55 protein-coding genes, 1 tRNA gene and 3 pseudogenes (1 of these 59 cut by a window edge) are annotated in these 57,671 nt (G+C 41.9%); 25 read left to right on the top strand and 34 right to left on the bottom strand.

Annotated elements, in window-relative coordinates; translation table 11 throughout:
- Positions 1–142: 142 nt before the first annotated feature.
- The 4 genes from MUO15_RS14425 to MUO15_RS14440 all read left to right on the top strand — a co-directional run bounded on the left by MUO15_RS14425 (position 143) and on the right by MUO15_RS14440 (position 3,855).
- A complete protein-coding gene (locus MUO15_RS14425; RefSeq protein ID WP_318036162.1) occupies positions 143–469 on the top strand; it encodes a DUF3870 domain-containing protein in 327 nt (108 codons plus the stop codon).
- A gap of 101 nt (positions 470–570) precedes the next feature.
- Positions 571–1,737, top strand: coding sequence for a DUF819 family protein (locus MUO15_RS14430; protein ID WP_245030185.1), 1,167 nt, complete (start codon positions 571–573; stop codon positions 1,735–1,737).
- A gap of 18 nt (positions 1,738–1,755) precedes the next feature.
- Positions 1,756–2,823 (top strand): dipeptide epimerase, encoded by a 1,068-nt coding sequence (locus tag MUO15_RS14435; protein ID WP_245030186.1) that lies wholly within the window; start codon positions 1,756–1,758, stop codon positions 2,821–2,823.
- Between the two features lie 3 nt (positions 2,824–2,826).
- Complete coding sequence (locus tag MUO15_RS14440) at positions 2,827–3,855, top strand: C40 family peptidase (protein ID WP_396266250.1); 1,029 nt, start codon at positions 2,827–2,829, stop codon at positions 3,853–3,855.
- A gap of 143 nt (positions 3,856–3,998) precedes the next feature.
- Here the strand turns inward: MUO15_RS14440 and MUO15_RS14445 are convergent, their stop codons facing one another.
- The 10 genes from MUO15_RS14445 to MUO15_RS14490 all read right to left on the bottom strand — a co-directional run bounded on the left by MUO15_RS14445 (position 3,999) and on the right by MUO15_RS14490 (position 15,345).
- Entirely contained in the window at positions 3,999–4,598 is a 600-nt protein-coding gene (locus tag MUO15_RS14445; RefSeq protein ID WP_245030189.1) for a response regulator transcription factor, read from the bottom strand.
- On the bottom strand, positions 4,595–5,731 hold the full coding sequence (locus MUO15_RS14450; RefSeq protein ID WP_245030191.1) for a sensor histidine kinase: 1,137 nt from the start codon (positions 5,729–5,731) through the stop codon (positions 4,595–4,597). The genes MUO15_RS14445 and MUO15_RS14450 overlap by 4 nt, the downstream gene beginning before the upstream one ends.
- Before the next feature lie 156 nt (positions 5,732–5,887).
- Positions 5,888–6,940, bottom strand: coding sequence for a Delta(5) desaturase DesA (locus MUO15_RS14455; protein ID WP_245030192.1), 1,053 nt, complete (start codon positions 6,938–6,940; stop codon positions 5,888–5,890).
- 205 nt (positions 6,941–7,145) lie between these two features.
- On the bottom strand, positions 7,146–8,474 hold the full coding sequence (locus MUO15_RS14460; protein ID WP_245030194.1) for a YjiH family protein: 1,329 nt from the start codon (positions 8,472–8,474) through the stop codon (positions 7,146–7,148).
- Positions 8,475–8,550: 76 nt separating this feature from the next.
- Entirely contained in the window at positions 8,551–9,537 is a 987-nt protein-coding gene (locus MUO15_RS14465; protein WP_245030196.1) for an agmatinase family protein, read from the bottom strand.
- The gene (hutI, locus tag MUO15_RS14470) at positions 9,534–10,808 is read right to left on the bottom strand and encodes an imidazolonepropionase (RefSeq protein WP_245030204.1); all 1,275 of its coding nucleotides are present in this window, start codon (positions 10,806–10,808) and stop codon (positions 9,534–9,536) included. The genes MUO15_RS14465 and hutI overlap by 4 nt, the downstream gene beginning before the upstream one ends.
- Positions 10,809–10,822: 14 nt before the next feature.
- On the bottom strand, positions 10,823–12,493 hold the full coding sequence (hutU, locus tag MUO15_RS14475) for a urocanate hydratase (protein ID WP_245030211.1): 1,671 nt from the start codon (positions 12,491–12,493) through the stop codon (positions 10,823–10,825).
- 953 nt (positions 12,494–13,446) lie between these two features.
- Entirely contained in the window at positions 13,447–13,680 is a 234-nt protein-coding gene (locus tag MUO15_RS14480) for a hypothetical protein (protein ID WP_245030213.1), read from the bottom strand.
- Between the two features lie 2 nt (positions 13,681–13,682).
- Complete coding sequence (locus MUO15_RS14485; protein WP_245030215.1) at positions 13,683–14,468, bottom strand: ABC transporter permease subunit; 786 nt, start codon at positions 14,466–14,468, stop codon at positions 13,683–13,685.
- 49 nt (positions 14,469–14,517) lie between these two features.
- Positions 14,518–15,345, bottom strand: coding sequence for an ABC transporter permease subunit (locus MUO15_RS14490; RefSeq protein ID WP_245030217.1), 828 nt, complete (start codon positions 15,343–15,345; stop codon positions 14,518–14,520).
- A gap of 588 nt (positions 15,346–15,933) precedes the next feature.
- Here MUO15_RS14490 and MUO15_RS14495 point away from each other — a divergent pair.
- Complete coding sequence (locus MUO15_RS14495) at positions 15,934–16,413, top strand: glycine/sarcosine/betaine reductase selenoprotein B family protein (RefSeq protein WP_245030219.1); 480 nt, start codon at positions 15,934–15,936, stop codon at positions 16,411–16,413.
- A 39-nt stretch (positions 16,414–16,452) separates the two neighbouring features.
- Positions 16,453–16,677, top strand: a complete 225-nt coding sequence (locus tag MUO15_RS14500) for a hypothetical protein (RefSeq protein WP_245030221.1) — start codon at positions 16,453–16,455, stop codon at positions 16,675–16,677.
- Positions 16,678–16,784: 107 nt separating this feature from the next.
- Here the strand turns inward: MUO15_RS14500 and MUO15_RS14505 are convergent, their stop codons facing one another.
- A complete protein-coding gene (locus tag MUO15_RS14505; protein ID WP_245030223.1) occupies positions 16,785–18,245 on the bottom strand; it encodes a helix-turn-helix domain-containing protein in 1,461 nt (486 codons plus the stop codon).
- Between the two features lie 163 nt (positions 18,246–18,408).
- Positions 18,409–19,548, bottom strand: coding sequence for a S8 family peptidase (locus MUO15_RS14510; protein ID WP_245030225.1), 1,140 nt, complete (start codon positions 19,546–19,548; stop codon positions 18,409–18,411).
- 270 nt (positions 19,549–19,818) lie between these two features.
- On the opposite strand from MUO15_RS14510, the gene MUO15_RS14515 reads away from it, so the two are divergent.
- Both MUO15_RS14515 and MUO15_RS14520 read left to right on the top strand, forming a co-directional pair.
- The gene (locus MUO15_RS14515) at positions 19,819–20,571 is read left to right on the top strand and encodes a redoxin domain-containing protein (RefSeq protein WP_245036036.1); all 753 of its coding nucleotides are present in this window, start codon (positions 19,819–19,821) and stop codon (positions 20,569–20,571) included.
- Positions 20,572–20,771: 200 nt separating this feature from the next.
- Positions 20,772–20,975, top strand: a complete 204-nt coding sequence (locus tag MUO15_RS14520; protein WP_255822194.1) for a thioredoxin family protein — start codon at positions 20,772–20,774, stop codon at positions 20,973–20,975.
- A gap of 99 nt (positions 20,976–21,074) precedes the next feature.
- Here the strand turns inward: MUO15_RS14520 and MUO15_RS14525 are convergent, their stop codons facing one another.
- The 7 genes from MUO15_RS14525 to MUO15_RS14555 all read right to left on the bottom strand — a co-directional run bounded on the left by MUO15_RS14525 (position 21,075) and on the right by MUO15_RS14555 (position 26,879).
- On the bottom strand, positions 21,075–21,671 hold the full coding sequence (locus MUO15_RS14525) for a polysaccharide deacetylase family protein (protein ID WP_245030227.1): 597 nt from the start codon (positions 21,669–21,671) through the stop codon (positions 21,075–21,077).
- Positions 21,672–21,732: 61 nt separating this feature from the next.
- Positions 21,733–22,485: a phosphonate ABC transporter ATP-binding protein gene (gene phnC / locus MUO15_RS14530; RefSeq protein ID WP_245030229.1), complete on the bottom strand. Its 753-nt coding sequence runs from the start codon at positions 22,483–22,485 to the stop codon at positions 21,733–21,735.
- Between the two features lie 74 nt (positions 22,486–22,559).
- Entirely contained in the window at positions 22,560–23,315 is a 756-nt protein-coding gene (gene phnE, locus MUO15_RS14535; RefSeq protein WP_245036038.1) for a phosphonate ABC transporter, permease protein PhnE, read from the bottom strand.
- 11 nt (positions 23,316–23,326) lie between these two features.
- Positions 23,327–24,238, bottom strand: coding sequence for a phosphate/phosphite/phosphonate ABC transporter substrate-binding protein (gene phnD / locus MUO15_RS14540; protein WP_245030231.1), 912 nt, complete (start codon positions 24,236–24,238; stop codon positions 23,327–23,329).
- Between the two features lie 286 nt (positions 24,239–24,524).
- A complete protein-coding gene (gene selD, locus MUO15_RS14545; RefSeq protein WP_245030233.1) occupies positions 24,525–25,574 on the bottom strand; it encodes a selenide, water dikinase SelD in 1,050 nt (349 codons plus the stop codon).
- 67 nt (positions 25,575–25,641) lie between these two features.
- Positions 25,642–26,631: a glycosyltransferase gene (locus MUO15_RS14550; RefSeq protein ID WP_245030235.1), complete on the bottom strand. Its 990-nt coding sequence runs from the start codon at positions 26,629–26,631 to the stop codon at positions 25,642–25,644.
- A gap of 151 nt (positions 26,632–26,782) precedes the next feature.
- Positions 26,783–26,879: transfer RNA gene (locus MUO15_RS14555), tRNA-Sec, on the bottom strand.
- Between the two features lie 164 nt (positions 26,880–27,043).
- Here MUO15_RS14555 and selB point away from each other — a divergent pair.
- From selB to MUO15_RS14585, 7 genes and pseudogenes are all read left to right on the top strand, one after another.
- On the top strand, positions 27,044–28,945 hold the full coding sequence (gene selB, locus MUO15_RS14560; RefSeq protein WP_245036039.1) for a selenocysteine-specific translation elongation factor: 1,902 nt from the start codon (positions 27,044–27,046) through the stop codon (positions 28,943–28,945).
- A gap of 73 nt (positions 28,946–29,018) precedes the next feature.
- A pseudogene (locus MUO15_RS22195) lies at positions 29,019–29,207 on the top strand (Rdx family protein); the annotation flags it as partial.
- A gap of 108 nt (positions 29,208–29,315) precedes the next feature.
- A pseudogene (selA, locus tag MUO15_RS14565) lies at positions 29,316–30,721 on the top strand (L-seryl-tRNA(Sec) selenium transferase).
- A gap of 40 nt (positions 30,722–30,761) precedes the next feature.
- A complete protein-coding gene (locus MUO15_RS14570) occupies positions 30,762–31,928 on the top strand; it encodes a lactate 2-monooxygenase (RefSeq protein ID WP_245030237.1) in 1,167 nt (388 codons plus the stop codon).
- Positions 31,929–32,088: 160 nt separating this feature from the next.
- Positions 32,089–32,379: a hypothetical protein gene (locus MUO15_RS14575; protein WP_245030239.1), complete on the top strand. Its 291-nt coding sequence runs from the start codon at positions 32,089–32,091 to the stop codon at positions 32,377–32,379.
- Positions 32,363–32,854: a glycine/sarcosine/betaine reductase selenoprotein B family protein gene (locus MUO15_RS14580; RefSeq protein ID WP_245030240.1), complete on the top strand. Its 492-nt coding sequence runs from the start codon at positions 32,363–32,365 to the stop codon at positions 32,852–32,854. Before MUO15_RS14575 ends, MUO15_RS14580 begins: the two co-directional genes overlap by 17 nt.
- A 27-nt stretch (positions 32,855–32,881) precedes the next feature.
- The gene (locus tag MUO15_RS14585) at positions 32,882–33,166 is read left to right on the top strand and encodes a hypothetical protein (RefSeq protein ID WP_245030241.1); all 285 of its coding nucleotides are present in this window, start codon (positions 32,882–32,884) and stop codon (positions 33,164–33,166) included.
- 92 nt (positions 33,167–33,258) lie between these two features.
- Here the strand turns inward: MUO15_RS14585 and MUO15_RS14590 are convergent, their stop codons facing one another.
- The 14 genes and pseudogenes from MUO15_RS14590 to MUO15_RS14655 all read right to left on the bottom strand — a co-directional run bounded on the left by MUO15_RS14590 (position 33,259) and on the right by MUO15_RS14655 (position 46,392).
- Entirely contained in the window at positions 33,259–33,732 is a 474-nt protein-coding gene (locus MUO15_RS14590) for a GNAT family N-acetyltransferase (RefSeq protein ID WP_245030242.1), read from the bottom strand.
- Between the two features lie 121 nt (positions 33,733–33,853).
- Complete coding sequence (locus MUO15_RS14595; protein WP_245030243.1) at positions 33,854–34,048, bottom strand: hypothetical protein; 195 nt, start codon at positions 34,046–34,048, stop codon at positions 33,854–33,856.
- 256 nt (positions 34,049–34,304) lie between these two features.
- On the bottom strand, positions 34,305–35,672 hold the full coding sequence (locus MUO15_RS14600) for a PTS ascorbate transporter subunit IIC (protein WP_245030244.1): 1,368 nt from the start codon (positions 35,670–35,672) through the stop codon (positions 34,305–34,307).
- 29 nt (positions 35,673–35,701) lie between these two features.
- The gene (locus MUO15_RS14605; protein WP_244755292.1) at positions 35,702–35,968 is read right to left on the bottom strand and encodes a PTS sugar transporter subunit IIB; all 267 of its coding nucleotides are present in this window, start codon (positions 35,966–35,968) and stop codon (positions 35,702–35,704) included.
- 22 nt (positions 35,969–35,990) lie between these two features.
- Complete coding sequence (locus MUO15_RS14610; RefSeq protein ID WP_245030246.1) at positions 35,991–38,102, bottom strand: BglG family transcription antiterminator; 2,112 nt, start codon at positions 38,100–38,102, stop codon at positions 35,991–35,993.
- An 802-nt stretch (positions 38,103–38,904) separates the two neighbouring features.
- Positions 38,905–40,218 (bottom strand): PAS domain-containing sensor histidine kinase, encoded by a 1,314-nt coding sequence (locus MUO15_RS14615; protein ID WP_245030248.1) that lies wholly within the window; start codon positions 40,216–40,218, stop codon positions 38,905–38,907.
- A gap of 19 nt (positions 40,219–40,237) precedes the next feature.
- Positions 40,238–40,891, bottom strand: a complete 654-nt coding sequence (locus tag MUO15_RS14620; protein ID WP_305853249.1) for a response regulator transcription factor — start codon at positions 40,889–40,891, stop codon at positions 40,238–40,240.
- Positions 40,892–40,983: 92 nt separating this feature from the next.
- On the bottom strand, positions 40,984–41,253 hold the full coding sequence (locus tag MUO15_RS14625; RefSeq protein ID WP_245030250.1) for a hypothetical protein: 270 nt from the start codon (positions 41,251–41,253) through the stop codon (positions 40,984–40,986).
- Positions 41,240–41,554 carry a hypothetical protein gene (locus MUO15_RS14630; RefSeq protein WP_245030252.1) on the bottom strand — a complete coding sequence of 105 codons (315 nt, stop codon included), beginning with the start codon at positions 41,552–41,554 and terminating at the stop codon, positions 41,240–41,242. The genes MUO15_RS14625 and MUO15_RS14630 overlap by 14 nt, the downstream gene beginning before the upstream one ends.
- Positions 41,544–41,753: a hypothetical protein gene (locus MUO15_RS14635; RefSeq protein WP_245030254.1), complete on the bottom strand. Its 210-nt coding sequence runs from the start codon at positions 41,751–41,753 to the stop codon at positions 41,544–41,546. The genes MUO15_RS14630 and MUO15_RS14635 overlap by 11 nt, the downstream gene beginning before the upstream one ends.
- Positions 41,743–42,267: a Rieske 2Fe-2S domain-containing protein gene (locus MUO15_RS14640; RefSeq protein ID WP_245030256.1), complete on the bottom strand. Its 525-nt coding sequence runs from the start codon at positions 42,265–42,267 to the stop codon at positions 41,743–41,745. The genes MUO15_RS14635 and MUO15_RS14640 overlap by 11 nt, the downstream gene beginning before the upstream one ends.
- A 369-nt stretch (positions 42,268–42,636) precedes the next feature.
- Positions 42,637–43,197 (bottom strand): 4Fe-4S dicluster domain-containing protein, encoded by a 561-nt coding sequence (locus MUO15_RS14645; RefSeq protein WP_245030258.1) that lies wholly within the window; start codon positions 43,195–43,197, stop codon positions 42,637–42,639.
- Positions 43,198–45,365, bottom strand: a pseudogene (locus MUO15_RS14650) (molybdopterin oxidoreductase family protein).
- Entirely contained in the window at positions 45,352–46,392 is a 1,041-nt protein-coding gene (locus MUO15_RS14655) for a hypothetical protein (RefSeq protein WP_245036041.1), read from the bottom strand. The pseudogene MUO15_RS14650 and the gene MUO15_RS14655 overlap by 14 nt, the downstream one beginning before the upstream one ends.
- A 223-nt stretch (positions 46,393–46,615) precedes the next feature.
- On the opposite strand from MUO15_RS14655, the gene MUO15_RS14660 reads away from it, so the two are divergent.
- The 7 genes from MUO15_RS14660 (at position 46,616) to MUO15_RS14690 (ending at position 53,624) form a co-directional block, all read left to right on the top strand.
- Positions 46,616–47,044 (top strand): hypothetical protein, encoded by a 429-nt coding sequence (locus MUO15_RS14660; RefSeq protein ID WP_245030260.1) that lies wholly within the window; start codon positions 46,616–46,618, stop codon positions 47,042–47,044.
- Positions 47,041–48,171: a TDT family transporter gene (locus tag MUO15_RS14665; RefSeq protein WP_245030262.1), complete on the top strand. Its 1,131-nt coding sequence runs from the start codon at positions 47,041–47,043 to the stop codon at positions 48,169–48,171. Before MUO15_RS14660 ends, MUO15_RS14665 begins: the two co-directional genes overlap by 4 nt.
- A gap of 406 nt (positions 48,172–48,577) precedes the next feature.
- Positions 48,578–49,042 carry a hypothetical protein gene (locus tag MUO15_RS14670; protein WP_245030264.1) on the top strand — a complete coding sequence of 155 codons (465 nt, stop codon included), beginning with the start codon at positions 48,578–48,580 and terminating at the stop codon, positions 49,040–49,042.
- Positions 49,043–49,547: 505 nt separating this feature from the next.
- A complete protein-coding gene (locus MUO15_RS14675; RefSeq protein ID WP_245030266.1) occupies positions 49,548–50,843 on the top strand; it encodes a globin-coupled sensor protein in 1,296 nt (431 codons plus the stop codon).
- 241 nt (positions 50,844–51,084) lie between these two features.
- Positions 51,085–52,608: an alkaline phosphatase gene (locus MUO15_RS14680; RefSeq protein WP_396266254.1), complete on the top strand. Its 1,524-nt coding sequence runs from the start codon at positions 51,085–51,087 to the stop codon at positions 52,606–52,608.
- Between the two features lie 25 nt (positions 52,609–52,633).
- Positions 52,634–53,263, top strand: a complete 630-nt coding sequence (locus MUO15_RS14685; RefSeq protein ID WP_245030268.1) for a class D sortase — start codon at positions 52,634–52,636, stop codon at positions 53,261–53,263.
- Positions 53,264–53,480: 217 nt separating this feature from the next.
- Positions 53,481–53,624 (top strand): ATP-binding cassette domain-containing protein, encoded by a 144-nt coding sequence (locus MUO15_RS14690; RefSeq protein WP_245036043.1) that lies wholly within the window; start codon positions 53,481–53,483, stop codon positions 53,622–53,624.
- 90 nt (positions 53,625–53,714) lie between these two features.
- Here the strand turns inward: MUO15_RS14690 and MUO15_RS14695 are convergent, their stop codons facing one another.
- Entirely contained in the window at positions 53,715–54,140 is a 426-nt protein-coding gene (locus MUO15_RS14695; RefSeq protein ID WP_245030270.1) for an SRPBCC family protein, read from the bottom strand.
- 406 nt (positions 54,141–54,546) lie between these two features.
- Here MUO15_RS14695 and MUO15_RS14700 point away from each other — a divergent pair, with 406 nt between their 5' ends.
- The 3 genes from MUO15_RS14700 to MUO15_RS14710 all read left to right on the top strand — a co-directional run.
- The gene (locus tag MUO15_RS14700) at positions 54,547–55,836 is read left to right on the top strand and encodes an ABC transporter substrate-binding protein (RefSeq protein ID WP_245036044.1); all 1,290 of its coding nucleotides are present in this window, start codon (positions 54,547–54,549) and stop codon (positions 55,834–55,836) included.
- A gap of 93 nt (positions 55,837–55,929) precedes the next feature.
- Positions 55,930–56,823, top strand: coding sequence for a carbohydrate ABC transporter permease (locus tag MUO15_RS14705; protein WP_245030274.1), 894 nt, complete (start codon positions 55,930–55,932; stop codon positions 56,821–56,823).
- A 53-nt stretch (positions 56,824–56,876) separates the two neighbouring features.
- Positions 56,877–57,671: the 5' portion of a carbohydrate ABC transporter permease gene (locus tag MUO15_RS14710; protein WP_245036045.1), read on the top strand. 24 nt of this gene lie beyond the right edge of the window; only the first 795 of its 819 coding nucleotides appear in the window; its start codon is at positions 56,877–56,879; its stop codon lies beyond the right edge, outside the window.

A 57,671-nucleotide genomic window follows, 5' to 3' on the forward strand; every position in this document is an offset into this window, starting at 1 on the left:
TTAGTTAATTATTGAAAACGCATTCATTATGTGTTAAAATCCATTCAAGACTTCTTCCGGGAACATCTACATTTCGTGTCGGCAGCAGGCTCCTATTAAAGGGCAGGTATCCCGTGCGGAAGATGCCGGATCTTTCTGGAGAGTGAATAGAGTGTATGCGAATGAAACTTGTTATGTAGTCGGGGAAGCAAAGTCCCCTGGAAATAACCCGATAACTAAGAAATACGATAGTTTTTTTATAGGGTTCGTCATTGATTCGAAAACGAATTTGATTGTTGATGTCGAGTGTACAGCGATGATGGGCATCACAGTTAAATTTGTGCAGAGTCTCTTTGTGGGCCGAAGTATTTTGGACTGCGACGGGGCTGCTGAAGAAGTTCATGCGCGCTATTTTGGATCCTCTCAGAAAGCATTGATTGTAGCTTTTAAACAAGCCTATTATAAATATAAAGAAGCCCTAAATAAATAGGGAGCTGCTTTATCTTACTTTTCGTGGATAAAACCCAGCTGACAAGAATATTATTCTTGTCAGCTGGGTTTTTTATATTAATTCAAGCAGGGGGAATGAAGATGATCGAAGGAGGATTTTTGTACCTGGGTGTAGTTGTTGGGCTGGCGGGGTTGATTGCATACTTTGAATCTAGTTCTAAGAGTAAGTTCTTTAAGTATGTACCAGGCATTGTACTTATTTATTTTGGTGGGGCGATCTTAAAAACGAGCGGCATCATTGGATCGACGGAGGAAATCGACGCAACGTATGGCAACGTTCGAGACGCACTATTACCTATGCTAATTCTATTAATGTTGTTGAATTGCGATTTGCGTAAGCTGGTTAAGCTTGGCCCTAAGATGCTGATTGGGTATTTTGCAGCATCTCTTAGTATCGTTCTGGGTTTTGTTATTACGTATTTGTTGTTCCAAGGATTATATGCACCGGAAACTTGGCAGGCTTTTGGGGCATTGGCTGGAAGCTGGACAGGTGGGTCGGCGAACATGGTGATTATTCAAGGGATATTGGATGTGCCTGAGAATATTTTCGGCTATGCCTTGATCATGGACACTGTGAACTACTCGACATGGGTCATGATCATGTTCTGGCTAGTTCCTTTTTCAGGTGTGTTTAATAGATGGGCAAAAGCAGACACCTCCCATCTTGATGAGATTACTGCTGAACTGAAAGAAGAACATGATGAAAAGCAGCAAAAATCAATATCATTTGTTCACCTAATGGGATTATTCTCACTCGCTATCTTTATTTCAGCTGTAGCGGCTAAATTTGGGGAGTTGCTTCCTGAGTTTGGAACGGTTGTAAACGCCACAACATGGACGATTCTCATTGTTTCAATTGTCGGTGTAGTGCTAGCCATGACAAGGATAGCGAAAGTACCTGGATCGATGGATGTGGCAAATGTGTTGCTTTATGTTGTCATTGCTTTAATCGCTTCACGTGCTGACTTTACCCAGTTGTTTCAAGCACCCATCTATATCGTATCTGGATTTGTCATTCTAGCGATCCATGGGCTTGTGCTTATGATTGCAGCTAAACTATTCAAAATGGACCTTTTTACCTTAGGTGTTTCAAGTCTTGCTAATATTGGTGGAATGGCTTCAGCGCCGCTCCTTGCAGGTGCATACCATCGGTCTTTGATTCCCATTGGAGTATTGATGGCACTAGCTGGTTCTTTTCTAGGAACTTATTACGGGTTGCTCGTTGCTAAAATTCTATCATTCTTATAATAAAGAGGAGACATACTTGTGAAGATTATAGATCTGACTTGTCAGAAACGTCCGGTTAAACTAAAACGGACGTTTAAAACTGCATTACGACATGTAACGGAGATTGACGTTGTTGACGTCCACATAAAGCTTGAGGATGGATTAACGGGAATAGGGTCGGCTTCCTCCACCTGGCAGATTACCGGAGAGTCATTAGAAGGGATCGTAGCCGCGGTAAACGGTCCGATAAGGGAAGTAGTGTTAAATAAAAATATTTTTCATCTTAGAAAAATTAGTGAGACTGTTGAAAAAAGCTGTGCAGCTAATACAAGTGCGAAAGCTGCTGTCGACATTGCTTTACACGATGCCTATTGTAAGACTTATGGCATTCCATTGTACGGCCTTCTTGGCGGCAAAATAAATTCCTTAGAAACGGATATGACGGTCAGTATCGATGAACCAGAGATCATGTATGAGGCTGCACAAAAAAGGGTGGCTGAAGGGTTTAATGTATTGAAAATTAAGGTAGGGAATGACCAGAAGCTTGATCTTCGTCGCATTGAAAAAGTTCGTTCAGCGGTTGGTAATGATGTTCTGTTACGGCTTGATGCGAATCAGGGATGGAATGGTAAACAGGCCGTCGAAATCATTCACTTATTAGAACGCGAGAAGATGGGGATTGAACTTGTGGAGCAGCCGGTACCTGTGGATGATCTTGAAGGGTTGAACTTTGTGCGAGAACGAGTTTCCACTCCAATTATGGCAGACGAGAGTGTGTTCAGCCCACGGGATGCCTTTCGTTTAGTGAAGAACGGGGCAGTGGATCTTCTCAATATTAAGTTGATGAAATGCGGCGGGGTACGCCGTGCCTGGCAGATTGCTGATATGTGTGAAGCGGCAGGGGTTCAATGTATGATCGGAAGCATGATGGAATCTATCGTCTCGGTTACAGCAGCAAGCCACCTTGCTGCTGCCCATCCGAACATTACCTACTATGATCTTGATGCTCCTTTATGGATGGAAGATGAGAAAATGAAAGGGGGAATGCGATTCGAAGGAAATGCTGTCCATCTGCCAGATGTTCCTGGAATCGGATTTTACAATTAATTCATGGAGGTGTTTGTTTTGTATAAAAAATGGTTCATTCTATCCCTGGTGGTTATTCTTGGCTCGTTTTTGTTTGCCCCGTTACCTTCAGAAGCTAAGGAGAAGTCAGAAAAGGAAACCGCCTATGTTGATGTTTCCGTAGCTACGCTTTGGTCTGAGCCAGACATCACTCGTCCCATCGATGCTCCATCTGTAGGAAACCCAGTGGACATGTGGCAATGGACAGAAAGCATGTCACTGGATCAGAAACTTTGGCTTGTCGGCAATCTGCAAACACAAGCTCTTTATGGCCAAAAGGTCACGATTCTCGAAGAACGTGGGAATTGGGTGAAAGTAGCCGTCCATGGTCAGCCGACACCGAAGAGCGAGTTAGGTTATCCTGCATGGATGCCGAAAATTCAGTTGGCTGATGAAAGTAATTTTGCTAAGTTGAAAGAAAATAAATCATTCGCTCAAGTGAAGGATACGACGGCATGGCTTTACGATGATAAACAGCAAAAGGTTGAATTCAAAGAAATCAGCTTCAATACTAAGCTCCCTGTCATAGCTCAAGCAGGAGACATGACACTAGTGGCAACACCTAGTGATGATATGAAATGGATTTCTTCAGAAGCGGTTACTGTTTACGATTCACAGCAGGAGATACCTGACCCGACTGGACAAGATCTAGTAGAAACAGGGAAACAGTTTTTAGGACTGCCATATCTTTGGGCGGGAGTATCTGGTTTCGGTTTTGACTGTTCCGGTTTTACCCATACCATCTATAAAGCCAATGGCATAACTATTCCGCGTGACTCTTCCGTACAAGCGACACACGGAACTCCTGTTGCTAAAGAGGAGTTGCAAAAAGGGGACCTACTGTTCTTTGCTTATAATGAAGGCGAAGGTTCCGTCCACCATGTAGGCATGTATATCGGTGATGGTCAAATGATTCATTCCCCTAATACTGAAAGCACGGTCGAGATTATTGATGTTTTTGAATCAGATTACTATTCCTCTGAGTTTTCAGGTGCCAGAAGATATATTGACTAGTTATTTACTAGGTCAGTCCCATCCGCGGACTGGCCTTTTATAATAAACGCTTCTAAATATGCAATTATAGCGGTGTTTCGTGCAATTAATCAGGATTGTGTGCAATTATCGTGAATGTCCTGCAAATAGTTGGCTAGAAGGAGTTATTTAAACCAGCCTTTTTCCCTAAATCGGGAAATGGCTTCAATTCGGTTGCTTACTTCAAGCTTATCAAGAATGACAGAAATATAATTGCGAACCGTCCCTGGGGTAATGTACAGCTGGTTAGATATTTCCTTTGTATTTTTGCCATTGGCCATCAACTGAATGACCTGCTTTTCACGTTCTGTCAATGGATTTTCATTGTCAAAAGCCATATCAACAAGTTCCGGAGCAAATATTCGCTGACCTTCCATGATAATTCGAATAGAGTTTGCTAAATCTTCACTTGGGCTATCCTTTAATAGGTAGCCGCTCACCCCTGCCTTTTGGGCCCGTTCAAAGTAACCAGCTCGTGCAAAAGTAGTTAAAATAATGACTTTACAGGGATGGTCTTTCAGCTCTTCTGCTGCATCGAGCCCGCTTTTTATCGGCATCTCAATGTCCATCATGCAAATATCGGGATTGTGCTGTTTTACCAGCGTACATGCTTCTTCACCATTTTTGGCTTTGCCGATAACTTCCATGCCTTCTTCTAAGTCTAGCAAAGAACCGAGAGCCCCTAGCAGCATGCGTTGGTCTTCAGCAATTACAATACGAATCACACTAACTCCTCCTGTTCCTTTTGTTGAATGACATTAGGCACCCGAATATGAAGCGTTGTTCCATTTGATGAAAGAATCTCCAAACTGCCGTTCACAAATTCCAAACGCTCTCTCATACCCTGAAGCCCATTCCCCTGGTATGATTCAAGTTGATCGGCCATACCCTTCCCATTATCGTCTACTGCAATTAAAACTTCGTTAGGATGCTGCTTTATAAAGACGTTACAGGAGGAAGCCTTACTATGCTTGACGACATTGGTGACAGCTTCCTTCAAACACATACTGAGCACATTTTCGACTAGCAAAGGGGTATTCGTAAGCTTGGGACTCCCTTCTATAGTAAAGTCTATTTCCGCAGCTGTTAAAATTTGCTGAATACGAACTATTTCATCCTCGAGTTTGGCCCCTCTCATGTTTGAAACCATCTCACGTACTTCCTTTAGTGCTGTCCTTGCCGTTTGGTGAATATCATTAATCTCACTTTTAGCTGAGTCAGGTTTCACCTCTACTAATTTTCCGGCAAGGTCACTTTTCAAACCAATCAGGGATAGTTTCTGACCTAGAGTATCATGTAAGTCGCGGGCAATTCGTTCACGTTCTTCGATCACCATTAGTTGAGAAATCCTTTTATTGGCATCTTCTAATTGACCTTCTAATTTCTCACGCTTGTTACGATAGTACATGGTGAATGGCAGCAAAATGACACCAATGACACAAATAATCATAAAGGGAAGTTGAGGGAAAATTAGTTCATAATGTGTGAAAAAAACCATGGTTATCGCTGCAACCGTAGTGAGAAGGTGAACGATGTATAATGTAATAAATCCGCTTTTGTATTGAATGTTTCCAATAAAAAAGGCTAAAAAAAGCGCAAAATATATATAACCAAAAAATATCGTCATTACAATGCTTATTGCCATTTCTATACTTACCCATAAATAGACGATCCGGGTATTTGAAATAAATGATAATCGATAGGAAAGAAAAAACAGTAACGTCATGAAAACTCCAAAACCAATCTCCAGCATGGATGAGGATCTGAATATGAAAAAGAAAGGCAGACCACAAAAAATAATCCATACATAGAGGCTAAGGCCCGTGTTTTTTGGGATAATATGATACCAGTTCTGCATAGCGGCCTCCTTTTAGCCAACGTCTTGTTATAAATACAGGATATAATATAATAATAGACCCTGTCACTATTATTCCCTAAGTGTTAGGTGCTGAAAAAAGCAAGAGGACATAACAAAAAGCCCATTCCATACGTTTGAATGGGCTTTTGCAATGTTTTATTTATCCTGAAAGCTTGGGTTTTTACTGCCCATTTTCGTGCTTGATGTTGGTTTTTCCAGAAGGTGTTTAATTTCCTTAAAGCTTACAAAAGACTTGTTTTCCGTATCGTATAGACGGAAACGAATGGATTTTAAGCTGGAAGCTAGGGTAATTGTTGTTGCCTTCTGTAATGGCGGTGTGGATTCATGTGCTTTTTCCAAGTGGTAGTTAGGCACCCTTGGGCTTAAGTGATGCACATGGTGAAATCCGATACTGCCTGACACCCATTGTAGGATTTTCGGCAGCTTGTAATATGAACTGCCATCTACAGCTGCTTTCACAAAATCCCATTGTTCTTCATCTTCAAAGTAGGAATCTTCAAATTGGTGCTGTACATAAAATAACCAGATGCCAAGTGTCCCTGACACGTAAAGAATCGGGATTTGAATAATGAGAAACGCCTGCCAGCCAATCGCCCAAATTAGTAGAGCATAGATAGCGGCAACTACTGTATTGGTTAAGTAGGTGTTCATGCGCTCCCTACGTTTTGCTCCTTTACGGTTAAATCGGTTAGATATTAAGAACAGGTAGATCGGTCCTAGCCCAAACATCACAATCGGATTACGGTAAAGGCGGTAAGACATTCTTTCCCAAAAGCTTGCAGCGATATATTCATCCACTGTCATTACCCAAACGTCTCCTGTACCACGCTTATCCAGGTTGCTGCTTGTCGCGTGGTGGATGGAATGGTCTCGTTTCCATTTTTCAAAAGGAAACAGGGTGATGATACCAGTAATTGTACCAATGATTCGATTGGCCTTTTTATTTTTGAAAAAGGATTGGTGTGTACAATCATGGAAGATAATAAAGATCCGAATGACAAACCCTCCGGCTAGGATTGCAAGGGGCAAGGTTAACCAAACAGAAATGGCTAAACTCTGATACGCAAGAAACCAAAGGATGAAAAACGGAAGAAGTGTATTGATAAGCTGTCTTATAGCTGCAATTGCATCCGGCTTTGCAAACGAGGCGACATTCTTTTTTAATTGAGCTTGTTTTTGTTTCTCCATGCGATTACTCCTTATTCGTGCATACTTTTAATAGTATCTCTATCATAGGAAAAGACACCAAGCAATGTAAGACATAAACGTCAGGTAGACTATATGACATTTGTCATATAGTACATTCTTATTTATAGTAAATAAATCCACCAAAAAAATACCACCTCAGGTCATCCAATATTTGGATGACCTGAGGTGGTATTTTTTTGGTGCTTTAGAGTAACAGGTAGGCGATCGGGGTTACGATGATGATTGTCAGTATTGTACGCTCAATCCAAATCACAATTAGTTTCGGAATGCTTACAGGAATGTCTGTTGAAAGGATACAAGGAATGAGAGCTGAAAAGAATAGAATCGCAGACACGGACAAAGTAGCAATTACGAATTTGGTGATCAATGGGGCATCTGCAACAATCAGGGCTGGCAGGAACATTTCAGCGATTTCGATGGCGGACGCTTTAGCAGCTAGCATGGGTTCAGGTACTTGCATGATCCAGGTGAATGGGTAAAAGATATAACCCAAAGTATCAAAAAAGGGTGTAAATTCCGCAAGCACCAGTCCGAATAATCCTACTGATAAAATTGATGGGAGGATGGCCATTGTCATGATCAAGCCATCTTTTAAGTTCATCCAAATATTTTTGCCTAGTGACGGAGATTGTTCGGCTGCCTCCATCGCTTGTGACCAGGCGGTTTTGAGCCGGTTTCTCTTGATCACCTGTTCTGGATGTCCTTCACCATCGAAGTATTCGTCACTTATTTTACTTAGCGGCCAAATTCGTACTGTGATGGCTGTGACGAGAAAGGTGACAAATAATGTGACCCAGAAATACGTGTTCCAAATCTCCATTAACCCAAGCGTCTTGGCAACGACAATCATGAAGGTCGCTGATACGGTCGAAAACCCAGTTGCAATAATCGTTGCTTCCTTCACCGTATATTTGCCTTCCTTAAACACGCGGTTTGTAATCAACAATCCGATTGAATAGCTGCCGACAAAAGAAGCAACAGCATCAATAGCTGAACGTCCTGGCGTTTTCCAAATTGGACGCATAACGGGTTGAAGCAAGACACCGATAAACTCAAGCAGTCCATAGCCGACGAGTAAAGAAAGGAAAACGGCGCCTATCGGGACGAGCAAGCCAACTGGTATAACCAGTTTTTCAAAAAGAAAGGGCCCCATGTTGGCATTGAATAACCAGCCAGGTCCGAAATCAAAGATCAGCATTGCAGCAACGGCGACACCGATAACTTTGAATAACGATAGGACGATGTTCACGGCATCTTTGTTCCACGAACGATTGACGAACGGATAGACAGCACCAAGTATGATGATAATGAGTGCATAATAGGGGACGAAGCTTGCGAATGTCGTCTGAATATAGGTGACAATGTGATCGAGTGGAATGGAAGAGGTGCCGTTGATTGTAATCGGTTTGAAAAAGGTGAAGATACCGATCGTGCTGAATAGGGAAAATTTAATTAAATTTACACGAGACGGCCCAGATGGATCAAGTTGAACTTCTTTTTGTACTGATTCCATTTTTCTTACCCCCCAGTAATAGAATGTTCAGATAATAATCCTCAAATAAAGAAGGGCGAATATGACATATCGCCCTTTATCTCATACAATAGCCCGTCAAAAATGACAGCATCACGTGAACAGCACTTTTCACTGACATACCGCCTAGATCTTTACGTGGATCGAGACAGACAATATCGATTGCCTTCACTTTTGGATGTTCCCCAGCAATTTGAACAGCTTCGAACAATTCCTCTGTATACATGCCTCCGGGTGTCGCAGCGGGGGCTGCAGGGTTATGGGCTATATCCAGTACGTCCATATCGACCGTTAAGTAAATCGTATCGACCTTCCCGTCCAATTGCTCTAATGCTTGCGTGATCACGTGTGCGATTCCTTTTTTTCTAGCCTGTTTCATCGTCGTGTAATGTACTTCATGCTCATCAGCATAATTTTTCAATTCTTTGGCATTAAAAAATCCATGAAGTCCGATGTTGTGCACATGTTTTCCTTCGACGGTTCCGCTTTCGATCAAATTACGAATCGGCGTTCCATTCGCTGGACCAAACGCATTTAAATCACGTAAATCAAAATGTGTATCGAGCTGTAAGATACCAACTGTTTCATCAGGATGAGCTTTTTTCCAACCCTTGACCAACATCGCCGTAATGGAATGGTCGCCGCCCATCGTAACAGGTAATGTATGGGGATGATGGCTTCTTATTGCCACCATTGCCTGCTCAATTTGCTGATGGGTGTAGGGTATGTCCGTGGCATGCTGTTTCACATTGCCAAGATCAATCGCCTTCAGTTTGGCTAAATCGATGTCTTCGTCGAGATTGTACGTGCCGAAGGACTTCCATGCCTGGCGCATCGCTTCAGGGTTATCACTGGCGGCAGATGTACTGATAGACGACTTCGAAAGTGGCACCCCGAGAATCGTCACATCGTAATCAGGCCAGCTGGGCGAAGACTCCCCAACTGTTTCAATCCATTCATGGACCTTGAGATCACTTGTTCTATCCGCTTGTTTAGACCAGACCATACTGGGGCGATCTAGCATTGGATAAGGATAGTTTGTCATTGCAGCTGCCCTCCTACGACCAGCGGTTCGCCTGCTTTGATGACGGTATCCACATGGTTCATGCCATATTGGTAAGAGAGAGTGAGGTAATTTGGCACATCAAAAATTGTCACGTCGGCTTTTTTGCCTTGTTCAAGACTTCCTGCTTCTCCTGCACAGCCAATCGCGTGGGCAGCGTTGATCGTTGTTGCGGTCAATACTTCTTCTGGTGTCATCCCCATTTTTAAACAGCCCAAATTCATGATGAACGGCAAGGAAATGGTTGGGGAAGAACCAGGGTTAGTATCAGTTGAGAGCGCTACGGCTACTCCAGCATCGATCATTTTTCTAGCTTGTGCGAATTCTGCCATTAGAAAGAATGCTGTACCTGGGAGCAATACACCGACGACTCCAGCATTCGCCATATCTTTAATTCCTTGTTCAGATGCTTTTAAAAGGTGATCGGCTGAGATGGCACCAACGGAGGCGGCTAACTCCGCTCCGGCATAAGGCTCAATTTCGTCGGCATGGATTTTAGGAATTAACCCATGCTCTTTACCAGCTTCTAAAATTCGTCTAGATTGTTCTGGTGTAAAAACGCCTCGCTCACAAAAGACGTCGTTAAAGGTAGCGAGATTCCTGTTAGCGATCTCTGGAATCATTTCATTAATCACGCGATCGACGAAGGGTTCAGGGTTTTCCTTTTCGGCCATTGGAATCGCGTGAGCTCCCATAAACGTTGATACGAGGTCAACGGGGTGGTCTTTAGACAACTGTTGGGCAACTTCAAGCTGCTTTATTTCATGCTCAAGCGTCAAGCCATAGCCGCTTTTCGCTTCCACAGTTGTCACCCCATGTAACAAAAACTGATCCAAGCGTTTTCTTGATTGTTCATAAAGCTCTTCATGGCTCGCCTCCTGTGTGGCACGAGTGGTTGCATGGATTCCACCGCCAGCTTCCATGATTTCCATGTACGTCTTTCCTTTCAGGCGCATGGCATACTCATTTTCTCTCGTTCCGGCATGAACAAGGTGGGTGTGTGGGTCAATCAGTCCCGGTGTAACCACCTTTCCTGTGGCATCAATATGATTGTCAGGGACCACTGAATCTTGGAATTTTTCACGGATCCTTTGATCGCTCCCTGCTTCTACGACTTTCCCATCTTCCATATAAATAGCGCCATTTTCGATCACCTCAAACTGGGACATGGCTCCTTTTCTTGCTGGTTTATCTGAATGACCAGCCATTGTAATTAATTGCGCCGCATTGGTAATAAGCAACTTTTGTGTCATAAAAATCCTCCCTCCTAGTCCTTTTTCAGCATAGGTATGTGAATGCCTTTTTCCTGAGCTGTCTTTTCGGCAAGTTCATAGCCAGCATCGGCGTGACGGGCGACGCCCATGCCAGGATCTGTCGTCAATACGCGTTCCAGGCGCTGCTCTGCATCCTTCGTACCGTCAGCTACAATCACCATTCCGGCGTGAAGAGAATAGCCCATGCCAACACCGCCGCCGTGGTGAACACTAACCCAACTTGCCCCGCCGACGCTGTTGATCATTGCATTCAAGATTGGCCAGTCGGAAACCGCGTCACTGCCATCTTTCATGGATTCCGTCTCTCTATTTGGTGAGGCAACAGAACCAGAATCAAGGTGATCACGGCCAATAACGATTGGTGCACTTAATTCACCGCTAGCCACCATATCGTTAATAATTTTTCCAAATCTCGACCGTTCACCGTAGCCAATCCAGCAAATACGTGAAGGCAGACCCTGGAAGCTGATTTTTTCGCGTGCCATGCGAATCCAGTTGCATAAGTGTTCATTGTCACTGAACTCTCTTAGAATGACTTCATCTGTTTTATAAATATCTTCTGGGTCTCCAGATAATGCCACCCAACGGAAAGGCCCTTTACCTTCGCAAAACTGTGGACGAATGTACGCAGGAACAAAGCCAGGGAAATCAAAAGCATTCTCAACCCCTTCATCCTTAGCGACTTGACGGATGTTGTTGCCGTAGTCAAACGTAATGGCCCCTTGCTTCTGCATGGTGAGCATTGCCTGAACATGCGTGGCAATACTGCGTTTTGATAGTTTAATATATTCTCCGGAGCTCTTTTCGCGAAGATTTGTTGCGGCGGAAAGATCCATATCAACAGGAATATACCCATTCAAAGGGTCGTGTGCTGACGTTTGGTCTGTCAGTGCATCTGGAATGAAACCCTTAGCAATCATTTCAGGCAAAAGCTCTGCCGCATTACCTAACAAGCCAATCGACAGGGATCTACCCTGATCGCGGGCTTGTTCTGCCAGTTGAATAGCTTCATCAAGGCTGTCGGTGGATGTATCCAGGTATTTTGTATCTAAACGACGCTGAATACGATGCTGGTCAATTTCAATCGCAATACAGACCCCGCCGTTTAACGTAACAGCTAATGGCTGTGCACCACCCATACCACCGAGTCCAGCTGTTAAGGTGATTTTGTTTTTTAAACTTCCATTAAAGTGCTGTTTGGCACACTCAGCAAACGTTTCATACGTCCCTTGAACAATCCCCTGGCTGCCGATATAAATCCAGCTTCCTGCGGTCATTTGGCCGTACATCATTAAGCCTTTTTGATCGAGTTCATGGAAATGATCCCAGTTTGCCCAGGCAGGGACAAGATTAGAATTAGCAATCAACACTTTTGGTGCATCTTTATGGGAGCGGAAGACAACAACAGGTTTTCCAGATTGGATGAGCAACGTTTCATCTTCCTCAAGGTTTTTCAGTGATTCAACAATCGCCTCGTAGCATTCCCAGTTACGGGCGGCCTTGCCGATCCCGCCATAAACGACGAGTCCATCCGGATTTTCTGCCACATCTGGATGCAAGTTATTGCTTAGCATCCGTAAGGCAGCCTCCTGGATCCAGCCCTTTGTGTTCAATTCCGTTCCGCTATATTGTTTTACTTTTCCTGGTTTCGTTTCAGACATCATTTTCATCCTTCCAAGTTTACTTTTTCTGATAAATAAATGGTATCAACAGTCGACACTTAAAAATAGATGATTAAATTTTGAATTTATGTACTTATACTCGATAAAGGTAAATATATGACAAAAAGCGCTTACATTTTATAGCATTCTTTTTTAAAAGTGGAGAAATATTAGATTTGTGGAGAAGGAAGAGTACATCTATTAGTTGAAGTGGCGGTTACTTTGAGTGAATACTTATAGGTGCATAGTAGAATAAACTGTTAGCTAAAACTCACCGTACCTCTATAATTATTCCTTTACTTAGATAAAAAAGTACTAAATTACGACGAATATTGATAAAATTTTGTTGTCTCCCCCAGGGAAGGGGGTGATAACTTGGATACTCAGGAAGTAGTTAAAAATTTCAACAACTTTGAGTTAAAGGTCATGTATGAATCTACGCTAAACCACCTTAGTCATCACGGATCCGAGGTCTTAGAATTCTTAGAAGATCTCTTGTTCTTATTAACTGAAGAAATTCAGAATAGGAACATCTGGTAAAGTCAGAATCCGTTTAATCTAAGTCAGTTGTTCTGGTAGCGCCGTGGCGATAAAGGGGGAGGCTTATATAATTAAGGTTACCAACTGTGAATCTACTATCCCCACTAGATATCCATAGGTATCACTCGCTGAAATAACACATCACGTAACTTTAATTAAAGGCTATAAATATTATGCCCCCTCATTATGTATTAGTGTGTTTATTCGCCATATTTTCTCAATGTATTATAAACACTCTCGATATAAGCTGAGAGGCGAGTAAATGTTCTCCAACGCACAGAATGTCAATATTGGCCGATTTACAACGCTTAGTACTTAGTGAAAAAGCCCAACCTCCTCCTTGGTGGAGAGAAGTCAGGCTTTCGTTATCCAGACATCATCCGTTGGTATTAAGCACTTATTCTAACTATATATCGTTAATTATTACGGGAGTCTGTTAATCTCTTAAAGGCAGATGGTTTTAAAGTAGTAGAAAACGTCTTATTTTCCTCGTCCTCTTTTCCCCCAGTTTGAACCATTCCATGATTAAGGTTCATCATGTTCTTCACACCACGAGCAATCCCCATTAGGGAAAGGATAAATAGCACTAGAAAGAGTAAAGGAACCCCTACTAACCACTGTACATTTGTTTGCAGTGTATCATAATACATTCCTACAATAGATGCCCATTCAAAGGTAATGGGGGTGGGGGACCTGCGCCTAACCCATAGCCCACCTTTGTCCCTCCGAAAAAGAGTTCGAATACACCTAAATGTATCATGACAAGTAAAGATTGAATGGTCTGTCTTGTAAATAATGTTACAAGACTTCCTTTTATATGGGGGATAAGATGGTGACGATAGATATGGTAGGGCCTACCCCCTAGCACCTTGCTCGACGTCACATATTCTTTCTTTAAAATCACACTCGTTTCATTCGCTATCAGAATAATGGCAGGAGGGGCCAATAGAATACTGATCACAATAGCCTCAACTACAAGTCGAAAGGCGAGGTCAGTTGGAAAGCCAGAGATAGGTTCCCAGAGCAGTGGCTTGAGGAAGTTGTAGGCAATCAGGGACGCAGGGATGAAATATAATACTGAAATTGTATTTTCAACAATTTTAAATCTCCCCTTATATCTAAACCCGAGAGGAATTCCGATTAAAAAGGCAAGTGAAAAGCTAATGAAGGCTATAGAAAGTGAACCAATAATTGTAAACTTAGCTCCCTGTAATATGTAATGAAAAAGGTGATTTCCATTCATATCTGTACCTAAGATAGAATGCTCGAAGGGTGCAAAAGGCGGGCCGATCAGTTTGGTATTCTCATCATATAAAAAAGGAGTTTTAAGGACATAAGAGTCGAAAAAAATCATATGTACAAAGCTCCCTGCTAACATAAGAAGAATAAATCCTGCGCCTAATAGTAACAGGGGCTGCTTACTTACCTTTTTAATCATAAAGAAACCTCCTGCTTTGTGAATAAGTATAGTGCTAATTCAATCGTCTTCAGAAACAAATATATCGGCAAGAAAAAAGTAGAGCTGTTACGAAGAATACAGGCGGCTGAGAATAAATGAGTAAAAAGGAAGTCATACCAAAGTTCTCAAATAAATATTCAACAATTAATAGATTACTAATCATAATACTAATAAGAAACTTAGCTTGGTACGCAAGCCTTACGAACATATTTCGTAAAATGTGCTTGAGTAAAATAGATAATTTAGTTAACCCCTTACTCTTAGCAAGATCATAATAAGGTTCTTGTTTCTCCTTCTCAACTAACTCCAACATCGATTGAAAAAAGTACATCGTTGGAAGCACAGCTAAAACTAAAGCGGGGACTAGGACAGCCTCTTCTACTCCGGCGCCCGAAAACTTAGCAAAGCTCACCCCTGTCTCTAAATATAACCATACAAGGAACATCTGTGAGGCTACAACGAAAACAACATCTGGAATGCTTTGTAAAAACGATGATGATGATAGACCTAGCTTATAAATCCTTGTTGGACCATGCCATAAAATAATCGTTCCCATGAGAGCGACGAAGAAAGAAACACTTAGGGCAATACTCAATACAGATAAGGAGCTTGCAAAGGCTTTAAATATAATAGGAAAAAGGCTTCTTTCTACACCAGAAGTCGGATTTGTATAGACCAATGATTCTGGTCGTAACATTTGTCCCCAAACATCTGAAATTGCCTGAAGGCCCGGCCAAACAAAACCGCCCACTGTCATAAATAAAGGTGAAATACTGATGATAAAAATACCGAATATTAAAAAGACAGGTTTCAAAAGTTCACTTACTAAATAGGAGCTCCATCTCAAAGGTCTCAAAGTGTCCCCCTCCTTTTTTGAGGCCGCTGAAAAATGACGTTTGTTCATTTCTATAAAGAATGTATTTGGCATTTTTGTTATGGGCCATATGATTTATGTGTACAAAGACCTCAGATATACAAATTGATGAATAAAAACATGTATATCAGTGCTCTCTTGGTGGGTTCCGTTATAAAAAAGAGAAAGGTGGCTGGGAAACGACTCGCTCGTGGGCGAACGCCGAGCCTCTCAGTCGTTCCTCCCTCGGGGTCTCGCCATTTCCCCGCCACCTCATGATCATTAAGATGAACGGAACCGTGATTCTGTCCCTAACCTTTATTCCGGATAACGGCTTTTTAATTCAACAACCCATTCCCATCATTCCTGCAATAATAAATAAGCTTAGCTATACAATAATGGAGTGGGTCATCTTCTTTTTTTTACTATAAACAGACTTTTTTTCCCTTTTCTCTCTATATTATAGGAAACTTGTCTAACGAACCACCCTATTTATGGAAAACTGCATTTATAGTTCAGGCTCTTTATCAAGGTTTAAACTATTGTAGCTGCGGGAAAAAACTGTAACAAATTGTTTATAGGAGGAGAGGAATGGCTAAATTTGATAAAGTAGTTAACGTCGTTCGGGAAAATTTCGTTCCCGAATTCCAAGCCCAAAAATATGATGAAGCACCATGGGCCGAACTTACAAAGCCAGTTAATCAAGCAAAAGGGGTTCTTATTTCAACTGGTGGTGTATATCTCTCAGGCACTACTCCTTTTACGGACCATTATGGACTTGGTGATCCATCGTACAGGGAAATCCCGCTAGGTACAGCCAATGATAAACTTCAGCACTATCACGAGCATTATGATCATACCAATGCCAATGAGGATGTGAATTGTATTTTTCCACTTGAACGTTTAAGTGAAATGGTGGAGGAAGAGGAGATTGGTTCACTAAGTGACTATCACTACAGTTTTATGGGGTATATTCCCATACCTCATCCGCTTATAACTAGAACGGCTCCTGATGTGGCCAATAAGCTGAAACTGCAAGATGTTGACTTTGCATTCATCGCACCTGGCTGACCGGTTTGCCAACAGTCGGCCGGTCTGGTCGCAAGAGTATTGGAATCACAAGGTATTCCTACGGTTACATTGAACATGTTTAGAGAAGTTGCTGAAAACATCAAAATTCCGCGGGTCTTGAATTTGCGTTTTCCTTTTGGGAGCCCTTTAGGTGTACCAAACAACAAGGAACAGCAAAAAGATGTGATCAAAGAAGCACTGAATTTACTTGAAACAGCTGATCAGCCTGGTGTCATTAAGGAATCAGGAATCACGTATAAATAGAGATCTTGGCCGTGGCTGTCTCATCAATAGAGACAGCCACTTTCTCGATTACAATTGATTGGGAACTTGGCCTGATTTTACGATGGGGCCCTACGTTGATTTTGCATTCAATGAATTCTACGATACTCACGAGGTGTTTGACCAGTCGTTGCTTTAAATACCCGACTAAAGTAATTCGGTTCATTAAACCCTGTCGAATGGGAAATATTTTTAATTGTTTCATCGGAAGAAGTCAGCATTTCTTTTGCCTTTTGTACACGTATATAACTCAACATTTCCCGAAAAGAACGCTTATATTGACTTGATAGAATATGACTAAAATAGGAAGGACTGCGCCCAACGTGGTTCGCTACTTGCGTTAAGGAAAGCGTTGGGTCTTCGTAATGATCTTCTATATACGATATAGCTTCCTCTATGATGTCAATTCTCGCAGCTTGGGGATGCTTTTCGATCGATTGCAGCAAATTGTTTATAAACAGAATCATATCCTGGACAATTCGGTAAAGGACCGGACTGTATAAAATGGTGTCAAATACTTGCTTATAGTTTTCCTCGCTCATCTCGTCCGTGATCCCTTTGCGAATCATGAAACGACGGATTTGAGCGAGAATACTCGTCAAGCGCGTCCGCAACAATCCAGGATCAGGGAAGGGTGGTTCTATGCTAAAAAACTGTTCATACATCCATGTTTTAATATCAACTCCTCGCCCCTCATCCATCATATACACCCAATTACGCTGTTCCTTCATCGTTAAAAAAGGATCCATGTCTCTCCAATCATGATTATGTAATGAACTTAATACTTGTTGGTAGCCCGTAAAAAAGGTCGTCTCCATAACTTTGCGCAGCCTCATATAGATTTGGTGGAGGGACTTTTGACTTTCTTCTGAATGAACAACGATCGCCAAAGGCTTCCCTGAAGAACGCTCCCACTCTCGCAAGAAACGCTGGGCTTGTTTGAAAGGGTCGAGGAAAGCTTCCTGGAATACGAGTGTAATTCGGTCACTTGTTGAAAACACCAGCGGTTTATAATAAAAATCAAACTGATCGATGAAGATCCTTAAAGCACTTAAGTCATCCATGAATTCTGTTTTTACTAAATAGACGGGGTATGGAAAGGGAAGGTTTTCACCTATAAATAACGATTCATACCTGGCAGCATGCCTCGGTTCACCATCTGTATTTGGTTTCGAATGGCTGGAAAGATTTCTAAAAGCTTGTTGTAACGAGTGCTTCACCCGTGACGGTGATAACGGCTTTACCCATAAATCCACTGCCTCAATTTCCATCGCCTGCATAGCCCGTTCAAATGTTGGCTCCGCGGTAACTGCTATTACCTCTACTGCATATCGGCTAATAAACGTCTTAACCATCTCCCATTTACCCTCGGGGACCATATCAAGTTCAATGCACAGCACATCAGGGAGTTCATTCTCCAGTACATCGAAAACCTCCACCAATTGATCCGCCAACCTCGAATGGGAAATAGGGAAGGAGTATTTCGTAATCAGCCACTCAAGACCAACAAGTTCCTGCCTATCACGATCCGCAATTAATAATTTATACATAACGCCTTACCCACCTTTCCTGCTATTACCCACATTTTAACCTATTATAGGAACTAGCACATGTTGGATAAAAAACCCACCTCGGGTCATCCAGTTTATGGATGACCCGAGGTGGGTTTTTTCTACATAAGGGTGTTTTTACAGAGTATTTCGAGATGAGTGGTTATTGAACAGCTGCTTGTACATTGACTAATCCATTTCCATAGTAGAATGATTCCCCAAGTGGGGTAGCCGTTTCATTCATAACCTGACGAACTTGGACATTCGTTAAGGTAGGATCATCTGCCAAAATAAGAGCAGCAGCTCCAGCGACGTGAGGGCTCGCCATTGATGTTCCATTGTAATAATCATAAGCATTACCAGGAATTGAGCTTAAAATATTGACACCAGGAGCCATAATTTCTAATTCATCACCGACACTTGAGAACGAAGCTCTAGTATTAGAACTATCTACAGCACCAACAGCAATAGCAGAAGCATATTTAGCTGGATAGCCTATGGTGTTTTTTCTACCTTTAGACCCGGAGTTCCCTGCTGCAGCAACAACCACAAGCCCTTGCTCATAGGCATTGTTAACAGCCTGTTCAAGTGTATTGGACCCCCTGCTTCCACCTAAACTCATATTGATGACGTCCATATCTTTGCTGATTGCCCATTCAATTCCTTGAGCGATTCCGCTGTAAGATCCGCTTCCTTCGCTATTGAGTACTTTTACTGCATATAAACTTACGGAAGGGGCCACGCCAAGTACACCTAACGTATTATTAACACCAGCGACCGTACCAGCTACGTGAGTACCGTGACTATTTCCATCGTTAAAAGGGTTGGGTTCTCCATCAACAAAACTTTCTCCACCAGCGACGGCTAGGTCTTCATGACTCGCGTCAATTCCCGTGTCTAGAATAGCTACCTTTACGCCATTCCCAGTCGTTCCTTGAGCTTGTACATCATCTGCATTAATCTGGGGAATTCCATAGGGAGTGGTTTGACTAGTAGCCTGTGCTTGTTGGTCTTTTTCTACATAATCTACATTTGGATTATTGGACAGTGCTTTGACTGCTTGCTCAGGAAGCTTGGCATGTACTACATTCATATACTTATATTCATGAAGTACTTTCCCGCCGGCTCCTTTGATAACATTTTGATTCACTTCTGATTTAAATCCAATTAAGTAATCCTCTACAACAGCTTTCTGCTCGACAGCTTTCTGGGCAGAGGCCTGTGCTATGCTGCTAAATGCAAAGGTGAAGGCTAGAGCAAAAAATAAAATAAACCCGACAATCTTACATGTTCTTTTGTGCATCTTACTCCTCCTCTTAATATTTGCAAACAAAAATTTTGTTTACAATTGTGAATTGTCACAATTATATGATAACACCTGAAAAGAAGCATATGTTTGGGAATGTTCTTTAAAAAAACCCCCTTAAGGTAGGGGTGAATAGAGTGACTTGCGCAAGTTCATAATAGTTGAAAAGATATTCACTATAAATAACACATGGGTTCAAACAAAACAGTTTTGATATAAGCCTGCATGTTTTAAACTAAAGAGGAAAAGGAGATGATCATCATGTTAATGGAAAAAATCCCGAATTTCTCATTAAAAGATGTGGATGGGAAAGAAGTATCTATTGACGATTTTAAAGGAAAACAAACCCTAATCTTTATGTGGGCTTCCTGGTGAAGATGCCGTGAACAATTGCCTGGATGGCAATCTTTTTATAACGAACATAAAGGTGAAAACTTTGAAATTCTTTCGGTAGCTGTTGATGTCCAAGGGCCTGAGGTTGTCAGACCTTACATCGAAGGTACAAGCTTTCCGACAGTAGTCGATGAGGAAAATCAACTAGCCAATTACTTTGGATTTAAAGTAGTCCCTAATGGAATCTTTATTGATGAGGAAGGTACCATTCGCCTGCTTAAACAAGGGTTTAAGGTGGACGATGAAGAACACGTTCAATCTGTAGCGCAGCTCATCAATAAAGAAGTGGAGAAAGTTGAATTCGATGACCAATATTATCAGCCGCAGAACGCCCCTTCTAATGTAGAGAAACAATTGGCAGAGACTAAATTCAATCTCGCCATGGAGTACTCTAAGAACGATAAAAAGGATAAGGCGATTCAGGAACTTGATGAAGCGTTAGTACTTGATTCCGATAACTTTTTAATTCGGAAACAACGATGGTATCTCCTTTATCCGGAGAAGTTCTCACCAACGATTGATATAGAATGGCAGCAAAGGCAACTTGAAAAAGAAAAACAAGAAGAAGCTCAACTAAAAGATGGAATGGTTTGTGGTCCGGAAGGTTGTTACATTCCCGGAACATGATCAGCTCTTAAAAACTGGGTTATGACGAGCTTTACGTTTGATATAAGGATAATTCGTATACTAAAATGAAATGATAAAGTTAAGGAGGTTTAAACATGGCTAAAACAATTACTGCCGAAGAATATGCAGAAGTTACTAAAAATATGAGTCAACCGGTTGTGCTTGAATTTGGTGCAGATTGGTGACCAGGCTGTCGTCAATTGGGACCGGTGGTCTCAAGCGTATCTGAACAGCTTGATAATGTTGACTTCTACTATGTAGATGTAGACCAATCTTCAGATCTAGCTGGACAGTTTGGGGTACAAAGTATTCCAACATTAGTTTTAATTAAAGATGGAGAAGAAGTGAACCGTTCTGTTGGATTTGCTCCAGAAGAACAGGTGAAGGATTTCGCTCAATCATAAATAGCAAATAAAAAGAAGGCGTCCCAATTTAAAGTTTCGGGGCGCCTTCTTTTATTATCTCTTAGCTTTGAAGGGAGTTATATTGATCACCGTACCTATTCACTCCTCCAATAATGTAAAACTATACCCTTTATCTCGGATCGCTTTGATCAATTCTGGCAAAACTTCAAGCGTTTGTTTCAGTTCATGCAGGAGAATAACTGCTCCATCCTCAAGATTATCAGCGACATTTGTAATGATTTGCTGTGGATCCTCTTTTAGTTCCCAATCGATGGAAGCAATTCTCCACATGACAGGGATTCCATTCAATTGTTTCACTGCTTTAATTGTATCAGCGTTATATTGACCGAATGGCGGGCGGAAGTACTTGATTTTATTCCCTGTAATTCGTTCAATCTTTGTAATACTGTTTTGGATTTCTTTGTACTGTTCTTCATAGGAAAGCTTAGTCAAGTTAGAGTGCTTTGTTGTGTGTGAGCCGATGATATGCCCTTCACCTAACACTCTGTTCCAAGGCCTTTTTGGATATAAAAGGCGAGATTGCCAAAAGAAAACCGCTGGAACATTTTCAGCCTTTAGTACATCAAGTATCTGTGTTAAAACTTTGCTTGGACCGTCATCAAACGTTAAGACAACAGACTTTTCGGCTTTGCTTTGAACAGTAGTAACAACATCTGAATCGTTAGAGTCGTACACGACCCTTGTGCAGTCTACTACTCATGGACTGTTTATCACCTTTATCCCCCCTTTTCCTTAACTAAAAGGTAAACTGATGAGACTCGTACGTTTCCTCATAATTCGTTTCTGTAAATTCCTCTGGAGGGCCATCGAAAATGATTTTCCCATCTTTAAGCGCTAGGAGTCTTGTAGCATAGCGTTTAGCAAGATCGATATCATGTACATTAATAATAGTCAGTAACCCGAGCCGCTGATGCATGTCTTTAAGCAAGGTGAAAATATGGTTTGACGTTCCAGGATCAAGGCTGGCTACTGGTTCATCTCCTAGCAGAATTCTTGGCTGCTGTATTAGAGCACGTGCGATTCCTACCCTTTGTTTTTGACCACCACTTAAATATTCGACTCTGCGATTCATCATCTCAGCAAGTTCAACTTCAGAAATCACACGTTTGGCTTGTTCCAATTCTTTGCTGGAAAACAAACCGATCAAGTTCTTAAAGTTACTGCGATAACCAAAAATTCCAGTCAGGACGTTTTGTATGACACTCAAACGAGGAATGAGGTTGAAATGCTGGAAAATCATACCCATTTTAAGCCTAACCTGCCGCAATTGCTCTTCATCCATATGGGATAGTTGCTTTCCGTCAAAATACACTTCGCCCTGCGTGAGTTTCTGTAACCCATTAATAGCACGGATGAATGTTGACTTTCCAGCGCCGCTTTTACCAAGGATGCATACAAAATCACCTTTATTAAATGACAGATTAACATCAGATAGTGCATCATACTTTGCGCCTGGATAACGAACGGAAACATTTTTCATCTCAATCATTTAGCTGGCCCCCTTTCTCTCATAACTCGTGGACAATAAACCCTTCAATATTCAGGTAATCGTAAAAAACTAATTCAAATGACCTTGTTTCTAACATAACCGCCAAAAAGGTCAACGATAATGACCATTACCATAATCACCAGTACATCTAGCGAAACAGATGGATATTGGAAGGTCTGAAAATCGTTAAATAACCGCTGACCAATCCCGCCACCACCAATAAACCCTAGAATGAGTGATGTTCGAATCGCAACTTCAAACCGATAGAAGTAATGGGATAATACATTAGGCCAAATCTGTGGAAGTATGCTGAATAGGGAGACAATCCAACCCTTAGCCCCGACTGCTTTCATAGCCTCTTGGGGGCCTGGATCAGCTGCTTCGATTAATTCCGAAATTAGTTTGCCCAGTACACCGATGTTATGAAGCATGATTGCGATGACAGCTGGGAAAGGCCCAAGTCCAAGCGCTGTCAACAGGATTAATCCAAAAACAATTTCTGGTACAGATCGAATAAAGCTTAAGGATACCCGCCCAAAATGATAAATAAATCGTGAGGGTACTGTGTTCCTAGCGGCTAGGAAACTTAATGGCAAGGCAATCAGCAGCCCGAGCAGACTGCCGAGAAATGCCATGGCCAATGTTTGCAGCGTATCCTTTATGATACCTGATAGGTTTGAAAAGTTCGGTGGAAACCATTGCGACAGGAAATCGATCATGTTGCGAAAATCCTTGAATTTGGATACATCAAATTCTGTCAGCCTCATGCTAATATAAATGAATACTATAAGAAGAATACATGTTAAAATGTTGCGTTTTTTAAACCACACCATGATCAACTCTAATCTTTAATAATTCCTTGTTTAAGGGCTGCTTGCTTAATATTTTCATAATCCTCATTGCTTGCTTTAATGAACCCAGTGGCTCCAAATGCATCTAGAATTTCTTGGTCCTCTATACCGAGGAAGGCTTCCTGCAGCTTGTTAATTGTCTCTTGATCTGTATCTTTGTGCACGGCCCATGGGTATTGAAAGATCTTATCTGATTTCCATATCACTCTAAGTTGTTCTTCATCAATCTTTCCTGATTCGACTAGCTGATTAAAAATAGCACTGTCAATAGCTGCAGCATCGACTTGTTTATTTTGGACGGCTAAAGCAGATGCGTCATGTGAGCCTGTGTAGCGAACAGATTTAAATTTATGGTTTTCTGTGGATTGATAAACCCCGCGCTCCTCTAGTTCGATGGAAGGGACTAAGGTACCGGAAGTTGAATTCGGATCACCAAACGCAAAGGCAACTTCTTCAGGCTTTTGCAGCATCTCGTCTAAGGAGTTCCATGGGTGATCACTATGGGTAATAATGTATGAATGGTAAAAAGGTTCTCCGTCAATTAATTGAGTAATGATTGCTTTCGCGCCGCTTTTTTGATGGGCGATGACATACGTTAATGGCCCTAAATAAGACATATCGATCTTATCGTAGTTCATAGCTTCCACCACACCGTTATAGTCCGGGTAGACTTCCACCTTAACTTCACGATTCAATTTTTCATTAAGAATGGATTGGAGCTTATTCATCGCATTATCCATTGATCCTTCAGTCTGAGCCGGGATGACACCGATTGTAAATGTTTCCCCAGATTGCTCTTCTCCGGATTCCTCCTGGCCGGACTGTTCATTGCCTCCACCACCACATGCTGTTAAAATCAATCCGATACTAAATATGAAAGCTGCCATCAACCACTTTTTCATAAGTTCACCTCATTATTTTTTGGTAGATCGTAATTCTATAAGTGAGTGTTCAAAAAGTTGCCAAATTAGAACGTCGACAAAGATCGTCACATCCTGTGACAAAGTCGACACTAGCACGTCCTGTGCGTCGCAAGAAGTTCGAGGCGCGAAAGTTTTGAGGACCGCAAGCCGTATCCCTTAATACGTGAGGACCGGAAAAACCGAGCAACGAAGAAATTCGCCGTTTATCATTTGGTGACTTTTTGAACAACCTCTATAAAATAAGGACTCAAGTAGAGTCCTTATTTTAAATGACATGGATTCGTCCTTCGTTCCAACTAGTCACTTCACCAATAATAGAAGATTGTACACCGCTATTCGCTAGCTCTTGTTGCAATGCATCGGCTTCAGCTTCAGCTACTGAAATGAGGAGTCCGCCTGATGTCACGGCATCACAAAGGATAAGCTGTTCGATCTCACTGATATTATTATCGTAGTCAATACTTTCAGCAAGCCATTTATGATTCTTACGTGTACCGCCAGGGATGATATTTTGTTCAGCCAGCTCTCTTGTCTTAGACAGAACAGGAACATCTTTATTTGATACGGTTATACCAATCTGACTCCCCTTAGCGATCTCAAGCGTATGACCAAGCAGTCCAAAGCCAGTAACGTCAGTACATGCATTTACCGTGTAGTTTTCCATAGCTTCGGCGGCTTTTTTGTTTAATTCAGCCATAACATTCATGACCTCATCAAGTTCTTCTTTATTGAGCAAATCTTTCTTAATAGCTGTTGTTAGAATTCCCACACCAATCGGTTTGGTTAAAATAAGACGGTCTCCTGGCTTTGCTCCTGCGTTGGCTCGGATGCGTTCCGGATGAATAGTTCCGGTGACAGACAGGCCAAACTTGGGCTCTTCGTCGTCGATGGAATGTCCTCCGACTAATACAGCGCCTGACTCATTGACTTTGTCAGATGCACCAGCCAGGATATCAGCTAAAACACTTTTATCTAGTGTATTAATAGGAAATCCAACAATATTCATGACCGTGATCGGCTTGCCGCCCATTGCGTACACATCACTTAAGGCATTAGCCGCTCCAATTTGGCCGAACATATAAGGATCGTCTACGATTGGAGTGAAATAATCCAGTGTTTGGACTAGTGCTGTTTCATCATTTATCTTATAAACACCTGCATCATCGGATGTATCCAATCCTACAAGTAAATTCGGGTCAGCTACAGATTTCGGTAAATGACGCAAAACTTGCGTCAGGTCTTCAGGACCAATTTTGCAGCCTCAACCACCTTTACTAGATAGGGCAGTTAACTTTATGTTTTCATTTCCAGACATCGTACACTCTCCTTTTCATAAAAGCTTTAAAACAAAGGGATGAAGGGCTCCACGGAACCTGCCGAACCTAGTTCAGGATACTTTTGTAGATCTTAAGAAAATTATCTGCTTCATAGGTGCTCGAATGGTAATCGGCAATGTGTTGTTTAGCCTGCTGTCCAATCTTTTGTTTTATCTCGTTATTATTAATGATTTGTTCACCATAATCAAGAAATTCGTTTGGACTTTTATAAACAAAACCGTTCTTTTGATGTGTAACAATGCTTCGATTGCCTGGATTATTCGATACCAACACGGGTATACCAAACCCCATTGCTTCGATAATAGCGGAAGACTGCCCCTCATCATGAGATGTGTTTAATACAGCATCAGCGGATTGGTAAATCGCTCCCATATTTAGGTGAGGTACTTGACCTAGGTACTCGATCCAATCATGTTGGCGAACGAGTTCTTCTACAGCTTGCCCTTCTTGTTCTTCAATTATTGGTCCAACTAACCAAAGGCGTACCCGCGGGAACTTATCATGCATTTTGCTCATCATCTTAATAGCTTCAGGAACATTTTTTATTTTCCTGATCCCAGCTGGTAAAACAAACAGGAACGTATTTTCTTCTTTTTTAACAGGTGGATTTTCTTTTGGAAAATTACTGTTCCCTTGTGCAATCGTAAAAATTTTATCTTCAACTTCTGACAATTCGTTAGAGATAACCTCTTTCGCTTTGTCGTCAAAAACGTGAATGGCTTTAGCCCCTTTTAATGATGCGAAAACATCTTCCCGCTTTTGTTTATCAAACAAGTCATGATTGAGATCCGTACCTGTGATCGTTACCATATACGGATCTGGCTTCTCGTCTAATTTTTGTATAAATTTATAAAAATGATAAGCATGAAAGCCATGAACAATATCTGCTTCAGGAAGAGTTGTCCACTGCTTCTCGGTGGTCGAAATAATCTCTGTATCCACATCTAGTTTCTCAAGGCTGTTCGCTATACGTTGGACAGTTACAGTGTTTCCTCGTGGTTGATGGAAATTAGGCGAAGCCAATAAAACTTTCATTTACTACCCATCCTTTAGTTCAATAGTACGCAAATAATTGTGTTACTCCTTTTATCTGTACCTTTCCATAACAAAAGATCGTCCAAATGACGATCTTTTGTTATGGAAAGGTACAAACTAAACTACAGTACTGTGCTTATCTTATTATGTATGGCGGGACTGTGTGGGAATCGAACCCACCGGAGACGGCACGCGCCTCCCTCAGGGTTTTGAAGACCCAGGGGGACACCAGTCACCCATCCAACCCCATCTATTTGAACAATCACATTATACACAGAATTTGTTTTTAAATTCAAGAAAATGAATTCCGCTGACAACAATCTATATAACATTGGAAATCGATTAACTTGAACCAGTGTTTGTTCCTTATTAAGATATAAGTAATATGTAAGGAGAGAAGCGGGTGACGATAATGGATGATACGTACTTTACGATTGGTATGGCGGGCCACATTGACCATGGAAAAACAACACTAACGAAAGCCCTGAGTAATGTGGATACAGATCGATTGAAGGAAGAAAAAGAAAGAAGTATTTCGATTGAATTAGGGTATGCCCCATTACAAATAGAAGAAGGTGTTAACCTATCGATCGTGGATGTTCCAGGACATGAGCGGTTTATTCGCCAAATGATTGCAGGTGTTGCCGGGATTGATCTCGTCGTGCTCGTGATTGCTGCCGATGAAGGTGTGATGCCACAGACGAAAGAGCATTTGGAGATACTAGAGTTTCTCGGGATTGAACATTGTATCGTTGCCATTTCTAAAATTGATCGTGTCGATGATGAACTGTTAGAACTCGTTACGGAGGATATTAAAGAGGGGCTTGAAGGAACAATCTTCCGTGATGCCCCATTCGTTTATGTTGATGGTGTATCGGGCAAGGGAGTAGACAACTTGAAGCAGACGATGCTAAGTGAACTAAAGTCAGTTGAAAGTCGTGATGCTTATGGTTCATTCAGATTGCCGGTTGATCAAGTTTTTACTGTACAGGGGCAAGGTACGATCGTCAGGGGGACGGTCTATGAAGGGATTGTTCAAAAAGGGAGTCAGTTAAGGCTGCTGCCAAAAGATCATAAGGTGAGGGCTCGTCAAGTACAAGTTCATCATAAAGACCAAGAGCGGGCACTCGCCGGGCAAAGGACAGCGATTAACCTCGGTGGGATCGATAAAGAGGACATAAGCCGTGGCGATGTACTTGTCGCTTCAGATCATTTTCTAGTTACGAAAAAAATTGATGTTTCCCTAAGGTTTGTTGCCGAGCTGAAAACACCTGTGAACCAACGGATGCCAGTGAAAATCCATGTTGGAACTTCTGAAGTAATGGGGAGAATTGTTTTTTTTGATAGAAATGAAGTGAATAAAACAGGCGAAGAAGTGCTCTGTCAAATTCAATTGGAGGAAGAAGTCGTTGTTCGTCGAGGCGACCGTTTTATTTTAAGGCGTCCAACCCCTGTTGAAACCATCGGGGGAGGCTGGGTAATTCAGCCTCAAGGGGCTAAATATCGTTTTGGCAAAGAAACAATAGCTATGCTGCGAAATAAGAAAGAAAGCACCCCAGAAGATCTGATTGAGGATGTATTGAGCAAGCATGTACTGCTTGATGTTAAACAACTGATTCAACACACCTCATTGGACGAACATGTGGTGAAAGATGCCGTTACTAGAGGACTAGAAGATAGGTATCTGATCGAGGTGAATAGGCAAAAATATAGCTTAACGAAAACTTTTAATAAGCTTAAGGATGAAATGACTTCACAGCTTAAGGATTATCACCAGACCTTTCCAATGAGACTAGGGATGAGTAAAGCAGAGCTTGTTCAGTTGTTTAGTAAAATCTATCAAAAATCGTTTGTCGAATATAGCCTAAATCAATTGGTTGAAGATGGTCATTTACAAAAAAAAGAGCAGTTTGTTTCCTTAGCAGGCTTTTACCCGGATTTACCTAAACAGTGGAAACAGAGGATGCTAGAAGTCATTAATAATCTTGAGAAAGATGGGCTGTCCGTAAAGAAATGGGAGGAGTATGTAACGGGTACACCACTATCGGAAACGGATGCTGACGAGCTGGCTGTTTTCCTTGTACAGACAAAGCAAGCCTATCGGTTCATGGAGGATAGACTTATCCACCAATCAGCTGTTGATGATGGTATAGCGACATTGAATGAGCAAACAGATGACACATTTGGAATTAAAGAGGCGAAAGATATCCTGGATGTATCTAGAAAATATTTGATTCCTTTTTTAGAGTTGTTGGATCAGTTAAAAATCACCACTCGTATAGAAGATAAACGGAAATGGATTAGGAAAGCGTAAAAATTGATAGGGAGGGGTAACGATGAGTTATAAAGTTACGATTGAATTTTGCATGCAGTGAAACTATGCACCAAAAGCCGCAAGTTTTGCGGAACAGCTATTCACTCATTTCCGCACCGAAATTACGGCTATGGAACTGCTCCCCAGTTCGGGAGGGGCATTTGAAATCAGCGTTAATGGTGAAAAAATTTATTCTAAACTTGAAACGAAACAATATCCTGAAGTGAATCAAATGATTGAAGTAATGGAAAAACAAGCGTGACCGTCAACAAGGTGCCTCATGGAATCAATTTTTGAGGCGCTTTTTTAATAGGTAAATCGGTTTCAACAGTGCTTGAAGGTAAAAGAGAAATGATGGAGGCTTGAGGATATGAAACAATATTTACGGCAGCTGCCGCCTGTTCATGAATTACAAAAGCAGGAGCGGTTTGAAAACATCCTAGCTAAATTTGATATCACTAGAGACCAGTTAACAAAATTTGTTCAACAAGAGATTAATGATATACGGGAACAGATCTTGAATAACAATTTTTCACAAGAATTTTTTGAAGGTGGCATAGGGGAAGCTGTTTTTCAACTTACAGAAGGAAGAGTTGAGCAGTGGACCCGAGACCGTTTAACACGTGTCATCAACGGGACGGGTACAGTGTTACATACAAATTTAGGCCGATCACGACTGAGTGAAAAGGCTGTTCAGCATGTGGCAGATGTAGCCCGAAATTATTCAAATCTTGAATATAAAGCAACTGAAGGCAAACGAGGGTCTCGCCATGACATTATTGAGGACCTGCTCAAAGAGGTAACTGGAGCAGAAGCGGCCATGGTGGTTAATAATAATGCGGCGGCTGTTTTCCTCGTATTAAGTGCATTGGCAAAAAATAAAGAGGTCATCGTTTCCCGTGGCCAGCTTGTAGAAATTGGCGGATCGTTTCGTGTGTCATCGATTATGGAAGAGAGTGGTGCTCGATTGGTAGAAGTTGGAACAACCAATAAAACCCACCTGTTCGACTATGAAAAGGCCGTAAGTTGCGAAACCGCAATGATTATGAAAGTTCATACGAGCAATTTTATGACCGTTGGTTTTACAGAATCTGTTGATACGGGAGACCTTGTTGCTTTAAAAAACGAACGGGACTTAGTTTTTTATGAGGACTTGGGGAGTGGATCCCTTTATGATTTTAAACAACATGGAATAGGTGATGAGCCAGTTGTGAAGGAAGTGATTGACTCAGGTGTTGATTTGATTTCTTTCAGCGGTGATAAGTTATTAGGTGGACCTCAGGCTGGTATCATCGCCGGGAATAAGGATCTCATCCAAAAGTTGAAAAAACATCAGTTAGCACGAGTACTAAGGGTGGATAAAATGACATTTGCCGCATTAGAACAAACGTTAAAATCATACGTGTCAGGAGATGTGCCAACCGAAGAACTCCCGACCGTTCGTGATGTTACCCGGTCTCCTGAGGAGATAAAAGGACAAGCAGAAACCTTTATGAATGAGCTGCAAGTCAACACATCCATCTATCAGGTGGACATTGTAGAAAGCACATCTCAAGTGGGAGGGGGACGATGCCTGCTGTTTATCTCCCTACTTTTATTGCTGCTGTCCAGCATGCTTCTCTCCCTGCTCATGAACTGGCGGCTAAATTAAGGGCAAATACACCAGTTATCGTGACACGCATTCAAGATGAACGAGTGTGTGTCGATTTTCGGACCATTGTAAAAGAGGAAATGACGGAGCTTGTGGAAGGGTTTTTAGATGTAGGGATAGAATAGTAGAAATAAGAGTCCAAGTCTTTATGCGAGGAGAATTTGCATGCCAAACTTCGGTAACCAAGTTCAATTTAGCTTGTATCAGACAATGCCTAATCCCGATCCTGAAAGACTTCCCGTCGTTTATGAAGAATGGGAAAAGCGGGCGCGTGAAGTGCTGGAAGATGGCCCCTTCTATTATGTGGCTGGCGGTGCCGGGGGAGAAAGTACGATGCAGGCAAATCTTCAAGCTTTTAATCGATGGAAGATAGTGCCCAGGATGCTTCGTGAAGTGGATGATCGTGATTTAACCGTAGAATTATTCGGCGACACTTATGATTCTCCCTTGATGCATGCGCCCATTGGTGTTCAATCGATCATTCATCCTGATGGTGAGCTAGCCTCTGCTAGAGCTTCTGCTGAAATGGGTGTGCCCTATATTACAAGCTCGGCATCAACAAAGCCTATGGAGGAGATTGCAAAGGCAATGGGTGATGCGCCGAAATGGTTTCAACTGTATTGGAATAAGGATCAAGATGTAACAGCTAGTTTTGTAAAAAGAGCGGAGGCATCAGGATATTCAGCTATAGTCGTCACCCTGGATACGCCGATGATGGCTTGGCGGGAATATGATCTGAAAAATGTATATTTACCCTTTCTAATAGGAGAAGGCGTGGGAAATTACTTCACTGATCCTGCCTTTTGTTCCAAACTTTCGAAGTCTCCTAAAGTGGATCCTGCTTCCGCCATTATGCATTGGGCGAAAACCTTCGGGAATCCAGGGTTAACATGGGATGACATTGCCTTTTTAAGAAAACATACAAGGTTGCCAATTTTGTTAAAAGGAATCCTGCATCCAGATGATGCAAAGCTCGCGTTAGACCATGGGGTTGATGGAGTTATCGTTTCTAATCATGGCGGCCGTCAAGTAGATGGTGCATTAGGGGCCCTTGAGGCGCTTCCGCAAGTCTGTGATGTGATCCAAGATAGAATCCCTGTGCTCATGGATAGCGGAATTCGACGCGGGGCAGATGTCATTAAGGCATTGGCTCTCGGAGCAAAAGCTGTGCTTGTGGGAAGACCATGTATGTATGGTTTAGCTGCAGCGGGAGAACGAGGTGTCAAAGAAGTATTACAAAATATGATGGCCGATATGGATATAACCATGGCACTAGCTGGTGAGAGGTCAGTCAGCGGGCTGGATAAATCAGTACTTAGGGAATCTAAGTAGCTGTGTTTCCTTTAACATGAACAATATGTGCTGCTTTCGTAACATTGTGAACCCTCTCAGAAGTTCCGAGAGGGTCCTGAAGGTTATTAAAGTCAGATGATTTTGGCAGATTGATAGAAAGTGGTAAAATTACTATATCAATTAAGAAGGGGGTCTGCACATGTCCTTACCTTATTTAAGAGAAGCTATACGAGATGGGGATCAAGAAAAGCTGATCCGTTATGTGCGCCTGCATTTTGGTGATGGAAATGAGGAGGTTGGGCGTAAGGAAATTGATCAATCGTGGATTGAAGCGCTCAAACTCTTGCTGGATTCACCTGAGACGGATCGCGAATTTATTTTTGAGACGCTTGAAAATAAGGACGCAGAAACGCTTGCTCACCTCTACTTTCATCTTCATTTTTACTTTTTAAAAAGATCGGAGGAATGGATTCATGACGGAAACCTCTAATCAGATGCGGCCAGGTCTTTGGGAGACAGTGAACGAACGATACCCTGGGTCAATGATTACGAAACAAGACAATGTGAAATTAGCTTCACTATACAAGCCATTGTCAGAGTCGAAGCTAACCTTTGTGAGTTCTGCGGGTGTCCAGCCGATTGGCACAATGCCTTTTGACACGGTTCATCCTGTAGGTGATTATACATATCGGAAGGTACCTTCTGGTTCAAAGCCTGAGGATTTGGAAATCCATCAATTGAAGTATCCGACAGTCGGTGCCAATGAAGACCTTAATGTTATTTTTCCAATTGAAAGACTACAAGAGCTAAGTAACGAAGGAAAAATTGGCGGGTTAACAGAAAACTTCTTTACCTTTATCGGGTATAATATGGATCCAGATCAATTGGAACAGAAATTAGCTGAAGATATTGCAGATGCTGTCGTGAAGGACGATGCTGACCTTGCCTTACTGTGCCCTGCATGACCGATATGACATCAGTCTGTCGCGCTCGTGCAGCGCGCTATAGAACGTAGGGGGATTCCTACAGTATCGATATCAGTAGCTTTAGACGTAACAGAGCATGCCAAGCCGCCAAGGGCCGTGGTCTTACCCTTTATGATGGGGCATCACTTCGGAGTACCGCACCACAAACAACTCCAACGTGACATAATACTTGAAGCCCTTGACCATCTTGTTGAAGCAAAAGAAAGTGGGGAATTAAAATTTCCACCATACAAATGGTCCCAGGCGAGAAAAGAAGGCAAAGCCATTCAAAAATCACTAGAATCAAACTAATCCATTCAAAAAGCCGGGGGGAGCCTCGGCTTTTTTGTTACAATCTTCCACCTCAGGTCATCCATAAAATGGATGACCTGAGGTGGAAGGTGTTACCAGTTACTTTGCGTTGAAGCGGGTTTTTCCATGAACAAAAAGACAGTATCTTCCCGTGGCAGTTGTTTGGTTTTGTACCCCTTATATCCAAGCTTTTCATAGAAAGCGATATTTTTGGTGCTCTTGCTTCCCGTAAATAATTCGAAACGTACATTTTCATATCTGCTTTCAATCTCTTGCATTAATTCCTTCCCGATTCCCCTTCCCTGAAACGCTGGATCAACCATTAATTTCCCAACATGACAGGTTCCGTTTTCCTGGGATGCCCTCACTGAACCGACAATCTCACCATCGAGCACATATTTTAATATAAAGCTGCTCTCAAAATCCTTTTCTACGCTTGATACAGTTTGTTGTAATGGCTGGATGTCGTAATCGTTATATAGTTCAGCCTCACTCCTGTAGGCCTTCTTTTGTATGCGTAAGATTTCTGAGGCATCCTCTGGTTTAGCCTCTAAAATTTCTTTCATAACTAAACGCTCCCTTATCAATTTATCATCGCTCATTTATGGGTTATGAACAAAAAAGCCTGTTCCTTGATGTTTTTAATCACATAGGAACAGACACCAAATGTAGTGTTTTATCGAGCAACTATCCTCTCACCCGTAAAGAATCCAGCGTACTTGATGAAGGGTATTTTACACGATATTTTCGATTAACTGCGTCGATAATAGTTTTTTTAGACTCAGGGTCAAGGCTGGCCTCCTCGCTGACCTCTCCATGAGGAAGCTTAACCTCAAAATCGACATGATTTTGGTTATAACGAATGGTTCCTGAAACGACCATGGTTGAAATCCTCCTATCTAAAGTATTGTTAATCAAGTTTATATGGTTTTTTATTAAATAGGCAAGAGTAACAGTTTCCAAGTCACGGGATAATACTAACGAGTCCTACAAGACATTACCCATCACCTTTCTCTGCCTTTCCATAGAAAGTCTTTTCTCTGCTTTAAAAAGGATAAACTCAAAGAGGTTTTACTATACTATTTGAAAAGGAAAATCCCGAGAACCTGAAGGCCCCGGGATTATCTTAATAATAAATCTAAGCTGCATCAACGTCATTTTTATTTTCATTCGCTTTTGTTTTCCATCCCAATAAGAATAATAGGGCTAGCAATCCCAGTATAGCAATACCAACAATTGTGTTCGACCCAATTAACCGAATGAGATTTCCGAGAACAATTCCTACTACTCCAAAGTCTGCATCTCCAAACGTGGTGCCTTGAAAGCCAAGAGAGCCTAGTACAGGTAGTAATAATGCAGGTAAAAAACTAATCATTACACCATTAGCCATGGAGCCGAAAACAGCTCCTCGCCGACCACCAGTTGCGTTTCCAAAGACTCCAGCGGCAGCACCTGTGAAGAAGTGAGGAACTAATCCGGGAACAATTACACTAAGGCCTAGAAGGGGTAGGAAAAACATACTAACAAGACCAGCAACAAAGCTACAGAGGAAGCCAATAATTACAGCATTTCCTGCAAAAGGGAAGATGGCTGGAGCATCAAGTGCGGGTTTAGCATTGGGAACAACCTTGTCAGCTATTCCTTTAAATGCCGGTACAATCTCTCCTAGTAGCATACGAACCCCAGCTAGAATGATATACACCCCTGCGGCGAATGTAAGACCTTGCATAAAGGCGAACACAAGGAAATTTTGCCCGCCACTTAGTTCTGTTTCAACGAATGAAGGCCCTGCAAACCCGGCAACGACAAAAAATAGGATAACCATCGTTAAAGATACGGATACCGATGTATCGCGAAGGAAACCTAGTGACTTAGGCACTTTAATTTCTTCTGTAGACTTCGAACCTTTTCCTACAGACTTTCCAACACAAGCTGATACAAAATATCCAATGGAGCCGAAGTGCCCTACTGCAAAGTCATCAGAACCTGTGACTTTACGTGTGAATGGCTGAAGCAGTGCTGGTGAAAGCACCATCAAAGCTCCCAGAATAATGGAGCCCAGAATGATTATAGAAGCTCCTGAGAATCCTCCAGTAGTTAAGATAACGGCAATTAGGCATGCCATAAACATCGTATGATGACCTGTTAAAAAGATATATTTAAAAGGACTGAACCGTGCTAAGAGAATATTGACAATCATACCGAACAGCATAATCATCGCTGTTTCTGTTCCGAAGCTTTCTTGAGCTAAGGCAACGATTGCTTCATTGTTTGGAATAACACCATCCACAGCGAATGCCTCATCAAACATACTGCTAAATTGACCCAAGGATTGAACAAGTACACTTGCACCTGCATTAAGAATGACGAACCCCATCACTGTTTTCAGTGTTCCCGATACAACATCTCCGGAATTCTTGCGCTGGACTAGCAGCCCTATCAATGCAAACAGACCTACTAGGATGGCGGGAGTACCTAAGATATCCTTCATGATTAAATCAACCATTTTTATAACCCCCTTAGTTCAAATTTGAATTACAAATTATTTTCTAGTGCCTCACGGAGCTCGTTCTTATCCATTAGGTTTTTAAGTTTGACCACGTTTTTGTTTCCGTCTTCAAGGCTCTCCACAATGTCTTCAGAACCTAAAAATAAATCTGCTTGTTCTGTCTTCGCTGTTGTTAGATCCGTATGAGATACTTCTGCATCTTTCCCCATATCTTTCAGAGCGGCCTTCACATTCATTTCAACGATCATACTGCTTCCTAATCCATTTCCACATACAACTAATACTTTTTTCATTTCAAATTCCTCCTCTTATTTTCTACGCTTGAACATATTGGTTAATCAACTGAATCACACTATCGCTATCGTTTGCTGCAATTAACTGATCAACATTTTCCTCATTTGATAAAACTTCGGTCAGCTGTGCTAATGCTGTTAGATGAGTCTGGTTATCGATCGCAGCCAGTACAATAACCAACTGTGCCCGATGCTTTTCTTTCTCAGAAAAATAGACAGGTTCTTTCAGCCGAAGTAAGCTCATTCCTAAACGTTCTACCCCTGTTTCCGGGCGGGCATGTGGAATGGCAATTCGTGGGGCGATCACGATATAAGGACCTAACTCGTTTACATTTTCAATCATTGCATTAACGTAATGGGAGTGGATAGAATGCTTTTCAATCAACGGTTGAGCAGCAAAGGTAATCGCTTCCTCCCAACTTGACACAGAATCTCTAAATTGAATGGTTTGGTCGGTTAATAATTCATTGAGCATTGGTTTTCGTAACTCCTTTGTTCCGGAGGTTTTGTTCTCCAATAACTGATTTAAGGATCTCCTAAGTTCATCTTTTTCATGAATAGTTGCATGACGCTCTATGACATCCATTACATGGTCGGTGGGATCCTTTGGAAGACCCTTAGAATAGAAAAGCTCATTCATCCGCTTCATAACATGTTCTTTTTCAAGATTGGTCAAAATAGCTGGGACATGTATAACAGGGGTGTTCTTTGGTTTAATAAAATTAGTAGAAAATATAATATCCGCATGATAGTGACCTGACTGATATTCCCTCATAGAAAGAGTAGCTGATACATCTAGTCCTGCAATTAAATTTTCTAGTTGTGTTCGTAGCATGTTAGAAGTGCCTATCCCGTTTTCACAGACAATAATGGCTTTGAACTTCGTTTCTATCTTTTTCTTCTCCTTAGTAAGCCATCCGCCAAAGTGTAAGGTGATATAAGCGGCTTCTTCGTCGGGAATTGGTCGACCAACATAATATTCTAAGTGCATCATGACACGTTTCGTTAAATGATAAATATCCTGATAGTTTTCTTGGATACTATCTGAGAGTTCGTTTGCGATTTGAACGCCATATTTCAGTCGATAATAGGTTGGCTTAATATGTGAGATCAGATTTTCTTCAAGGCCTTGTCTATCGTCAAAAATAACACAAGAATAGGTTTGAAAGTCGGAGATCATCCGTTGAACCACACGTTTCAGTCCTGCTAATTCACGCCTTGTATATCGACTGAAATCATCGTGCTGCACTTTGGACCCAAGAAGGTTCATCGTAATAAAGCAAACTTCATCACTCGGAAAGGTAATCCCCCAAAACTGCTCAAGCTTTTGAGTAATAAGCATGGAAGCTTGATAGGCTTCCGTTTGTTGAAGGACTTCTTCCTCTTCGGAATCCACACGGACGAATTTCTGTAAATGAATCCGTTTTTTAATAATCAATATTTGCAAAGATAATATCTCCACCATTTCGTCGGTGAGAGTCAATCCCATTTCTTCCTCCGCTTCATAAAGAAGACCTTTTACATAATTTCTTTGTTCAGTTTGATTTGAAATGTCATCTGCTTCGGGTTGAATCATTCTATGAACTTTGTTACGAACGTTCCACCATTCTTTATGAGAGAAAATAATGGATAGGACGTCTGAAAGGACCTTTCTTTTGTCTTCCTCAGAGCCATTGAGATCATAGCCCATCCCCTTTTTATAATACAAATGTAACCCTTGTTGCTGAAACTCTTGCTTGATGACTTGGAGGGTTTTAGCCACCGTACCCCGACTCATACTCGTGATTTCCATGAATCTTTCCATAGAGGAATCGTGCTCTTCTAACAAAATTTTAGCCTTAATTAGTAGTTCACGTTCTTGTTTAGATAGTTGGTACTGCCAATCATCAAAACTTTTCACATTATGAATCACTATCTTGTCTTTAGATCGATCAGGTAAAAAGACTCCTTTTCCATGCTTGTTTTCAATTGGATCCAGACCCTGTTCCATTAACCAACTATTGATCTGATCGAGATCGTAGTAAATGGTTCGTTGAGACACTTTCATTTTGTCTACCAATTCCTTTGTTGAAAGGGGAGAGGCAGATTGTTGAATGACGGATAATAAGTGTGCACGTCTTTTATCCAAAACCATGGGGATCCCCCTAATCCGTTACTGTTGTGTAACCTTGCAAAATTATACTAGTTATTTATTGATGATCATCTTATGTCATTATTATAATGCTTATAAGTTGGTGATGTAAGTGGTTTCATTGTGCATAATTTGTATAAGCGAAGTTTGCAAAAATGAATAGATAATTTGACTTAAGTCAATAAATAATAGATATGAAATAAAGTTACCGAACGTTGAAAACAATGAAATTCCTCATTATAATGGATCGGATATTGGAGTTGAAGGTCATGGACGGGATATTTGAAAAGGCAAAAAATTCGATTCTTCCCAATACACAAGAAGCATCTCTTCCATATCTTTATAGGGACGGATAAATGGATTAAGATCAAGTTTTCGAAGGTTATTAGTCAGTGTCTTGATTGTTCGGTCCGATCCGAGTGTTTCGATTTCAAAAAGCAGGTGGAGATTATTTTATTGTAAAAACGAAGGCGATCTAAGTGAAGGTTTAGCTAGATGGTTTTGAATTTGGGGGGAGACTGCAGGAGTTATTGGCAAAAAATCGCCATCATCCATTTCTATTGCCGCTGTTCCATTTGAAGAACATTGCTGTATAGAGGGTTCTTGTCGTTTCAATATCGCCATTAACTAATAAGTGAGGACTTTCTCTAAAATTGGGCACTTATTAGCACAGTAACCGTGTGATGAATCAAGTCAAGGATTTCCCCTACTCTAGCAGTAAGAGGAAATCCTTCCATGCTGAGAAGTAACGTCAACTGAAGTAGCGTAAAAAGAGTAATGCGGGGAGCACCGGAAGCCATGCCGTTTATCGAGGAACCTCAAGAATAATCGTTGTTCCCTTTTCAGGAGTCGAAGATACATCTATATGCCCCTGAACAGACCTCGCTCTCTCCTCCATGCTGACCAATCCAACCCCTCTTGAGATAGAATTACTATTAAAGCCCTGACCATTGTCATCAATCATGACACGGATCATATTACCAAATTCTCGAATACTGACAGATGCTTCTTTTACATTGGCATATTTGCGAATGTTCGTAAGGGCTTCTTGAATAATTCGGTAAATCGCTACTTCGATATTATTTTCTAAACGATGGTCGAGCATGCATTCAAAGACTACGTCTATTTCGTAGTGTTCGGAATATCGATTAATAAAAGAGCGGATGGCTGGGATTAGTCCTAGGTCGTCTAAGACGGAAGGGTGTAATTGCCAGGATATATTACGAACTTCTTGTATCAAATCCGTTGCTTCTCCTGACATTTGCTCAAGCAATGGGTGTTCTGTTTCCGCATTTAAGCGGCTGATAGTAATCAGATGACTGTATAGGTTCTGCCCAATCCCATCATGCAGTTCCCTTGATAACCTTCTTCGTTCTTCTTCCTGCACACTAATAATGCGCGTCAGCGATTGTTTTAGTTCTTCTTCGACACGTTTACGTTCAGTAATTTCTGAGCGAATCGCTAAATATTGATACGGTTTGCCTGATTCATCTAAGAAAGGTACGATGGTCGTGTCCACCCAGTAAGCTGTGCCGTCCTTTGCTCTATTTTTGATTTCTCCTTGCCAGACACCACCTTGCCCAATCGTTCTCCAGAGTTCTTTGAAAAAGGACCGGGGATGGTGACCTGAATTAATAATGGAGTGGTCTTGGTCGAGTAGTTCTTCATGCGAGTATTTCGACACGTGGCAAAATTGGTCGTTCACATACTTGATTTTTCCTTGCTTGTTCGTAATCGCCACAATCGTTGAAGCATCTAAAGCGAATTTCATATCAAGCAATTCACTTAGTACTTTTCTGGGTTCTTCTCCAGAGAGGGCTTGCTCTTGGTTCGGGTGGATCACAAGTAGATCAAAGTTTTTTTCGTATAGATGAAACGTGTTTTTCCGTAAAAATAATGATGTATGCTTGTTTATGTGATGGTGAATGGCGCCTTGCTCCATTCGCTCAAGATTTATTTCAGGCAGCAGTTCCTGAATGCTTTTTCCTATGTGAAACTTCTCTTCAATCTGGAAAAGGAGGAGTGCTTCATTGTTGATGGAAGCAATATGACCGGACGGATCGACGATGACCGTTGCTTCTTCTTTGTTCGGTTTATTTGAATGGTTTAATGCTTTCATGGTCTCCTCCTTATCGATGTTAAATGCTATAGCCGAGCAAGCCTTTCTTGAGGGCATAGGAGACGAGTTCAGGTCGAGTTTTCATTTGCAGTTTCTCCATTAGGTTGCTCTTGTGGGTTTCAACAGTTTTCACGCTAATAATGAGTTTCCCAGCGATTTCTTTATTGGCGTATCCTTTAGCAACAAGGGTTAAAATTTCTTTTTCTCTTTCAGACAGGAGTTCAAACAAGTCTGAGCCGTTGTGTTTTAAATTTCCTAAGTATTCTTCCATCAGTTTTTTTGTTGCCGAGGGGTGCAAGTAGGCATTACCAGTGTTGACGGATTCAATGGCATTGATCAGCTCGTTATGGGGAGCGCTTTTTAATACGCATCCGGAAGCGCCCGTTTGGATCGCACGGAATAAATATTCTTCATCATCATGCATCGTAAGAACTAGAATCGCTGTGTCGGGCAAAAGCTTTTTCAATTCAGATGTGGCAGACAGCCCATCCTTGCCATAAGGCATGCTCAAATCCATTAAGATAACGTCTGGACTCGTTGCTTGAGCCTTTTCGATGCCCTCATTACCTTCAGAAGCTTCTCCGACAACTTCCATATTGTCTTGAGAGTTTAATAGCATTTTTAACCCCATCCTGACAACGGCGTGATCATCCACTAGCAGAACTTTTATCAATGAACACCTCTCCAATCCCCTTCATAAAATTCTTTACTACCTATTTTCAATGATTTTCTTGTAAATGTCTATCATTCTAAGGCCCATACTGTTTAACGTTTAATGACATAGCTTAGTCCGCTAGTATGATCATAAGCACACCACTCATCTTGGCTTTGGGTAACGGCACTCGTTAATGGAATCGCAACAAAGGTCTGGGGGTCAAAGAAGATTCGTAAATGGGTGTGGTCAGGACAAAGTTCTGTTTTTACCAGTTTCTTTTCGAGCCATGGAGGCTGGTCTTCACGTTCGTTTCCGAAGATTCCGACTTGAACAAAAGTAGATAAATAGGGTCCAAGGTCTTCTCTGTCAACGCTGCCCACAGGTGGCACATCCTTCCGTGGCAGGATAGATTTGAAATCGGTAGCCTTGCAGCATTTCCCAAAATGATTGGCATGCATGTTCATCTAGGTATTCTGCAGCTTCACGTTCAGAGGTCCATTGACTCATTCCTTTTACTTCAGCAATAACAATTTCTAATCCTCTGTCAACTCGTGCCTCTAAGTACCAATGGAGACGTTGGCCCTTGAATAATGTGGCAAACATACCGCGGATTTCTTTGGAAAACTCACCAGCTGTCTCTTTTCGTATAAAGCAAAAATCAAGATAGGTCTCATTTTTCATAGGGATGGCTGCCTCCTTTATTTTTATCCCGTTTATAAATAATCAATGCGATTGGGAACAGGATGAGATTTATTGCAGTATAAACGAGTGCTGCTACATAGTTCTCATAGAAATATTGATGGACAGTGAGTTGCATGAACGTGATGTTCAAAAATAAGATCGCGCAAAGGATGATCATGCTGAGATGTCTATGCCTCATAGCGTTTCACCCCGACAGCGTAAACCGAGCCGCCCCTGACAGATAGCTTAACTTCAGGTAGCGGACGTTTTGGCGGTCCGGCTGTGGGTGCACCTGTAGCCGCATCAAATTTACCGTGATGGCATGGACAGATCATTTCCTTTTCTTCCTTCTCCCAGAAAACAGGGCATCGTAAATGAGTACAGGCGTTTTGATAGGCTACATAGTTTGTTTCACTTAATCTTATTAACAGTGCACTATCATGTTCACTTGGGTAAGCAAATTTCACCGAATCTCCCACAAGGATATCCTTCACGTTAACAATCTTCTGGTGGGGGTATTCTTTATCACTTAGCCCCATTAACTCCTTGGCTGCAACGGCTCCCCATGGCAGGGAGGCGACAGCGAACACGCCAGCTGCACCGACGAGTGTTTTCATAAAGCCTCTGCGATCAAGCATCCGCTCCTGATTCCGATTGATATTATGTGTATAATTGTCTTCACTAAATGGTCTTTGGTCATTGTGGTCTTTCATCAAAAAATCCCCCTTAAGAAGGTTGTTCAAAAAGTCACCAAATGATAAGCGGCGAATCTCTTCGTTGGCCTTTTGAAGAGCGTGTGCCCCTGCGTCTACGAGCCTATTCGACCAAGGCAGCAGAGAAGGATATCTTCTGAAGTGGCCTCGCTACTCACGTATCATGAGACAGCAGTGGAACTTCTACTAAAACCATGCACGGTCCTGTGCACAACTTAGAAGTCAGCACGTCCTGTGCAAGTCCGTTCCTTGGAAAAGAAGGGCACTTTTCCTTCTTGCGATGCCAATTCGGGGAAGATTTCCTTGGTGCTCAAAGCTAGGCCGTCTCGACCTTCTTTCTACTAATTTGGAAACTTTTTGAATGCTTACTTAAAACAATTTCTCCGTACCTTGTAAAATGCCAGGCAAGTTGACTTTTACTTCCGTTCTGCCTTCCAGGAACGGCAAACTTGTCACCCATTTCTCATTATCAAGAGCAAACTGTTTCTCTTTTCTCTCAATCTCTTCCTCTGTCAACCACTGCAAGGTGTTGGATGGACAAACACTTGCGCACATAGGAGGAATTCCATCTTTTGTGCGGTCAATGCAGAGATCGCATTTGTACATGAGATTTTGTTCGGTATCAAATTTAGGGATGCCATAGGGACAGGCAATCGTGCAATTTTGACAGCCGATACATTTCTCAACGAGGGCAGATAAGACAGCTCCTGTTTCGTGAATTTGAATGGCTTGAGCCGGACAACTGCGCGCACAAGCTGGATTCTCACAGTGTAAACACATCAGTGGCATCGTTTGGCGATCTACTAGTGGATTTACATCATACACATAATTTCGATTGCGCTGTTCATGCCCACCGCACTGTGTACAGGCGGCAAGGCAGGAACGGCATCCGATGCAATTTTCTAGCTCTATATATAGTCTTTTCTTCATTTAACGCACCTTCTCACTTTCTATTTTCTCAACTTGAGCGGCACAGGCTTTGAACTCTGGCATTTTAGAAATGAGGTCAAGTGCTTGGATTGTTAACAGATTAATTGATTCTTCATGCCCGAAATGATAAGGAACGAATACGGTATCCTCTCGTATCGCTTCGGTAATTTTTACTTGAAAAACTGCTTCCCCGCGCCTTGTGAAAAGAAGAATGTTCTCCTCATGTTCAATCTGATAGTTCTCTGCTGTTCGCGGATGTATTTCTACATAAGGGTCTGGACACATATCGCGCAGAAACTTAATCCGCCGCGTCTGATTACCTGATAAGTAATGATAAACTACCCGGCCTGTCGTTAGCCGCAATGGATAATCCTCGCACGGTTCTTCAGCTGGTGGACGATAAGGAAGGGCGCAAACTTTCGCCTTGCCGTCCGAATGGTAGAACTTCTTGTCGAGGAACATGTGTGGTGTCCCTTGATCTGCTTCATCTTTACATGGCCAAAACACACCGTCTTGTTTGTCAATCTTATCCCACGTTGCCCCGTAATAATCAGCGTATCCCCCCTTAGAGGCTAACCGAAATTCTTCAGCAACGTCTTTAGCTGTTTGTAAATGTGAAAAAAATTTGCCTTTGCTGAGACGTTCAGCGAGCTCCACTTGCATTTGCCAGTCTGGTTTTGATTCACCGATCGGTTCTTGTGCTTTATTTATTTTAATGATTCGGCCCTCGAGGTTCGTGACGGTGCCCTCATCCTCTGACCAGGTCACAGAAGGTAAGATCACATCAGCATACTCTGCAGATTCTGATAAGTAAAAGTCAGCACATACCATGAAATCGAGCTCTTTCAATGCTTTTCTAACAAAATTAAGATTTGGCGCAGAAACAGCTGGATTGGAGCAAAGCAGATAAAGGCCGCGAATCGTTTTTTCATTCATAAGCTCGAACATTTCGTAAGCAGACACCCCTGGCTTTGGCATATCTTCTGGAGTGATCCCCCATACGTTGCAAACTTCTTGCACGTGCTTCGGGTTGGTTAATTTTCGATAACCTGGAAGCAGGTCGGATTTCTGTCCATGTTCACGTCCACCTTGCCCATTGCCCTGCCCGGTAAACGTAGCAACACCGGACTTGGGGCGGCCGATTTTACCAGTGACAAGGGCCATATTTGTGTAGGCAGAGACATTATCAACGCCTTTATGCTGTTGCTCGATTCCACGGGCAAACATTACGATGGCATTCGGGCTTTCCCGTAGATTTCAGCGGCGCGCTTAATTTTTTCTTTGGAAACACCAGTGATTTTACTCGTATAGGCTAGTGTGTATTGTTTAAGGAGAGACTTTGTTTCCTCAAATCCGTTTGTATGGTTATCGATGAACGTTTCATCAACGTAACCGCCTTCTATTAATAGATTTACGATCCCATTGGCTAAAGCTAGGTCTGTGCCAGGTTTTAAATCCAAGTGTAAATCGGCTCTCCGGGCGACCGGTGTTTCACGTGGATCAACAACGATGATATAACCGCCTCTGTCTTGGACAGCCCAGACGCGAAACATTGAAGTCGGGTGACATTCCGCTGTGTTACTTCCGGCGATAAACATGCAATCTGTCTCATGAATGTCAGTCCAGGGTAAGGTCGAACCGCGGTCTACGCCGAAGGACCTTAGGAATCCTCCTGCTGCACTCGACATACAGAAGCGGCCGTTATAATCGATATATCTTGTGCCTAGAGCGACACGAGCGAATTTGCCTGTTAAGTAACATTTTTCATTTGTCATCGAAACCCCGCTAAAAACGGAGAGGCTGTCTTTGCCGTAGGTCGTTTGGAGAGCTGTAAATTTGCGGGCAATCAAGTCATAGGCTTCCTCCCAGCTTGCTTCACGGAATCCCTCTTTTGTCCCTTTAAGTGATGCATCATCACGAATTAGCGGACGCAAGATTCGATCATCATGATTTGTCTGTTGATAGGCTGTTACTCCTTTAGGACACATTTTCCCAACCGTTACAGGCCAATCATATCTAGGCTCTACGCCAATAATCTTGTTCGTTGAGGTATTCACTCGTAAATTCATTCCACATTGCATCCCACAGTAACTGCAGTGTGTTTTCACTAACTTTTCATTAGGATGTCGTACAGTTTCGATATCACGGAAAAATTTATCCCTTTGCATTTTGATTAGCCTCCTTTTTGTTAACTTCATGGGTCGCTATCCCTGAAAAACGGGCAATGCGAAATTTTCTACGACAAGGAGGACATAATTCAGCCAGGTTGTAGCCTTCCTTCATGTCAAAATCAATCGCGTTTGTATGCAAGACATGGATCACATCTTGTGACTGCTCGGTGGAAACGAATTCCGTAGAACAATTTTTACACTTTTTCATTGATTGCTTACTGTAATACTCTCGGTAATTCCTTGCGAAGACACTGAGTGGTCGAAAGGGAATGTGAGCGAGTTTTCCAAATGGCAAATAAATTAAGGTAACAATGACTGAATACTGATGAATGATCGACATCACATAATGTCCTTGACCATGAAGGAATACATTCATAAACGTTAAGGCCAGGCCTGTGATACTAATAAACAGGAGTAGATATAGCGGCAAAAAGTCATAGATAAATTTCTGTTCAGCTCTTGCCTGCATATGTTTCAATCGGCGATACAGCGCCATACATACCCCAATAATGACCATGATGGCTGTGAAATTTAGAGCATTATAAAAGAAAAATGCAAGGATGCCATCTACTTGAACACGCATAATATCCAGGCCGAAAGCAACTACCGTGTAGTATCCATTTTCCTCCATCGTGAAATACATCCAACCAAACACAAGGGGGAAGGTAACAAGGCAGGAAAGAATGACCCCCCAGCCAATTAGGAAATGCTGGGTCCACCGGTAAATTCCGCGATCCCAAATGAATTGGTATGTACCGAGATGGTTCACAGAAGTCTTCGGTGTCGATTTGCGAAAGAGTAGTTTGATTCCTTTTTTAATAAAAATTTTCGTAGGAGGACGCTCTCCCCAAGCAATAAATCGATAAAAGACCCCACCGATAAAAACGAATGTTCCGACCATATATCCATAAAGATTTAGATCGATGTGGGTAAACATCCTTGTTCCAATGTAGACTAGGATAATTAGAAAACTCACGGTGATAAACATGGATTTAGCAAATCTGGACGCAAATGCACGGTTAATGGAGCGGGATTGTTTGCTAGGTGTATGAACGTAAGAATTTTCCATAATAACCTTCCTTACTAACAATTTTTGTTGTTTGCTGCTCTAATGTAAGTATAGGAAAGTGATCTCTTTTTCGTAATCAGGGAAGCTCCCCATTATGAGGAGGGAGAACCCTGATTGTCTTTTGGGGGAAGATAGAATATAGTAGTGGCAAATAAGAGGAGGAGAAGTTTATAGAACGATGATGAAAAGGCCGAGTTGGCCTTTTCGAAGAGTGAGCGCCGATAAACGAAGAGTGAGCGCCGATAAACGAAGAGTGAGCGCCGATAAACGAAGAGTGAGCGCCGATAAACGAAGAGTGAGCGCCGATAAACGAAGAGTGAGCGCCGATAAACGAAGAGTGAGCGCCGATAAACGAAGAGTGAGCGCCGATAAACGAAGAGTGAGCGCCGATAAACGAAGAGTGAGCGCCGATAAACGAAGAGTGAGCGCCGATAAACGAAGAGTGAGCGCCGATAAACGAAGAGTGAGCGCCGATAAACGAAGAGTGAGCGCCGATAAACGAAGAGTGAGCGCCGATAAACGAAGAGTGAGCGCCGATAAACGAAGAGTGAGCGCCGATAAACGAAGAGTGAGCGCCGATAAACGAAGAGTGAGCGCCGATAAATGAAGAAGCGCGATTCACCTGAGATCTTTTCTCCTTGTGAAAAGAGTCGTATAATAAAAAGTGGATTAAAGAGAGAAGCGGGTGTAGTGATCATGGGTAGCAGAGGAAGTCTAAAAACAATGAATCCGGCGTCGGGAGCGATCATTATGGCGATTGGGATATTTTTATTTGCCCCGATTGACGCCTTCCCCTTCTTGCATCATGTGCTGGGAGGGGTTCTCGCGGTAGGGCTGGCTTTGATTGGCTTAAACATTTATCAAGGGCTCACAAGGCAGTTTTTTGATCGGAATTTTCTAATCCCCTTTTTGAAAAATCCTGTGAACTCTTTTACCATGGGGACTTGGATTGCTGGAATGTCAGTTATATGCAATGTATTAGTAAAATACTATCCGTCCATAACGTTGGTCGTGCAGATCATTGCTGGTGTGAATACGGTTCTTTGGCTGCTTTTCTTAGTGAGTTGTGGGTATAACTTCAAACAGTTAGTTGCTCGTCCAACGAGTCATGCCACTCACGGTGTTGTCTTGTTATCGACGGTGGCTACGCAGTCGATAGTGATTGTCTGGGTGAATTTATTTCCTTTCTTCCCGGATGTTTTAATTAATGTGGTGATGGGGCTTGGATTCATCTTTTACCTTTGTGGATTCATTTTAATTGCTGTCCGATATGGCAAAGAGACTGAATGGACATTGGCTGATCATTGGACGAATACCAACTGTATCATTCATGGAGCATTATCGATTTCAGGGTTAGCCCTCGTTACAGCGAATATAGGTACTCCCCTATTTTTAATGATCTTTTGGTTGATTGTATTTGGTTTACTGTTGGTGATTGAAACAATAGAAGTCACACGGGCCGTGAAAAGAGTCCATCGATTAGGTTGGAGAAAAGGTTTATTTACGTACAATATTAGTCAGTGGTCGCGGAACTTTACGTTTGGCATGTTTTACGCATTTTCGATGACCATGCATAATAATCCTCATTATATGAACGTGTTATATAATTTTCATGAGAAATTTCTGGCGATTTGGGCGTGGATTGTACTTATTGTTCTTATTGCAGAAATTGTCCTTTGGGCTGATTCAAAGTGGAGTCTTTTTGGTGGGAAAATGAAGGAGAAGGCCATATAAGCTTTTCTCCCGCTAATCGAATAGTTTTTAGAAGGTTCCCAGTTTGGGAACCTTTTTTGTTAAGTAGAATCTTGTCACGATAGAATAATCTGTCCAGAATGCAACAGACTACATAATACCCTTTTACAGTGATATTGGAATGGAGGGGGAATCATGGAATATAGGTCTAGCTTGTTATGGTACAAGCATATCAACAATATTTAGGCATGACATAGCTACCGTGTACATCAGGCTTATGGGTGAAATAGGTAAATATATTGAACATGAGTGGATGAAGAACCACCAAGGATGATCGACCATGACCAATTAGCAAAGAATGAGAAGATGTAGTAGGGGCGGGGAGAGCTCTCCGTCTTTAATGATTTTTCTTTCATTACTATGTGGAAAAAAGGGAGGGTGCTTATGAATGGGGAAGAATTCTATTGAGAAACTATTCTGGAGTATTGCTCTGCCTGGGTTTGGCCAGTTATTAAATGGAAGATATCTTAAAGGAATACTATTGATTGCACTTGAATTTTTGATAAATGTTCAGGCTAATTTTAATGCAGTGATAATGTTGAGCTTCCGTGGTGATATGGCTGCAGCAATAGAGCAGGTGAACTATGGCTGGCTAATGTTTTATCCTTGTTTGTACTTCTTTGCGATGTGGGATGCGTATAAAGATGCGGGAGGAGGGAGAAGTCCTTATTCTTTTCTGCCTTTTGTATTTTCCGCTTATTTTGTTACAGTTGGAATTATGTTCTCAGAAACAAAAGTATTAGGGGTGTTGTGGGGACCGATCTGGTTACCTATGCTTTCTGTAATCCCAGGATTAGGGGTTGGATTACTTATCAAAATGATCATAATTAAAAAATGGGGAGATGCTAAGTAATTATCCTTCCATACATAACACCATGCAACTTGAAAAAACCAACCCTCCAAAAAGGAAGGTTGGTTTGGCTATTTTATAGAGGGCGTTCACCAAATTCATAATGAACAGGTCCGGGTGCGACAGTTGCATTTTCCAGGGCGGGCAGAGCTCAAAGCAACCCCGGCAGCTATTATGGATGTAAGCGCTATCCTAGGCATCTTTCAATCCTCCTAAGTTGTTTAGACTGATAATGTTATTATTTCACTTTTTCGATATTCAGAAAATATTAGTCTGCTTAAAACCCAAACCCTAAAGGAGAGACGTCTGTCCCGTCAAGTGCTAAAAAGGAGGGCCGATTTGAGGCCATCCTTTTTGTTCCCGAGCGCGAAAGGTTTGTTCCCGAAGCTTATCCTGTTTCCCTGTGCTTTTTTAATGCATAATGAGGTCTTTTTCAGTGTTTAACATATGGGGACTTTGGTCGATATAAAAGGTAGCATAGAAAACTTAGATTTTTGGGGGATTGTCCATGTTCCAACTTTTTGCTACCAAGACAAAGACGAAGCAGCCATCGTTTACATTTGATGAAGAGTTTAAAGGGTCGATTCAAATTGAAAGAGGGTCAGATCTTGAGAAGCAGTTGAAAATGATTCATTTAACTAATGATGATCTGAGTGTACTGAAGTCACTGCAGCCGTTCGTTTCAGAAAATATTGAACAGATGGTTAGTCAGTTTTACAAGAACCTCGAGCATCAGGAATCGTTGATGAATATGATCAACGATAATAGTTCAGTAGATCGTCTTAAGAAAACGCTGACCGTACATATTCAGGAAATGTTTAATGGTGTTATTGATACTAATTTTGTGGAAAAAAGAAAGCGGATTGCCGCGGTTCATGTTCACATTGGTCTGGAGCCGAAATGGTATATGTGTGCGTTCCAGGATCTATTGCTTTCCTTAATGGGAATATTTGAGCAGGCGGAACTCGATCGAGAGCAATATAGTAAAGCTGTTCGTGCGACAACGAAGATATTGAACTTGGAGCAGCAAATTGTGCTGGAATCATTTGAGCAGGAGAATCAGCGTTTAAGAGAGCTTGAGGTTGAAAAGAAAGTTCAGGCGTACCGTAGGATTGAACAAATGTCTGAGGAGTTAGCGGCCATATCCCAGCAGGCGAGTGCTTCTACAGAACAATTAACCGGCCAATCCGAGAAAATTCTAGATGATTCCCGGAAAGGGACAGAAGTTGCCCAAAATGTCGAGCATCAATCTTCGGAAGGAAAGAAACAGCTTGAATTACAGCAGGAACAGATGAATCACATTAAAGAGAGCATTAAACAAATTTCGACTGAAATGGAAACATTAAAAGGGGTGGCTGAAGAAATCAGCAAAATTGTCACCATCGTTTCTTCGATTGCTGAGCAAACGAACTTGCTTTCACTTAATGCATCAATTGAAGCGGCTCGTGCAGGTGAACATGGGGCTGGCTTCACGGTTGTTGCCAACGAAGTTCGCAAATTGTCTGAGCAAACGAAGACATCTGTATCCGAAGTGTCTGCACTTATTCAATCAACCAATGGTCAGATCCACAATGTTTCTCACAATGTGCTTGATATTGACCAATTAATTACTGAAGGAACAGACAATATGGATCAAATCAATCACTTTTTCACAGAGATCGTAGGGGCAATGGCACAAAATAAGCAATACAACTCGGGAATTGAGCAAGAGCTCGAGAGCTTCTCCCAAGTGATCCAGGAAATTAATGATGCCGTTTCACAGGTGGCTGCTTCCTCACAACAGTTAACAGAATTGACGGAGTAGTTTTTCAAAAAGTGACCTCAAGCAGGGTCACTTTTTTGTGACTAAGAAGTCTTCAGTCGTCTACCATATGAGCAAAGATATGTACCTTTTGACCTAGACTAGTCTACTAAATAACGGAATATTCATTCAATTATACCGCAACAATATATTGATTTACATTTTTTTCACTAAATATTATTTCTCGGTTTACAAAGTAATGGTACGTTAGATGTTGTAAGATACTACTACTGGGAGGGAAGAAATGATGAAAAAAGGTGCGCTGAAAAAAGTGTTATCGGTGGCTGTATTATCATCGATGATTTTTGGGACAACGACGGGACTGACTGCTTCACCCGTTAAGGCGGAAGAAGAGAAGAAGCCCGAAATTAAGAACATCATTTTTCTAATTGGGGATGGAATGGGAGCTTCTTATACTACGGCTTACCGTTACTTAAAAGATGATCCTAGTACACAGAAAATGGAGGATACGGCCTTTGATCCACATTTAGTCGGTATGCAATCTACATATTCCGCTGACCCTTATCATGATGGTGGTCCTGATGATGAGAAGGAAAACATCCCTGACTCCGCTGCTACGGCTACGTCGATGTCGTCTGGGATAAAGACATATAATGGAGCTATTGCTGTCGATTTACAACAAGAGGACACACAAACAGTTCTAGAGGTAGCTAAGAAAAAAGGGAAAGCAACGGGACTAGTTTCCACTTCACAGATTACGCATGCGACGCCTGCCGCTTTTGGTGCACATGAAAACTCCCGTCAAAGTTACAATGAAATAGCAGATGATTATTATGATGATTTAATTAATGGTGAACATAAAGTAGATGTTTTGCTTGGCGGTGGAACGGACTATTTTGTTCGTGATGATCGGGACTTAACGAAAGAATTTGAAGAAGCTGGCTATAACTATGTGACATCCACAGAAGAATTAATGAATAATGATAGTGAAGAACTTTTAGGGTTATTTGCACCTGTAGGTTTAGATAAAGCAATTGACCGCCCTGAAAAGCAGCCTTCCTTGGAACAAATGACTTCTGAAGCATTGGATACGTTGAGTCAAGATAAAGATGGCTTTTTCCTGATGGTTGAAGGAAGCCAAATTGACTGGGCAGGCCACGATAATGATGTTGTGGCAGCGATGAGTGAGATGGAGGATTTTGAAAAAGCTTATCAGGAAGCGATTGAGTTTGCTAAGAAGGACGAGCATACCCTTGTTGTTGCTACGGCAGACCACTCTACTGGTGGTTTTTCGATTGGAGAGGGCGGTCCATACAAGTGGAATAGTGATGTTATCAAAGCTGCACAGCACACACCAGATTATATGGCTGCACAAATTGTAGAAGAAGGTGCAGAGGTTGAAGCCACACTAAACGAAAACATTGATTTTGAATTAAAACCAGACGAAATTCAATCAGTAAAAGAGGCATTGGAAACAGCGTCTGAAGAAGATCGCTTACTTGAAGTCGATAATGCCATCGAGAACATTTTCAACGTACGATCTGGGACAGGCTGGACGACAAGTGGACACACGGGTGTAGACGTACCTGTCTATGCTTACGGACCTGGAGCAGAGATGTTTGCAGGGTTTATCGATAATACGGAGCAAGCTGAGAATATTTTTAAAATTCTAGGGGTTTCCTCTTCCAGTGATGAGGGTGGAGAATTAGCTGAAACGGCGACAAACTATCCAACTGGAATTCTGATAGGCGCATTGCTCCTTGGGGTAGGCGGCATCATTCTTTTCCGAAGAAGGTCGGTGCACTAATTCTCCCATAAAAGGTGATCTTATGATGAAGAAGATCGGAATTGTAATCAGTGTTCTTGGACTCGGGCTGGTGGTGTGGAGTGGGTATGGATGGTGGAAGCAGACCACGGTTGTGACTCATGATACATCACTCGCTCAATCCGTTGACGAAGAATGGGACCAAACGGCTGAACAACAAACATTGCAGGTGGAAGATGTTGCAGCCAGTCAATCCGGGGTTACGACTAAATATGACAAAGGGGAAGAAGTTGGTGAATTTGTCATTCCTAAGCTTGGAACAGTGTATCCCGTGTATTGGGGTACCAATCAAGCTGCCTTGCAAAAAGGGGTGGGGATGTACGACACCGCTTTTACCACTGTCCCTTCGGCAAAGCGGCATACAGCGCTTGCTGGCCACCGAGATACGACCTTTCGCAACTTGGACCAATTAGCTGAAGGCGACCGTTTATACGTGAAAGTGGATGAGGTGAAATACGAGTATCAGGTGAGGGAAACGTGGGTGACGGATGCCGAAGATCGATCCGTCATCGTTGAGAAAGAAAAACCGACGCTCACGCTGACAACCTGCTACCCTTTTGATTATATTGGTTCAGCTCCCGACCGCTATATTGTCCAAGCTGAATTAATCGGACAAGAAAAAATGAATGGAAACTGATACAAAGCCAGCCGGCCTCGTTTGATAGGAGCGGCTGGTTTTATTTGTACTTTGATCTGCTTGAAGGAGTTTCCATTAACGGGTGTAATGGATTGACACGGTGTCGGTGATTATACCTAAAACCCCGCGTCCAATACTAGAAAATGAAATCAGTCCTCCGCCAGCTCGTATGTAGTGAAACCAGGCCAAGGGGGGATTGTGTGTGAATGATGAATCAGTGCTGTATGTTAGTGACTGTGAGGTTAAAATAAGGAGTCAACAAATACTGAAGAATATTTCTTTCCAATTACATAAGGGTAAGATCACCACCTTAGTTGGTCATAACGGGGCGGGTAAATCGATGTTAATTAAGGCACAGTGATTTACTTCCATGGATAGAAATATATATAAAGCAAAAGCTTCTGATTCAGCGGGCTGCTTCATGAAGGGAGCTGAACAGAAGCTTTTTCCTCTACTTAATTATTTCCTCCATAGTATCAAGCATCATCGACCATGCTTTTTCCGTGTGTGGAACGTACTCAGCCCAGTTCGGATCCATCTCGACTGTCAATGTAAGTTTGCTTCCCGTGTCTGTTTTCGCGATATCTACCTCGACGCGGTCTTCATCAGATGATTCCTCAGGGATCCCCCATGTGAAAGCAAGGCGACGGGGATGATAAATTTCAAGATAACTTCCACGATGATCTATTTCTTCTCCTTCACGAAGATCTACAAAAGAAAAGCTCCCTCCGACACGTGCATCTATGTCTATACGTACAACATCTCCATTAGGGAACATCCATTGCTTCACGAGTTCAGAATCAAGCCAGGCATTGAAAACCTGTTCCGGTAATTGAGCGAATTCATGGTTCACAATAGCCTTTGTACTTTTTCCCATGCTGTCCCACTCCTTTCAAAAGTATAGTTCCATTTTACCCCTAATTCGATCATAAAATCTAACGACAAAAATAGGATATATAAAGTTGTTGAAATAAAATTTCTAATTTTCGGTCATTTAATTGACAAAATAGTTCAGTAGGACTATGATTAAATCAACTTCACGAAATGAAAGCGCTTAATTAAATTTGTGCTAGTGTGATAGAATGCTGGCCTGTTTCATAAAAGTATAATAGGGATTAATCTCTGAAAATAGTGCGAGAAGCAGATCAACTGATTTCGAGGAAACAACATTGTCCCTAAACAAAGGGTTAATGCGTTTCATATATTCAATAAAAATCAAAGGGGGAAGCAACTTGAAGAAGGTATTCAAAGGTCCTGTTTTGTTCGGTTGGGTAGCGATTTTGATGCTGATTTTGGGAGTTGGTTGCTCTTCTGAGGAAGAGGCATCTTCTGATGGGGATAACAGCGAGATAGCTAATGATGGAAAAGTGAATGGCGAACTCGAAATTCAGTATTTTGTAGGTGGGTATGGTGACTCATGGTGGAAAGAAGTCATCGCAGATTTTAAAGAGAAATATCCTGACGTGACGATAACGGAGCATGCCGGTCCGAACATTAACGAAGAGATGAGATCACGCTGGGTTTCTGGTGATCCACCTGATGTGGTGTACATTGACGGAGCAGGTTCAAGTGAAACACAGATGGTTGAAGATGGACAGCTAATGAACCTGACAGACTGGGTGAAAGATGTAGAAGTTGACGGCACCCCTATTACAGAAAGTTTTATTGTAGACCCGGCTAAATATGATGGTGAAATCTATTCTTTACCCCTAGTATTTGACACATGGGGAACGTGGTACGATGAAACCTGGTTTGAAGCTGAGGGCTACGAAGTTCCAACAGATTTTGAAAGCTTTATGAGCACGATGGGTGATATCCAAGAGGGTGAAGATATTGCTCCGTTCGTTACAACCGGGCAGCATCCTTATTACTTCTTGCGCGGAATGCTTTATCCAGCCTTTGGAGCTGCAGGCGGGGATCAATTGCTTGAAGACGTGATTACAGGTAAAGAAGGTGCTTGGACGAGTGAGCCGGTTCTTGAAGTCATGAAAAAGGTTGAGCAAATGCAAAAAGAAGGCTATATCGATAAAGGATTTGGAGCTTTGAACCATACCCAATCGCAAATGAACTTCCTTCTTCATAAAAATGCTTTCATTCCTGTAGGATTCTGGCTGCCAAATGAAATGGAAAAAGATAAACCGGAAGACTTTACGTACGGATTTATTCCGTCCCCAATGCAGGATGCCGGCGAACCTTTCGCGGTTGTTCCGGATCTAAGACCGCTTGCCATTGCTGAGGAGGCGGATAATCCTGAAGCGGCAAAAGCCTTCGTAGACTTTGTATTTACAAAAGAGTATGCCACTCTATTTTCTGAGCATACAGGAGCGATCATGAACATTAATGGTGTTGACTTGTCGCAAAACGAAAATGTTCCTGATTATCTAATCGAAGCGAATGCAATGATTAACGATCCAGAACAAGTTCAAATCTATCAAAAACCACATCCGATGAGTGCGGAACTGGAAACGCCGATCAGCAACGCATTGGTTTCATTAATGCTAGGTAATATTACAGCAGAAGAATTTACACAGCAGGCAGAGGAAGCTGCAGCTGAATATCGTAACAGCAAGTAAGTAAGTGGGATGTATATGGTATGGAATATAAGGATTGAAACTTGCGTTTTTATATTCCATACCTATTTATATCTCAAGAGAAAGAGGGATTAGGTGGTACAGTCTAAAAAACAAAAATACCTGTTTTTAGCCTTTTGTTTAATTCCAACTTTTATTATGTTTTCCATTTTTACCTTGTATCCATTGTTCAGCGGATTGTACTATTCATTTTTCGAATGGTCAGGTTCATCAGAAAATAAAGAATTTATTGGAATTAGCAACTACATACAATTATTTAATGACGAGATCATCCCAATGACCATTCTTCATGATTATTTTCTTGTCGCTGCGAAAGTGTTGGGGATTATGGTATTGGCACTGTTCTTTGCTGTTGCCTTAACCCAATTAAAGATAAAAGAGGCGCCTTTTTACCGGATCGTGTTCTTTTTCCCAAATATTATGTCCGTTGTTGTCATCGGAATACTTTGGACGTTTATTTATAATCCGAGCCTTGGACTTGTTAATTCAGGATTGCAGTTTATGGGCTTAGAGGACTGGACGAGACCCTGGCTAGGCAGTGAGAAGTGGGCATTGCCCAGTCTTGTTTTACCATCTATCTGGGCTGGTATCGGGTTGTTTATGCTGATGCTCATGGGTGGGATTGCCAACGTCTCAAAAAGCTATTATGAGGCAGCCGAAATTGATGGTGCAAATGAATGGCAGCAATTTTGGAAAGTGACATTACCACTCGTCTGGCCGCAAATTAAAATTTCAATTCTCTATATCGTGATAACGACGTTAAATGGCTCGTTTATCATCGTTCAAATTATGACGGGCGGGGGACCTAACAATTCAACCCACGTAATGGGATCATATTTATATGAACAGGCTTTCGTGCAATACAATTTTGGTTATGGTGCAACGATCGGTGTCATGATTTTGATCTTATCATTAGTAACTGTATTGATTTTGCAATTCTTCATGCGCCGCGAACGGGTGGAATACTAGTATGAATAGGCTTAGGAGGGGAGATCGTGAAACGTCGTAGTGTCGGTCACATCATGGGGAGAGCTGGAATCCGAATACCACTTGTCCTGTGGTCGCTTGCTGTACTCTATCCAATCATATGGATGTTTATCGGATCATTTAAATCGAATGGCGAGATTTACGCAAATCCATGGGGGTGGCCAGAGTCACTCAATATGGGAAATTTCGTCACAGCTTGGACAGAATATAATATTGATACAAGTGTATTTAACAGTTTGATCGTAACAGTAGTAGGCGCTTTGTTAACGTTATTTCTTGCTATCCCTACAGCCTACGCGATCGAACGCTTGCGATTCCGGGGAAGTCAGTTCTTATTTACTCTTTATGTTTCCGCAATGATGATTCCAATGGTACTAGGCTGGATTCCGTTATTCTTTTTATTAGCACGGTTTAATATGCTCGATAATATTTACGGACTCGCGATCGTATATGCTGTCAGCCAACTTCCGTTCACGATCTTTGTGTTAACGAGCTTCATGAGTACGATTCCGAAATCACTGGAAGAATCAGCAGCCATGGATGGACTTTCCCCATATGGTGTTTTGTTGAAAATCATCACGCCGCTTTCAATGTCAGGAATTATTACAGTTACCATTATGAATGCCATCCAGTTTTGGAATGAATATTTTATGGCACTGATCTTTTTGCAGACAGAAGAAAATTACACGTTAGCGCTGACGATTGACTTTATAAGCAGCGAAGCCCAGTACACTAATGCATGGGGCACCCTTTTCGCGAGTTTAACGATTGCTATCGTTCCAGTTATCATTCTATATGCGATCTTCCAGCAGCGTATTGCTAAAGGAATG

It is taken from the genome of Halobacillus amylolyticus (assembly GCF_022921115.1).
Lineage (GTDB): Bacteria > Bacillota > Bacilli > Bacillales > Halobacillaceae > Halobacillus_A > Halobacillus_A amylolyticus.

Excerpts from the sequence above, each read along its gene's own strand:
- MUO15_RS14430 (WP_245030185.1), top strand. The coding sequence starts at position 571 with ATGATCGAAGGAGGATTTTTGTACCTGGGTGTAGTTGTTGGGCTGGCG.
- MUO15_RS14440 (WP_396266250.1), top strand. The coding sequence starts at position 2,827 with ATGGAGGTGTTTGTTTTGTATAAAAAATGGTTCATTCTATCCCTGGTG.
- MUO15_RS14450 (WP_245030191.1), bottom strand. The coding sequence starts at position 5,731 with ATGCAGAACTGGTATCATATTATCCCAAAAAACACGGGCCTTAGCCTC.
- MUO15_RS14455 (WP_245030192.1), bottom strand. The coding sequence starts at position 6,940 with ATGGAGAAACAAAAACAAGCTCAATTAAAAAAGAATGTCGCCTCGTTT.
- MUO15_RS14460 (WP_245030194.1), bottom strand. The coding sequence starts at position 8,474 with ATGGAATCAGTACAAAAAGAAGTTCAACTTGATCCATCTGGGCCGTCT.
- MUO15_RS14465 (WP_245030196.1), bottom strand. The coding sequence starts at position 9,537 with ATGACAAACTATCCTTATCCAATGCTAGATCGCCCCAGTATGGTCTGG.
- hutI (WP_245030204.1), bottom strand. The coding sequence starts at position 10,808 with ATGACACAAAAGTTGCTTATTACCAATGCGGCGCAATTAATTACAATG.
- hutU (WP_245030211.1), bottom strand. The coding sequence starts at position 12,493 with ATGATGTCTGAAACGAAACCAGGAAAAGTAAAACAATATAGCGGAACG.
- MUO15_RS14480 (WP_245030213.1), bottom strand. The coding sequence starts at position 13,680 with ATGTATTATGATACACTGCAAACAAATGTACAGTGGTTAGTAGGGGTT.
- MUO15_RS14485 (WP_245030215.1), bottom strand. The coding sequence starts at position 14,468 with ATGATTAAAAAGGTAAGTAAGCAGCCCCTGTTACTATTAGGCGCAGGA.
- MUO15_RS14495 (WP_245030219.1), top strand. The coding sequence starts at position 15,934 with ATGGCTAAATTTGATAAAGTAGTTAACGTCGTTCGGGAAAATTTCGTT.
- MUO15_RS14505 (WP_245030223.1), bottom strand. The coding sequence starts at position 18,245 with ATGTATAAATTATTAATTGCGGATCGTGATAGGCAGGAACTTGTTGGT.
- MUO15_RS14510 (WP_245030225.1), bottom strand. The coding sequence starts at position 19,548 with ATGCACAAAAGAACATGTAAGATTGTCGGGTTTATTTTATTTTTTGCT.
- phnC (WP_245030229.1), bottom strand. The coding sequence starts at position 22,485 with ATGATTGAGATGAAAAATGTTTCCGTTCGTTATCCAGGCGCAAAGTAT.
- phnD (WP_245030231.1), bottom strand. The coding sequence starts at position 24,238 with ATGAAAAAGTGGTTGATGGCAGCTTTCATATTTAGTATCGGATTGATT.
- MUO15_RS14550 (WP_245030235.1), bottom strand. The coding sequence starts at position 26,631 with ATGAAAGTTTTATTGGCTTCGCCTAATTTCCATCAACCACGAGGAAAC.
- selB (WP_245036039.1), top strand. The coding sequence starts at position 27,044 with ATGGATGATACGTACTTTACGATTGGTATGGCGGGCCACATTGACCAT.
- MUO15_RS14570 (WP_245030237.1), top strand. The coding sequence starts at position 30,762 with ATGCCAAACTTCGGTAACCAAGTTCAATTTAGCTTGTATCAGACAATG.
- MUO15_RS14575 (WP_245030239.1), top strand. The coding sequence starts at position 32,089 with ATGTCCTTACCTTATTTAAGAGAAGCTATACGAGATGGGGATCAAGAA.
- MUO15_RS14580 (WP_245030240.1), top strand. The coding sequence starts at position 32,363 with ATGACGGAAACCTCTAATCAGATGCGGCCAGGTCTTTGGGAGACAGTG.
- MUO15_RS14590 (WP_245030242.1), bottom strand. The coding sequence starts at position 33,732 with ATGAAAGAAATTTTAGAGGCTAAACCAGAGGATGCCTCAGAAATCTTA.
- MUO15_RS14595 (WP_245030243.1), bottom strand. The coding sequence starts at position 34,048 with ATGGTCGTTTCAGGAACCATTCGTTATAACCAAAATCATGTCGATTTT.
- MUO15_RS14600 (WP_245030244.1), bottom strand. The coding sequence starts at position 35,672 with ATGGTTGATTTAATCATGAAGGATATCTTAGGTACTCCCGCCATCCTA.
- MUO15_RS14605 (WP_244755292.1), bottom strand. The coding sequence starts at position 35,968 with ATGAAAAAAGTATTAGTTGTATGTGGAAATGGATTAGGAAGCAGTATG.
- MUO15_RS14610 (WP_245030246.1), bottom strand. The coding sequence starts at position 38,102 with ATGGTTTTGGATAAAAGACGTGCACACTTATTATCCGTCATTCAACAA.
- MUO15_RS14615 (WP_245030248.1), bottom strand. The coding sequence starts at position 40,218 with ATGAAAGCATTAAACCATTCAAATAAACCGAACAAAGAAGAAGCAACG.
- MUO15_RS14630 (WP_245030252.1), bottom strand. The coding sequence starts at position 41,554 with ATGAAAAATGAGACCTATCTTGATTTTTGCTTTATACGAAAAGAGACA.
- MUO15_RS14635 (WP_245030254.1), bottom strand. The coding sequence starts at position 41,753 with ATGAGGCATAGACATCTCAGCATGATCATCCTTTGCGCGATCTTATTT.
- MUO15_RS14640 (WP_245030256.1), bottom strand. The coding sequence starts at position 42,267 with ATGAAAGACCACAATGACCAAAGACCATTTAGTGAAGACAATTATACA.
- MUO15_RS14645 (WP_245030258.1), bottom strand. The coding sequence starts at position 43,197 with ATGAAGAAAAGACTATATATAGAGCTAGAAAATTGCATCGGATGCCGT.
- MUO15_RS14660 (WP_245030260.1), top strand. The coding sequence starts at position 46,616 with ATGATGAAAAGGCCGAGTTGGCCTTTTCGAAGAGTGAGCGCCGATAAA.
- MUO15_RS14665 (WP_245030262.1), top strand. The coding sequence starts at position 47,041 with ATGAAGAAGCGCGATTCACCTGAGATCTTTTCTCCTTGTGAAAAGAGT.
- MUO15_RS14670 (WP_245030264.1), top strand. The coding sequence starts at position 48,578 with ATGGGGAAGAATTCTATTGAGAAACTATTCTGGAGTATTGCTCTGCCT.
- MUO15_RS14675 (WP_245030266.1), top strand. The coding sequence starts at position 49,548 with ATGTTCCAACTTTTTGCTACCAAGACAAAGACGAAGCAGCCATCGTTT.
- MUO15_RS14680 (WP_396266254.1), top strand. The coding sequence starts at position 51,085 with ATGATGAAAAAAGGTGCGCTGAAAAAAGTGTTATCGGTGGCTGTATTA.
- MUO15_RS14685 (WP_245030268.1), top strand. The coding sequence starts at position 52,634 with ATGAAGAAGATCGGAATTGTAATCAGTGTTCTTGGACTCGGGCTGGTG.
- MUO15_RS14695 (WP_245030270.1), bottom strand. The coding sequence starts at position 54,140 with ATGGGAAAAAGTACAAAGGCTATTGTGAACCATGAATTCGCTCAATTA.
- MUO15_RS14700 (WP_245036044.1), top strand. The coding sequence starts at position 54,547 with ATGCTGATTTTGGGAGTTGGTTGCTCTTCTGAGGAAGAGGCATCTTCT.